Below are 57671 nucleotides of genomic sequence, written 5' to 3' on the forward strand. Positions count from 1 at the left end.
CACTTCATCCAAGGATCATTTGAAACTATAAGCATAATATTTTATGTATCGTATACCAAAGGACAAGAAACAATATTATTCCCAACACGAGCAACTACTGGCGACATCTTTATCAAAAGATGCAAGCAAATGAAATAATCGAGAGACGAAAATCATTAAAAAACATAAAGCAATAAATGATGACCTTATATTTTGGCAAAAACGCCTTTTACTTTTTCGTCTCGTGAGATTTTCTTCTCTTTCAACAGCCTTAACTTTAATCAAGGGTTATTGTTTTCAAAGCACATAAATTCTTGATATTTTCTCTACTCTTTTTTTTCTTTTCAGATCAATTGTTCTTAATCTCACGCCCCCAGCTTTTTTAGTCTTTTTCCCTCTTTTCTTTAAGTTTATTTAGACAATGAATGATCAAGAAATGATAAGATGTATCAAGCCCCCTAGAATATCCATTGATTTTATGCCCTATTTTTATGGCATTTCGCACAAAGTCTCCCCTTCTCGTAAGTATCTTTTATTTATGCAATAGACTTTTCATACATTAGAAACTGTTTTCTCTCTCTTGGCTTAGCAATATCATTCACCAAGACCATCAAAACAGCACTTTACAAAGCTCCAAATTTTTCTCGTTTCCAAGCGACTTTCAAGAGCAGCGAAAGCACCTCCTCCCCCCTTTCAACTCTCCCTTCTAATAGGATTCATAGCCCTGCTCTTTTTAAAAACATCACCACGTCCTTAAAAGCCCCAACCGCTCAACAATCCAACGGCTGCACTTCCTCCTCATCCTTGCTCCCCTTTCAACTCTCCCTTATAAGGCGCTCACGCCCTTTGATAAGCCCCTTTAGCCTTCTTCTTAAAAGAGCAAAGCCCAAACCGCTTAACAGTTCAACGGCGCAACAACACGGCTTCATTCCTTCAACTTTCTCTAACAGAGCTTATTCATTCAAATCTGAGAAGCTAAAATTTTGTTTTCACGTTTTATTTTTATTTTTCTTAATCTTTATTTTGCTTTTTTCTCATTTTGCTTTTTTCTCAAATATTTTTATTTTCAAGGCAACCATCAAGCCCCTCTTTTTGTCACAGAAAAGACCCTTGACAAGGGTAAGGCTTCTTGCTAGATTTCTCTTACTTTTTATAATTTTTACTTATTCGTTGTGCTGATAAAGTATGTTGCTGCGTACCTTGAGGGTGCGTTTTTCTTTTTGTTATCACAGTGGAAAAGTGTATCGTTTCGTGTTATGATGCAATAACTCTATCACAATAACGCTATCATAGGGCAATGCTTGTGCACCTCACATTGTTGTATTATTGTTATTTAGTATTGTAAGAGTATTGTGTTGTAATATTGTGTTATGTAAACTGTTAAAACGGTGAATAGGATGAAAATTAAAAATTCGCTTAAAGCACTCAAGGAACGCCATCGTAACAATCGTTTGGTGCGCCGTAAAGGGCGTGTTTATATCCTCAATAAAACGAACCCACGTTTTAGAGCACGTCAGGGTTGATTTTTCCGTCAGGGCTGATTTTTTCTAAAGTGAATGGTTTAATGCCTACAAAAGTAGGCATTAGGTTTTTTTGAAATTTTTTTGGGGTTAAGTCTGTTGGTTACGAGTCCGCTGTTTGATAATGTTTAATGATTTATCTTTTGAGGGCTTGTTTTTATGGGTCTTTTTATTTTAAAAGCTTTTCGATTTTTTCAGGTGCTTTTTTTCTATCTTCTTCGGCGCACTTTTTTTCTTTCTGTTATAGGTCTTTTTTGTTTTATTTCTTCTGTTTATGGACAAAGTCCACCTTCACTTCCTGAAGATCGTCCTTCTCCACAATCGCTTTTACCGTTAGATGATCTCATTCCCAATTCTCCGCCCTCTTCCGCAACGCCCTCTGATTCTGATTCATCTGCGATGATTCTTGAAGATTTCGACTCAGAGGAGCTTTCCTTTGTTGACAGGGTTAAGCAACGCAAAGAGGCAGAAATTTTACGTTTACTAAAAGAGTTAAAATATTGTGCTGATGTTGCGAAAGCAAAAAAAATCAGTCAACAGCTTCAACTTTTATGGTCCCAATCGGGAAGTGAGACGATTGATCTTTTAATGTCATGGGCTGAAAATGCGATCAATAATGATGATTATGGACTTGCGCTTGATTATATTGATAATGCTCTTGCACTTTTGCCGACTTATGCTGAAGCTTGGGTAAGACGTGCTTGGATTCACATTCAACTGAATGATTTCAAACTTGCCATGCTTGATCTCAATCATGCTCTTGAACTTGAGCCTCGTAATTACATTGCCTTTTTTGAACTTGGCGTTACCATGGAAGCAACAGAGCGTCCAAAACTTGCTCTTAAAGCTTACGAAACAGCTTTAAGCATCTATCCACAAATGCAAAAGCTTCAAAAGCGCATTGAGGCTTTATTAGACGAACAATCACCCCAATCTCTTTGAACGCCTCATACTTAAAACAGAATCCTTACGCCTATTTCAAGTTTGCATAAAACACGCATCCCATCCCAAACTGAAATTATCCCTGCCCCCTCCAACACACACGTCTCCAACACCATGCCCTCCAGCACCACGCCATTGGCATGTGTTTTTCACAAACTTAGAAAATGATAAAAGGCATCCCTCTGCATATCTTCATCATTGATAAAACAGCCCTAAAATACACTTCATAAGGTAAAAAACGTCAAAAATGCCTCGTGTGAATTCAACAAACATTTTTGAATAAGAAATATTCCCCTCCAACACACACGCCTCCAACACACACCCCCTCCGGCACACGCCCCTCCGGCACATACCTCCTCCGGCACATACCTCCTCCGGCACACGCCCCTCCAGCACCACGCCATTGGCATGTGTTTTTCACAAACTTAGAAAATGATAAAAGGCATCCCTCTGCATATCTTCATCATTGATAAAACAGCCCTAAAATACACTTCATAAGGTAAAAAACGTCAAAAATGCCTCGTGTGAATTCAACAAACATTTTTGAATAAGAAATATTCCCCTCCAACACACACGCCTCCAACACACACCCCCTCCGGCACACGCCCCTCCGGCACATACCTCCTCCGGCACATACCTCCTCCGGCACACGCCCCTCCAGCACCACGCCATTGGCATGTGTTTTGACAAACTTAGAAAATGATAAAAGGCATCCCTCTGCATATCTTCATCATTGATAAAACAGCCCTAAAATACACTTCATAAGGTAAAAAACGTCAAAAATGCCTCGTGTGAATTCAACAAACATTTTTGAATAAGAAATATTCCCCTCCAACACATACCCCCTCCAGCACCACGCCCCCTCCAACACACGCCCCTCCAACACACGCCCCTCCAGCACCGCGCCCCCTCCAGCACACACGCCTCCAACACCGCACCCCTCCAGCACACGCCCCTCCAACACACACGCCTCCAACACATACCCTCCGGCACATACCTCCTCCGGCACACGCCCTCCAGCACCACGCCATTGGCATGTGTTTTTCACAAACTTAGAAAATGATAAAAGGCATCCCTCTGCATGTCTTCATCATTGATAAAAAACGTCAAAAGTGCCTCGTTTGAGTTCAACAAACATTTTTGAATAAGAAATATTCCCCTTCAAGCTTCCCTGCAAACATTTCCATAAAACATCAAAATCAAGCCTTATTCCAAAAGGAAAAATTAAACATTGCTTCTAAAAAGCAAATCAAACATTATCAATAAAAAATGTTTCACTCACCCTCACCTATCCATTATTTTTGATTTTTTTATTTGAATAAGCCGTCCATCCATTCTTCAGTGCTTTCTAACAATCACCAGCAAGGGGGTAAAAAATCTCTTGTAAAACTTGATAAAAAATAAATGGTTGGAATTATTTTATCTCTAGCAGAAGCTGTGAAATTGTTTTATATTAAAGGGGGTGTTCTGCGCTTCTCGACAGGAAATAACGTATTCCTGAGACCTTATTGATCTCCAAGGGAGCTGTCCCTGATGAAGCCCGTGGGCTTTTTCATATGGCGCCCACCTATTTGTATAGGTTCCCGGGATCAGCTTTTTCCATCGGCTGTTGTGGATCACCCTTTTTTTGCATCACTTTTTTCCCCTAAAGCTTTTCCCCCAAAATTGATCATGCCCTTTTGCATGAAACGCCCCTTTCTGTGAAGCTCTTTTTTCTACGGGCCCCTCTTTTCTATAAAGCAAGAAGTTCTTTTAAAGAGATCAAAATGACGATAGGCTTTAACTTCATGAGATTTGCAACAGCTGATAAAAAGAATAGCCTCAACTTCATCGCTTCGCGCAAGAGCACGCGAGAGTGGTTTGCTCGCGTCGTGATGCCCTTTTAACCAGAAAAGCGCACCTTAAGTTTCATAAAGCTTGTTCCACACACATGATTTCCTAATGGCTGTTTACAAAAAACCAACCATGGCTACAATGGGGCAAAACCAACCGCTGAATAAGTGATGAAACAATGACCCAAAATCTCTCTTCTAAAAACACTTCATCGCTTCGCGCAAGAGCACGCGAGAGTGGTTTATCGTGTCGTGATGCCCTTTTAACCAGAAAAGCGCACCTTAAGTTTCATAAAGCTTGTTCCACACACATGATTTCCTAATGGCTGTTTACAAAAAACCAACCATGGCTACAATGGGGCAAAACCAACCGCTGAATAAGTGATGAAACAATGACCCAAAATCTCTCTTCTAAAAACACTTCATCGCTTCGCGCAAGAGCACGCGAGAGTGGTTTGCTCGCGTCGTGATGCCCTTTTAACCAGAAAAGCGCACCTTAAGTTTCATAAAGCTTGTTCCACACACATGATTTCCTAATGGCTGTTTACAAAAAACCAACCATGGCTACAATGGGGCAAAACCAACCGCTGAATAAGTGATGAAACAATGACCCAAAATCTCTCTTCTAAAAACACTTCATCGCTTCGCGCAAGAGCACGCGAGAGTGGTTTATCGTGTCGTGATGCTCTTTCAAAAGAAGAGCGATCCCTGTTTTCACAGCGTGCTTGTCGCCATTTTCTTGAAACCTTTGAAAAAAAAGGAACAGATTTTTCACGCCTCATTTTAGCAGGCTATTGGCCCATTAAATCGGAAATTGACCCACGCCCTCTTCTTGATGTGATAGCCTCACGCGGGGGGCGTTTAGCCTTACCAGCCGTTCTTGATTCCACCACCATGATTTTTCGAGAATTTTCACCACACACGCAACTTCAGCCCATGCGTTTTGGCACCTTAGGCCCTGGTGCAGATAATGCCACGGTTATCCCCAATAATATTCTTGTTCCACTTTCTGCGTTTGATCATCACTGTCACCGTCTTGGCTATGGAGGTGGCTATTATGACCGTGCAGTTGAAGCCCTTGAAAAACAAGGACATCAAATGGCATTATGGGGCATAGGTTTTTCATGTCAGGAGGTGGACTCTATTCCTGCGGCCAAACATGATCTACAGGTCCAGGGAATTTTTACAGAAAAAGGTTTCTTAAAATGTTAAAATGTGATTAAAGTACCTATGCGGTTTTTATTTTTGGGTGACATTGTTGGGAACACAGGTTGTCAGGTCGTTTTTGAGCATCTTCCTCAACTGATTAAGAAATGGCAGCTTGATTTTGTTGTGGTCAATGGGGAAAATGCCTCTGATGGTTTTGGCCTCAAGCAAGACACGTATCAAGATCTTTTAATGGCGGGTGTTGATGTTGTCACAACCGGAAACCATGCTTTTTCTCACAAAGAAGCCTTACAGTATGCACATGAGAGTGATCGTTTTTTACGTCCTGCTAATTTCTCGAAAGAGACACCAGGAAGAGGAGCCGGAGTTTTTACGGCAAAAAATGGTGCACGTGTTCTTGTTGCCAATCTGTTGGGCAATGTTTTTATGCCATGCAAAGTAGAAGATCCCTTTGAGATAGCGGAAAATATTCTGCTCGCCTGCTCTTTAATGGAGCAAGCGGATGCGATTATTTTTGACTTTCACGCGGAAACGACGAGCGAGAAGCAATGTTTTGGCCATTTTCTTGATGGTCGTGTGAGTGTTATTGTTGGCACGCATACGCATATTCCCACCGCTGATGCGCAGATTTTAGAAGGGGGCAGTGCATATTTAACAGATGCTGGCATGTGTGGCGATTACAACTCCTCCCTTGGCATGGATAAAGAAGAACCGTTACACCGTTTTCTTTACCAAACGAAACAAGATCGTTTTGAACCAGCACGAGGTCCCGCCACTCTTTGTGGTTTTGCGGTTGAAATTTCAGACCGCACCGGCTTAGCAGAAAAGGTCTCAGCGGTACGCATTGGTCCGCATTTAAAGCCTGAAGTTCCAGATTTTTGGTAGGTTTTAAGCGCCCCCTCTTTTAAGCGCCCCCACCTCCCTTTAAAGCTGCCCCGCGCGCCTCTTTTAAGCCGCGCCCTTTAATAGATCACGCACCACGCGTCCCTTTTGAAAACTCCGCAAGAAGCAATTCAGCCTCTCTCATCAATTAAGAGATCTCTCAATCATTTTTACATATTTTTATGAGTGGGTATTTCTTAAAATGAGTGCAGGCATTAAAAATGATTAAAGTATAAAGCGATCTTTTTTCCTGGAGGAAACGATAAAGGATGAAAAGTATCCCTATCTTTATTAAGTATAAGTTATTTTATTGACTTTAAAAGTCTTAAATTTTGAAAAGTATTTATTTGTGATCCATAAGCCTTCTTTATTATTCATAGTCTCTATTGTGTGTTTATCGATCGGGGGGTTAATTTCTACGGATATTTTTCTTCCCGCCTTGGAGATATGCGTCAATATTATCAGGTAAACGAGTCTGAAATTCAAAGTGCGGTAGCCATTTTTTTACTCGCCTTAGCTGTTGGACAACTGATTTATGGACCACTTAGTGATAATTTTGGACGTAAAAAGACGCTTTTGTTTGGCTCACTTTTGTGGTTTTTTACCACCCTAAGTATAATTTACACCATTCATATTCAAACTTTTTTTATACTCCCCCTTTTTACAAGGTCTTAGGCCGCCTGTGCGGGACTTGTTTTAAGTCGCGCGATTATAAATGATTTAATGGATAAAAAGTCCGCAGGAAGGCTTTATCTCGTTATTTTTCCTTTTGTTGGAACATCACCAGCACTTAGCAAAATTGATTGGGGGTTTATTATTGCAAGTTTTTCATTAGCAAGCCACTTTTATCTTCTCTAAGCCTTTTTATCCTTTCAACCATTTGTTTGTGTTATTTTGTCCTCACAGAGACTCTTCTCCCTATCAAACGTCACTCTTTCACGCCTGTGGGTGTTATTAAGGGCAGTTTAGGAGTCCTTAGAAATAAGCAATTTATTTTTTACGCATTGATACCCTGTTTTGCCTATGCAACCTATTTTGCTTACATTGTGGAGTCGCCTTTTTTTCTTACAGCTTTGGGCTTACCTAGTAACGATATTGGATATAGTTACATTGGTGTTTCTTGTAACCTCATGTCTTAAGGCAACTTGGTTGCACGAAGATTTCTTAAGCAAGAATCTATGGAACGGACCATTCAACGTGGATATCTTATTTTTGTCTTCAGGAGGGATATTATTTGGTCTCCAAATTTATGTGAGTCCGTGGCCTCTTGTCACGCGTTTTAAGTGTCCTTTCACTTCTCACTTTTGGCAATGGCTTTTTGTTACCTTGAGGCACAGCGTTAGCGATTTCCTCACATCCCACGAGCAGCTCTCAGCAGCATCCGGTGTGATGGGCGCTTTACAATTAGGAAGCGCTGCATTGAGCGCCGCAGTAATTGGAAAAATATCCGGACATAATCCATTGGGTGTTGCACTTTTAATTAGCAACATGTTGTCTCGTGGGTTTTATCATTTATATTCGAAAAGCCAATTATTTTATAACCATAAGTCAAGTCAAATAACCAAATTGAGGCGCTATGCTTAAAAATCTTGATATCCCTTTACGTGATGGAGGGTATCGTAATCCGTTTTCTTTTTCACGAGACGACATCATAAAATATATTAAAAATCTAACAGCTACTCAAATTGAATATATTGAAATCGGCGCCCCTAAAGGGTAACCCATGGACAATGTGGGTTAAACGGCTTTATGCTCTAACGAGATTCATCTCTTCCATGATGCTGTTACAGGGTGCTAAGTCCGTTATGCTTACCCCTCCGTCTCATATTCACCAATGGGACATTGGCAAATTAAAGAATAAGGGGCCCCCTGTTAGTCCTTTTAAATTTGCGTAAATAAGGAAACATTTTACAAGAGAGATAAAATCTTGCACCAAACGGAAAATCTCAAGAGCTATTTTTTTTTAAACCTATGCTTTTTTAACCCATATAATGAAGCTCTCATGATTTTCTTTTCGCCTTCAATATCTTTTCGCCTTCAATGATTGAAGCATTTATAAATTAAGCATTGCAAGAGAGTAAAATATCTTTAGAGTTAACTAAAATGTCTTTAAGGTTAGAAGAGGAGCTCATATTTCCAAACTCTACCATACAAAGTGCGGGGCGTTTAAACGATATGCGCATCGTCTTGTTCTTACACCAAGAAGACCAATGGGGAAACAAAGGAGATTTTTGCTCTTCTCTTAATTTTTTAAAAGAGAGATTTGAAGAATATAGACTTTATTATCCGTAAAGCTTGAACAATGTGTAGAGGTTCATTGTGTTATGAGGCATAAAGTCATCAATAAATAGGCATCAATAAATAGAGGCATTAGCCAATAGAGGGCGGGATTTCATGAAAAAGAAAGTTCTTGTATTACCAGGTGATGGTGTGGGACCAGAGATCTGTGATGCAGCGCTGATGGTCTTAGAGCCATTTCAATTGCCCATTGAATTCATATATGGTGATATTGGTTTTGAGTGTTGGCAAAAGACAAGAGATGCTATTCCTCAAGCGACTTGGCAAAAAATCGCTAAAAGTGATGCACTTTTACTTGGAACTGTGACAGAGAAGGGAAAAGAAGCAACTTTAGAAGAAGGTGCAGCGCCTTTAAAAGAGCAAAATCTTTCCTATGTTTCTCCTCTCCTTCAACTTCGTCAAAAGTTAAGCTTGTTTGCCACGGTATGTCCGATAAGATACATCATTGGTCCGAAAAAACCTTTTCAGTTTTGTATAATCAGCGAAAAGAGCGAAGGTCTCTGCGCAAAATTAGATTTTCGAGGGATCACACCGGAAACAGCCGCCTGGTTACAACATCAAAATTTAGCAAAATATGGTCTTGAAGAAGCAGCATGGTCCGTTTGTTTGCAAACACGCTTTGGTTTAGAGCGGTTATTTGAATATGCTTTTTCTTATGCACGTGGGCGGAAATTTAAGCGGGTTACCTTTGCAAATAAACTGAATGTGATGTGCGAAAGTGGAGAATTTGCTCAGGAAATTTTTGAAAAAATCGCACAAAACTATCCAGAAATTGAAGCCGATATTCATGATGTTGATGCGGTTGCTTTATGGATTACAACAAAGCCAGAGCAATTTGGTGTGATTGTTGCTAACAACATGTTTGGCGATATTCTCTCAAATCTTGCCGCCGGGATGATGGGGGGCTTGGCGCTTGCAGCCCATGCCCATGTGGGGGATAAGATGAGCTGTTTTCAACCAGCTCATGGAAGCGCCCCACAGATTGCTGGACAGAATAAAGCCAATCCTTCTGCGATGTTGTATAGTGTGTCTTTACTCTTAGAGCATTTAGGCTTTTACGAGGAAGCACACCAATTATCTCAAAGTGTTGATCAAGTTATTCGTAGCGGAAAAACGCTCCCCCATGATCGAAGAGGGAACGCCTCACCCCGTCAAATGGCACAAGCTGTTGGCAATTTTCTTACAAATCCTGTTTCTTCCTATCGTGCAGTCATTATCACGGTTGGTGATGAACTCCTTTCAGGACAATATTTGAATACGAATTTACAAGATTTAAGCCAAAGTTTGGAAAAAAGAAACATTCAAGTCACGCGTCATTTTGTTTGTGCGGATCAATTACAGCAAATCAGTGAGACGATTATTTCTTGTCTTGGACAAGAAGATTTAATTATCATCAGTGGGGGCTTAGGTCCAACCTCTGATGATAAAACCCGCGATGGGGTCGCTCAAGCTGTAAGAAAACCTTTGGTGCATCATGAAGATGTTTGGCAAATCATCAAAGGTCAATTAGAGCGGTTAAAGATTACGCCAGATAAGAATAATGCGCGTCAAGCCTTATTTCCACAAACAGCAACAGTGCTTGACAACCCGACCGGCACCGCGCCAGGTTTTTTTCTTTCTTCTGATGACAGCACCCTTGTTGTTTTGCCTGGTCCCCCCTCCCAAGCGCTTGCCCTTTTAGAAGATTATTTACAGCAAAATGAGAAGAAATATTCTTCTCAATCGCGTGCAACGTATGCTTGGACTTTGATTGGAATTGATGAAAGTACCCTTGCGCATTGGGTTGATCATCATTTTGCCAATGAACCCTTTGAGCGCCATTTTTTATGGAAAAGCCCCTATGTTTTGGTGCAACTGGTTGGTCAATCATCCACTCCCTTGGCACCACCTCTCATCGAAGAATTTGAACATCATTTTCGCCCCCATTTGGTTGGCAGAGAAGTCACCACAGCGGGTCAACAACTCGCAAAATACGCACAGATACAGTGGTTGATTGATGATCCCCATCTTTTAAAATATTTTCAGACGCCAGAAACAAGTCCCCAAAATATCCCACAGATAGAGGTTGCCGTGAGCCTCTCTCCTTCTATCGAACTGTTAGAAAGTCAGCAAGAAAGCCTTGGCCATGCAACCATAACGGTGCAAATGAAAGGATATGATGATGATCATCTGACATTCCCCTATACGCGCCCCCTTTTAGGTGTTGTCTTACAAGAATATGCCGCTTGGTTAATTTTAAAAAGAGTTTTGCAAACGAAAAACAGCCAATGAGACCTATAACCCAATAAGCTCTTGATAACACCCAATGAGCTCTTGATAACAGTGTCAACACATTGGAACAACGCTTGTGGGCATTCGAATACAGGAACCATGATGAGACCCCTTTGTTACATGGTCTCCTCTGTTCCCTCTCACCCATGGCGCTTTATTTGCACCGCCTTTAAGAATAAAGGATAAAACTAATTTTAAAAATGAAAAGAAAGAGGCTTTCTTAGGATATTTCTGCGAGGAAAAGGTCAGCACCCACCGCCACAGCACCCACCACAGCACCCTCACCACCACAACACCCACCGCCACCATAGCACCCGCCACAGCACCCGCCACCACAACACCCGCCACCACAGCACCCCCCACCACAACACCCACCACCACAGAACCCACACCACCACAGCACCCACCGCCACAACACCCCCGCACCACAGCACCCGCACCACAGCACCCGCCGCCACAGCACCCCGCCGTCGCAGCACTCCCTTCCTAAAAAAACGATCGAATAATTGAAGCAAAAAGACTCTTTAAACTTTTTTACACGCATGAGAAATCAACCAGAAAGCTGTTTTCTCGCTTTCACGGTTCACGCCCCTCCGGTTGCGAGCGCCCTCGCATAAGTATTCCGGGAGTTGAAAGAGCTGAAACTTGACTCAGCCTTTTGCTTTTAGTGTGCGGGGACACACCTGGACATGGCAAAAACTCCCGGAATTCCGGGACATCCACAAGAGTGGGTTAATTTTATGATCGAACTTTAGGGCTTTCAGACCCTACTGATCGCGGCGTAGACGACCAAAGTCACAAGGTCTATTGATAAAGGAATTGAGGAAAATTTACAATAAAATTTAAAGGAATGTTTTCATCTCTTAAGAAATCATCCCTAAGAACTGCTTTCTTTTAGCTTTCACGGATCACTTCAAGCCCCTTGCCCCATTGCAAGCGGCTCTTTCATGCGTATTCCGGGAGTCTGAAAGTACTGAAGTTCGCATCAGCTTTTTTTGCTTTTAGTGCGCGGGGACACACCTGGACATGGCAAAAACTCCCGGAATCTTACGCTCCTTATAGAGAAAACAAATATCTCCACTTTGGATTTTCAGGCTTTGGATTTCCCCCTTAAAACTGCATTGTATAACGAGAGCCCTTATACTTATGCATAAACTTATTCATAACTTATACTTATTCATAAAATCATTTCAAAAGAGCAGCAATAAAATTTAAAGGCGTGATTTTTACCTTTCAGCAATCAAACATAAAATTGCCTTTTGTTGCTTAGGCTTAAGTTCTCTAAAGCTTTTCAACAGGACATGCTCTTCTTGGCTTGAGGTCATTTCTTCATAAGGAAGCAAGACATGCTCTTTCGTTGAAATATCGGCATAAAAAAAGAAAATCGAGATATCCAGAATATCAGCAATTTCTTGTAGGCGCCCTGCACCCACACGATTGATGCCCTTTTCATATTTTTGGATTTGTTGAAAGGTAACCCCTAAACGATGCCCTAATTCTTTTTGAGAAATTTTCAACATTTCTCGTCTCAAACGAATTCTTTTGCCTATCAAAATATCGTTAGAATGTGGATTCTTTATTGGAAAATGTGGATTTTTAGCTTTCACTTCAGGTTCCCCCTCCGGTTGCGAGCGCCCTCGCATAAGTATTCCGGGAGTCAAAACACTGAGTTCGAATCAGTTTTTTTTGCTTTTAGTGTATGGACACACCTGGACAGTGCAAAAACTCCCGGAATCTCGTGTTCCTTATAGACTAACAGATCACGCCCCTTGCCCCATTGCAAGTGACCTCTTTATGCGTATTCCGGGAGTCAAAAACACTGAATCCGAGTCAGCTTTTTTTGCTTTTAGTATGTGAACACACCTGGACATGGCAAAAACTCCCGGAATCTCATGTTCCTTATAAAGGAGGCTCATATCTCCACTTTGGATTTTCAGGCTTTGGGTTCCCCCATAAAACTGCATTATACAACGAAAGCCCGTGTATACTTATTAGATGTACTTATTCATAAGATAATTTCAAAAGAGCAGCAATAAAATTTAAAACAGTATTATCACTTAAGCAATCAAACACAAAACTGCCTTCTGTTGTTTAAGAGATCTCTCTCAGCCTCTTATGCGCGCTCTCCAAAACCATAAGGGAAAACCAGCAATTTATTGAGAAGACGAACAATCCTTCACCCCCCACAAAAATACACCTAAAAACATACCTCACACCTTAACACATGCCCCTACTCCCTGTACGAGATTTGCCATGCCCTTTGAGCAGGGTCACACCGTTATCCGTTGAATTTTCGCACCACATCGGGTTCATTTTTCTTCCAACCTGCGAAAAAGCCACGATCAAGAGGATAAACACGATTGACGATTGTTTCACCCTTTGCAGCCACTATTAATAGGAATAAAGGGGCCGCAATCACCAGAGAGACACCACGCAAATCAGTTGCCATCACAAGGGTGCCTTGCAACTTTTCATATTCCTTGCAACTTCTCATGTCCCATGAGATGCTCTCTCGCCATCGCGTTTTATCTGTGCTCTCAAACGGTTGCGTTCTTAGAGGTGCATAAAACGATTTTCGAAAATCGTCTCCGTGATATGGGAAATACCCCGTGTTAAAACGCATCCCCCCCAAACAACAGACATTCAAGCCCATGCCCTTTGAGCAGGGTCACACCGTTATCCGTTGAATTTTCGCACCACATCGGGATAATTTTTCTTCCAACCTCTAAAAAGCCACGATCAAGATGATAAACACGATTAACGATTGTTTCACCCTTTGCAGCCACTATTAATAGGAATAAAGGGGCCGCAATCACCAGAGAGACACCACGCAAATCAGTTGCCATCACAAGGGTGCCTTGCAACTTTTCATATTCCTTGCAACTTCTCATGTCCCATGAGATGCTCTCTCGCCATCGCGTTTTATCTGTGCTCTCAAACGGTTGCGTTCTTAGAGGTGCATAAAACGATTTTCGAAAATCGTCTCCGTGATATGGGAAATGCCCCGTGTTAAAACGCATCCCCCCCAAACAACAGACATTCAAGCCCATGCCCTTTGAGCAGGGTCACACCGTTATCCGTTGAATTTTCGCACCACATCGGGATAATTTTTCTTCCAACCTCTCAAAGCCACGATCAAGATGATAAACACGATTAACGATTGTTTCGCCCTTTGCAGCCAATGCCGCAATCACCAGAGAGACAGAAGCCCGCAAATCAGTTGCCATCACAGGGGCGCCTTGCAACTTTTCTGTTCCATAGACGGTTGCTCTCTCGCCATCGAGTTTGATCTGTGCCCCTAAACGGTTGAGTTCTTGAACATGCATAAAACGATTTTCGAAAATCGTCTCCGTGATATGGGAAATTCCTTCAGCGCGTGTCATCAACGCCATAAACTGCGCTTGAAGATCGGTTGGAAAAGCCGGATAAGGACCTGTTTTAATATCAACAGGCATAATTTTTGTGTTTTTTGGATTTCGCTTCACGTGAATTCCTTGCGGCTCTATTTGAATCTCAAGCCCTGTTTTTTGCAGAACTTTCAGCACTGTTGTCAAATGATTAGGATTGGCATTTTTAAGAAAGACATCTCCCCCCACTATTGCGACAGCCATTGCATATGTTCCCGCTTCAATTCGATCCGCAATAACGCGTATTCTTGTTCCTTTGAGTTTTTTCACCCCTTCAATGGTAAGGGTTGTTGTACCTTCACCGGTTATTTGAGCCCCCATCGCGTTTAAGGTTCGAATAAGATTTGTGACTTCTGGTTCACAAGCCGCATTCTCAAGAATGGTTGTTCCCTTTGCCATTGTTGCCGCCATTAGCAATACATGCGTTCCCCCGACCGTGACTTTAGGAAAACGGTAATGCGCCCCTTTTAATCCCTTTGGGGCTTTTGCATGAACATATCCATTTTCAATGGCAATATGAGCCCCTAAACTTTTCAGCCCTTCGAGAATAAAATCAACAGGTCTTGTTCCAATAGCACATCCTCCAGGAAGCGAAACATAAGCCTCCAAGCATCGAGCAAGCAGCGGTCCAATCACCCAAAAGCTTGCCCGCATTTTTCTCACCAATTCGTAAGATGCCCGTGTTGTGGCTATTTTTTGCGCGCTAAAATGGATTGTTCTTGAATTAACACCATCATCTTTAATCTCTTGTCCATCAACAGCATATCCCACACCATGATTATTGAGAATGCGAATAAGCAACTCAACATCAGCAAGATGTGGAATATTTTCTAGCGTGAGCGTTTCTTCTGTCAACAGTGACGCAATCATAAGAGGCAAAGCAGCATTTTTTGCTCCCGAAATCGGAATTGTCCCTTTAAGTTCTACCCCACCAACAATTTGAATAGCATCCATCGTGTTTTCCCTCTTTTCCTTTACGCCACCCCTTCCAAAGGTTTTTCTCCTTTTGAAAAGTTATGCTTTATTGATCGTTTTTTTTAAAACGCCTTCTAACGATGAGAACAAATGATTGAGACATTTAGTTGCAAAAATGCCTTAAAAAAAATATTTTTTGGCATTTTAGAGCTCTGATTGCGCTCTTTTTCGACTTTGCTCTTTTCGACGTTTTAAGTTTTGCCGCAACTGCTGCGCCAATCTTTCTTGACGTCGTTTTGCTTTTTCCTCTTGATGATTGATTTCATCGTGCTTTTGTTTTTGATACATCTGTGTCATTGCACAACCTTTTAAACAGTGTTGAGCTTCTATCCAATCAACTCACGGCTTTTTACAATATATTTAAGAGTATAAGAACACTCTTGTCATGACATAAGATACGTTTTCTTGCAAGAATATACAAATGTTCTCTTGCCTATTTTATGACAATATGGCACAAGACAGCGCAATGATTGAAAACGGCTGCGGTAGCTCAGTGGTAGAGCACTCCCTTGGTAAGGGAGAGGTCGAGAGTTCAATCCTCTCTCGCAGCACCATTTTATTCTTCTTTCCCATTAAGTCTTTCTCATTAAGTCTTTCCCATTAAGCATCAATCTTTTCCCTCTAAGCCTCCATCGGCTTCATTCCAAGCCTTCTCTCCTTTAGACCAGGCGCTTTAATGGCTTCAAAATAAATGGTCTACGCGCTTAAATCGCCCAAACGCTCTGCAAACCGCTTTTGACATTAACACGCCAAGAACAGCATACATTCCCATTGCACATCCCTCTCTTTTCTTGCATCGCCCCCTTAGCTTCATGAAAAATCCCCTCTTCTTCCCTTTACCCAAGCCTCTCTGTTGCAAAAGCCCATTGCCTTCACCTTAGCTCTTTTAGACTTGTCGAGGCATTTTCATTTTTTTTAAATGTTTTCCCCTCACGCACCACACCTACTTATGATATGAATCCCCTCTCCAACCAATAAAAAAACCCCGCCTTGAGGCCGGGTTTTAACCTGTACCACACCCTTGTTGGAATACGAGAAGATCACGATCACCGTTTTCACATAAACACGTTCATGTCCATATTTTTAACACAAAAAAGACACAGACTGATCTTTTAAACAGAAATCCGTTAAAAATTCATGATAATTATTAAAGGTTAAAATGGTAAAATTACTCTTTAAAACGTATATCATAATACCTATAATGTTTTTTTCTGTCGCTCTCTTATTGGGGTGTAAGAAGGTAAGAACCCTAGCTGAATACAATAGACTTTACCAAAAATATGTCCATGAAAATTATACGACTTCAGAATATTCCCAGAAATTAGAAAAAGCCAAAAAAGAAATAGAATATTATAAAAAGAGTATAACACCCGTCCTCTCTATAGAATATGATAATAATCAATTTTGGAAATACTTAATAATATTACCCAACAATCCTCCAGAATTTGATATTTTAAAACATTATCACATAGCCCTTGTTTTTTGTGGGCGCTTTGCCGATTTATGGCAAGGCAATAAAAATATGCCATCACTTGTATTTAATGATTTTAAAAGTGAATTTGAGGCTTTTAAAAATAGTGTCGTGCAATATGATGGTTCTTGGAATAGTTTAACACGACGTTTCTTAGAAGCAAAATTTGAAACAAACTTTGACGATCCGATGTTTGCGTACGCAGAAGCATTTTTGGATTCTCCCAATGGCATTAGTCGAAAAGAACAAACGCTTCGTACAGAAGAAATGATAATAACCCATGAGGCTACTCGTTTTAGCAATACAGGAAAGATGTGCGACCTTGCTGTAGATATATATCGTACAATGATGCCTTATAAAAACAAAGACGTCAGACCGCCCGTGAGATATAGCACTTTTGAAAAATTGAAACAGTATCTGAAAAATCTTTAGAATGAACAATAAAATATCTTTCAAAGTACTTTTAAAAAACCATTCATCCCCTCTCCAACCAATAAAAAAACCCGCTTGAGGCCGGGTTTTAACCTGTACCACACCCTTGTTGGAATACGAGAAGATCACGATCATCGTTTTCACATAAACACGTTCATGTCCATATTTTTAACACAAAAACGACACAGACTGATCTTTTAAACAGAAATTGCTTATAAAAACGCGTTAGCAACAAAAGACAATAAAGCCCTATGTTTAAACCCCTTATTTTATTCGCTATAGCAATAAGCGCTATTTTATTCACGCATCACGCAAAGAGTAGCTGTCCAAAAGATGGATTTTTCGTTGGGGGAACTTCTCCGATCAATTGTATTTCAAAAGAATATATAAGACAAAAAATAGAAAAGAAGCGATTGGAAATAGAACAAGAAGAAGAATGGTCAAAGCTTGAAAAATTTTCCGTTACTTCTTGTCCAAGTAAAGAGTTTCCTGTTTATCGTGGTTTTTCTATTATCGCTTGTGTTTTAAGAGAAAGAATTAGAGCAAGATCGTTTGAAGAGAAATAAGATCAATATCATAGGATTATCTCTGCAATGGTTTATCGTAGGATTCATCATAACGACGATCATGTCCATTCCAATCAATATCCTTTGGCGTTTTCGCTTTAAGGTTCCAGCCTGTTTATTGACCATAATGACAGCCTTGGCGATTATGGCCATACCCTTTATATTCTCTTGGTAGTCTCTCACTCCTTTTGTAAAAAACTTTCTCAAAATATGAAGAACACCGCACATTTTCAAGTATTTTGAACTGTATTTCCCCGCATTGAGATACCATAGCCCAAGTAATACCATAGCCCAAGTACCACCATATCTTCCCCAAGCAACACTTGTGACACTCAAGTCTCTGATACCTCCTTCACCCCCCATTTTCAAACTTACCTTTTTATGGAATTTCCCCTCTCATCAACCCTTACACAAGATCCCTTTCTTCCCCCTCTCATTCTTGTTTTGCTTCTCAACCGATGCTTGGCATATCACACTCAGCAATCCCGCCTCTCATCTTTTCCATTTCCTCCATCCCCAAAAATCAAGCAACTGCGCGCCAATCTTTCCCCCTCACGCACCACGCGCCCACCCTTTTCTCTATTACCCGGCAAACCCCTTTGCTACCCCCTCCCTCAAACAGCACCTCACCCCAAAGCAGTCCGCCCCAAAAGCAGCCCGCCCCAAAAGCAACCCCAATGGACAAAACGAAAATACAACAGCCCCATTCCCCCAGTGAAAAAACACTGGAGACCTTCAACTTATCCGCCATGGAGGGAACCTCTCTCTGCCCCTCAAACACACGCAACACAAAAGCAGCAAGCCTCCATCTTCTCTCTCTGCCCCCCTTACATCTTACCTCCCAAAAGCGCCCCCACTTGACGTTTCCCCAAACACCGCCATTTTCCCCAAGCAATACTTATAACGCTCAAGTCTCTGATGCCTCCTTCACCCCCCATTTTCAAACTTACCTTTTTATGAAATTTTTCCCCTCATCAACCCTTACACAAGATCCCTTTCTTCCCCCTCTCATTCTTGTTTTACCTCTCAACAGACGCTTGGCATATCACACTCAGCAATCCCGCCTCTCATCTTTTCCATTTCCTCCATCCCGCAAAAGTCAAACAACTGCGCGCCAATCTTTCCCCCTCACGCACCACGCGCCCACCCTTTTCTCTATTACCCGGCAAACCCCTTTGCTACCCCCTCCCTCAAACAGCACCTCACCCCAAAGCAGTCCGCCCCCAAAGCAGCCCGCCCCAAAAGCAACCCCAATGGACAAAACGAAAATACAACAGCCCCATTCCCCCAGTGAAAAAACACTGGAGGTCTTCAACTTACCCGTCAAGGATCCGTCACCGCCATGGCGGGAACCTCTCACTGCCCCAACAGCTTGCCTTCAAAAGGCTCCCCCACTCGACGCTCCCCTCTCATCAACCCTACACAAGATCCCTTTTTTCCTCGTCTTATTCTTGTTTTGCCTCTCAACCGATGCTTTGTTTTTACACCCCCCAACCTTTCTTCCACCTCTTTCAAAGCCCTCTCTGTTCTTATTCCAAAGCCTGTCTCAAAACGCTTAATGTGCTGGACCATCTTCTCCAAAGCCTCATTAAAACGATGAATTTCAATTTCAAGCTTTCTAATATAGGCTTCATCACGATAAGCGCGTTTAATTAAAGGGGGCATATCTGGCCAATAGAGCATTAAATCCACCCATTCACGTTGAGAAATCCATAAGCCTCCTTGACATTGAGCTTTATGTTCTTCTGGAAAATTCTTTTGCGCAAAATGAGGAATTAAAATTTCCGGTTTTTTTGTTTTAATTTCCAACAATCCATTCTTCCCCACAAAAGCATCCGGAGAAAATCCTTGTTTGCGATCATCGGCTAAAACAAAGCCAATACATTCGGGTTCTGTCTGTGTCAATTTTCCATAAAGCTGCCGTGCGCTTGGTTCTAATTCTATCCCCCGTCGCTGAGAAAGTGTTGTCCCTTCCTCCACGGTTTTTCCAGTAATTCTTTCTCCTGCCAATTTCATCATTACACTATGATAGCGTGATGTTTTTTGCCCCTGTTTTTTTTCTGCCATGACCATTTCAAACAAAGAAGCCGTAATCAATCCATTGCGCGCTTTTTGCCATTCCTCTGTTCCCTGAACACAATCAATAATTATTGGCATGTTTTCCCCCTTTATCTGGTGTTTTTTTGAATATATTCTCTTTGAAACATCACTCCACACACACTCTTGTCTCTCTCCCCTCTCCCACACCTCCCCAAAAACACCCCCCCCAAAAACAACCCCCCCCCAAAAACAACCCCCCCCAAAAACAACCCCAATGAATAAAACGAAAATACAAACAGCCCCATTCCCCCAGTGAAAAAACACCTATCCCGTCAATGAACCGTCAACTTACCCGCCATGGAGGGAACCTCTCTCTGCCCCTCAAACACACGCAACACAAAAGCAGCAAGCCTCCATCTTCTCTCTCTGCCCCCCTTACATCTTACCTCCCAAAAGCGCCCCCACTTGACGTTCCCCCAAACACCGCCATTTTCCCCAAGCAACACTTGTGACGCTCAAGTCTCTGATGCCTCCTTCACCCCCCATTTTCAAACTTACCTTTTTATGGAATTTCCCCTCATCAACCCTTACACAAGATCCCCTTTCTTCCCCCGTCTCATTCTTGTTTTACCTCTCAATAGACGCTTTGCATGTCACACTCAGCAATCCTGCCTCTCATCTTTTCCATTTCCTCCATCCCCAAAAATCAAGTAACTGTGCGCCAATCTTTCCCCCCTCACGCACCACACGCCCACCCTTTTCTCTATTACCCCGGCAAGCCCCTTGCTAGCCTCCCCCAAAGCAGCCTCCCTCAGTTAGCTTTCCTTCAAACACCACCTCACCCCCAAAGCAGCCGCCCCCAAAAACAACCCCAATGAAGAGAACGAAAACAAAAGCCCCCCCTCATTCCCCCAGTGAAAAAACACTGGAGGCCTTCAACTTACCCGTCCATTTATCCACGATCAGTGAGAAGGAGCTTTTTTTCATGCAGCTATTGCACGACAGAAAAATCATGGTAGCAATATTCTTCTGCTAAGTTTTTTGCCATAGACAGCGCGACCTCTTGCGATATGAAAAGAACAGCATTGTGTTTTTGTGGCTCGAGTCTGATTAAATTTTTAGTCTTTCCAGCATAATAAAGTGGAAAGCCTTGATAAGACGTTTTGAGATAACTTGGCATGATTACCACCAATAATCTGACAAGACATCACAAGGGCGTAAACGATGCTGTTTTTCATAAGAGCCATAGAGATTATCTTCATAGTCGCGTATCACGCTTTCATTTAAACATGCATGATAGGCTTCACTATTCAAAATGAAGGGCTGTAAATGTGTATTTTCTTCATTTATTTCATAATTTTCGACATAACAATCAGCGATTTGTTCGGTCACATCTTCAGCATGATTTGTTGTAAGATCAAATCGTAAAACTTTATAAACAGTTTCAGATTCTTCAATGAGTTCGAGCACTTCTTCGATTTCTTCGATAGGTCCTTCATAGCTATCGGGTTTTTCATCTTCACAAAGAATGATAACAATTTCATCCTCTTTAACGAATGGAATATTTTTCATGATTTTCCCCCTTTAGATAGTTGATAAAGCAAAGCTTCATCTTGACAAGATCAAATATAGCGTTAGTCTTATATCCTCTATAGGAGAGATGTCAAGCATTTTATCCTTCATAAAAGATATATTTTAAATCTTTGCGGGGTTCAAATGGCATATAGAAATAAAGATCTGCTATTTCTGTTTCCCCTCATGTTCTTTTTTTGTTCGCTATTTGTTCTCACTTAATTGCAACGATAAACACACAGGAGAGATAAAATGAGTGATATAATATTAATAGAATACTGGAGTCGTCTTGATTCAAAAGCACAAAAAGAGATTATTTTGAAGCTTCGTCAACGGGTCGCCGCAAAAGAGTTAAAATCGCCTGTCTCTCTTCAGGAGAGAGCTTTGAAATAAGCTCTAGAAATTCTTTATCTTCAGGGCTAGCCCCTTTTCCGTAAAGAATATAATTCATACTGATATCAATTTCGTGACAAATTCGCGAGAGAGATTCGATTGTTGGTTCTTTTCCTTCAGAAAGGATAGAATGAAGGTATCCCGCGCCTTTACCGGCAGCGAGGGAGATAGATCTTTTTGATCGTCCACTTTTTTCCAAAGCGGTCCTTAATCTTTTACGCCAACCATCGATATTCATAATTTCACCATATAGCGCGTCTTTTAAAAAAAACACGTCCTTTTTACAAAACGGGCTTGCAATATCCTCCAAAAAGGATAAAATTAAGGAAACAAATTTTATTTTTTAGGGGGAAATAAAAAATCATTTTTTGCTCATAAAAACACTTTAACCACACCACGAGAAATAAAAGACCACTTCCAAAAACTGATTCATTGAGAAGTGTTGTCCTTTTTATTTTTTCCATCATTGTAATCTCAAGTTTTAATTAAGTTTTCATGCCCTTCAAGCGCATCCACTCATTGATAAATATTATAAAAGAAGTTTCTTAATCGTTATTGAGCAGAGCCAAAGGTAACACACAAGCTAAATTTCTGTTTGCGCTTTTATCGTCAATAAAACTGTATAAGAAAGAAGAAAGTAGATTGCCATATGAAACACGTTGATCAACAAGAAACTCCTCACTATGAATCGTCTAAGCTTCCATATGTTTGTTGGTACCAAAATGACTTTCTAGGAGGTGTTCGTGGCATGCGGGCACACGAGATTGGAATTTATACGATTCTTCTCAATGAAATGTATGCACGTGGTCGTCCCCTAGAAATATCGGAAGAACGTTTAGCGCGTCTTTGCGGTTGTGACAAGCGAACTTTTGTTAATGTCTTAGGAATGCTCATTCGAGAGGGGAAGGTTTTAAATTTAGCCAATGGCTTATGGAACCAGCGTTGCGACAATGTTTTTCAAGAGCGTGAAAAATTGCTTGAACAAAAATCCTTTGCGGGTCGTTCTTCGGCAAAAAAGCGCAAGAAAATCAATGCTGAGATTCAACAACTGCTTAACGAGCGCACAAAAGATGATCAACAAAGCTCAGAAGCTCAAAAGGCAGAAGAAAAGGAAACACCTATCGGTGTTTTTGAAAAGAATAGGGTATTTGATGAGAAAGAATCTGTCCTTTCGAGCGAAGAGAGCCTTAAACAAAGTGCACCATCCCCCACTTTGACTTTTTCCTCCTCACTAGTCGACGCCTCACCGGCACAAACAAAGCATGAAAACGGCGCCACCACCACTTCCCAAGCAGAGGCGCGAGAAGCCCCTCTCAGAGCAAATGTTCCACCAAAAAACACAAAAAACGCCGCCAATTCCGCCAATCTTGAATCATTGAGCTTCTCAACATCGCCTTTATCACCTTGTTCCAACAAAAAAACCACCCCCTCCAGCATCATCAAAGGACACCGCCTTCCTGAAACTTGGCAAGCAGATATCAAGGCAGCCATTTTAGAAGGTTTAAGTGAGAGCCAAGCCCATTGGCAAGCCAAGAAATTTCGCGACTATTGGCAAGCCAAGAGCGGCAAAGAAGCTCTCAAAGCAGATTGGCAAGCCACATGGCGTAACTGGTTTCGCCGTGAGATCGAACGGCAAGAACTGCAAAAACAGGAAAGCGCCTCACCGCGCGCCTCTGAGAGCAACGATAGCCTTTACCGCAGTCTGATCAACTATACCGACGATTGTTGATATCACATGACTTAGCCATTTTCTCACACAAGCAAACGCGGGGGCACAAATGTTTCAAAACCATAAACAAAATCTCATCAGAAAAAACACTCCCCACCCAAAAAACAGGCAAAGCAGCCACCATAAAACGCATCACTATCCCCTACACAGTTCTCATCATAACAGCCCATGTCCCACATGCCTCATCTTTTTCACGCAAAGAAACACAACACCCACAAACCACCCCGCCTTCTCTTCCACACACCTCAAAGCCCACAGCCTCAACCCACACAGCGCTTGCCATACCTTGCTCACCCCACCCTTGCGCCACTTTCCCACCAGCAAGAGCTCCACTTGCCACAGAGGCAAACACAGAGCAAACCCTTCACACCCGCAAACCGCCTCACCTTCTCTTCCACACCCCCCCCCAAAGCCCACCGCCTCAACCCACAGCCTCAACCCACAGCCTTGCCATACCTTGCTCACCCCACCCTTGCGCCACTTTCCCACCAGCAAGAACTCCACTTGCCACAGAGGCAAACACAGAGCAGCCATTTTAGAAGGTTTAAGCGAGAGCCAAGCCCATTAGCAAACCAAGAAGTTTTGTAATGACGAGCAAGCCAAAATCCGTAAAAAAAACCTCAAAGCAGATTGGCAAGCGCCATAGCACTATGGATTTCGCCATGAGATTGTATGGCAAGAACAGCAAAATAGAATCCCAAAACGCATAAGATCACGCATAACCATGAGCACAATTTTTGAAATCAAACAAAAACTTATCGCCCAAGCTGATCGGATAGCAGAAATGCTTCTTCCCCAAGGATATAAACGTGGCAACCATTGGATTGTTGGCAATACACGCGGTGAGCCTGGTCAAAGTTTATCGATTTGCTTAAACGGCACTAAAGCAGGCCTTTGGTATGATTTTGCAGAAGGTATCGGAGGCGATATTTTAGACCTTTGGTGTGAAGTCAAAGGCATTAATCTCTCTCAAGCACTCGAAGAAGCACGCGCAGCTCTCAATCTCACACGCCCCAAGCCCTTTATGGTTGCTCAACGTTCCTATCGACGCCCACCAGTTCCCAAAGGGCATCCCCCCAAAAATCGCGTCAAAACCTATCTCCACAAAGAACGCCATATTCCTCTAGAGGTTATCAAGCGCTACCGCATAGGAGAAGAGGGAGAAAAAATCATTTTCCCCTTTTATAAGCCCGATGGCACCCTTGCTTTAGTCAAAGAACGACTTGCTCAAGCAGGTGCCAAAACAAAACCCACAACAGCCCAATGTGAACCGATTTTATTTGGTTGGCAAGCCCTTTACCCTACCAACCACCCGCACACCTCAAACCCCGCCGCCTCAACCCACACCGCTCCGCACACCCCAAACCCCACCGCCTCAGCCCACAGCGCCATGCACACCTCTCAACCCACACCCCACAGCCCTACACAGATACCTCAGCATGCCGACCCTGCGTTGTTTCCCATGCTTTCTTCAACAAACCGGACAATTGTCATCACGGAAGGGGAAATTGATGCGCTATCGCTTGCCGCCTATGGCTATCCGGCGGTCTCTGTTCCCTTTGGCGGTGGAAAGGGGGGCAAGCACAATTGGATTGAAAATGAATTTGATCATTTAGAAGCGTTTGAAACTATTTTTTTAGCCACCGATATGGACCAGCCCGGAGAAGAAGCCGCCCATGAAATTGCCAGCAGGCTTGGGCGTCACCGTTGCTACCGTGTGCGCTTACCCCGCAAAGATGCCAATGAGTGTTTAACTGCAGGGATTGATGCAGACACTATAAAAGCGGCTTTTACTTGTGCCAAAAGCTTTGCCCCAGAAGGTTTACGACGCGCCTTAGACTATAAAGATCAAGTGATTGGGCTTTTTTGGCCAGAGCCTGAAAAACATCTTGGCTATACAGTTCCCTACCCTAAACTTGAAGGTAAATTGCATTTTCGCCCCGCAGAATTAACGCTGTGGAGCGGGGCGAGTGGTGCGGGCAAAAGCCAATTGTTATCCGACTGTATTCCCCATTGGATTGCGCAAAACAGTCGCCTTTGCTTAGCCTCTTTAGAAATGAAAGGAGAACAATCGCTCCGGCGTTTAACCAAACAAACGGGCGGCTTAGAAAAGCCTACAAAAGAGACCATTGAACGCATTTTACATTTTTTAGACGATGGGCTTATTCTTTATGAACATGTTGGCAAATCAAGTGTCGACACTTTGCTTGATGTTTTTGACTATTGTCGTGCACGCTATGGGTGCGACCAATTTATTATCGACAGTCTCATGCGCCTTGGCATTGTCTGTGATGATTATGCAGGACAAGAACAAGCGGTTTATAAAATGGTTGATTGGGCTATTTTAAACAATGTACATATTCATCTTGTGGCACACGCCCGCAAAGGGGGACTGGATAAAGATATCCCCGGAACAGAAGATATTAAAGGCGCCTCAGAAATTGGAGCAAATGCTTTTAACATCATCACCATTTGGCGCAATCGGTCTTTAGAAGACAAAATTTTTGCCGCCTCGCTAGCGCAAGAAAAAGCCGATTTAACCAAACGCCCCGGTGTCATTATGAATATTGCCAAACAACGTTCTGGCGATTTTGAAGGCAAAGTCGGGCTTTGGTTTGATCCCCAAACCTACCGCTATCGCTGTTCTTTTGAACAATCTTCTCCCCGGCGTTATCTTTAACGCCCCTTAAAAAACCACTCTCTTAAAAAATGCCTTTCCCATCACACGCGCAGACTTCATTCCCTGATAAATCAAAGGAAAAAGAAATCCCACAATGAAGATAAATACATCCTTATTCGAGAACCAAAGCCAACTCCAACCCAAACGCTCTGCGCCCCACTGAACAAAATTAAAGACTAAAGCCAAGATGCAAATAAACAGCAGAAAATTCAAAACACGCAACACCCTCTGCACCAGAGTATCGCTCTGCGCGCGTATAAAAAAACTCAAGAGCAGTTTCAACAAGAGTGCCAAGACCAACGCCTTCAAGAACATGACCCTGATGCTATCGATATTTTTGACGCCCACCACAAAAAGCCCCAGGATCCCCCCCATCAAGCCACAAAAGAGGAGCACCTTTACGAACCCAGCCCAAGCAACAGGCAGACTTTTTACACCCCCATGCAGCAAACCAAGGACAGCGGCAAAAATGCAAGAAAACAGCGCTCCTTTCAACAACAATTCCCCGCTCACAGTGTAACGCCCTAAGCCTGCGAATATAAAACCAAGGTAAGTCGCAATCACGCCATAAAAGAGCACCCACCTGCCAAAAAACATCCAGCCTTTCACCCCGCGGCGCGCAGCCGCCTTATCAAGAAAAAACAAGCCAACAGCCAAAATGCAGACCAATAACAGTAAAAATAACCCCTCAAGTAGCATCAACGCACTTCCTCATCAAATCGCAGAAAAAAAACGTTCACAATGCCCCCCTCTCTCTCCAAGAGGCGAAATCCAAGGGCAATTTCACCCATACTCTATTCACCCCCATATCCTTTCACCCCCATACTCTATTCACCCCCATACTCTATTCACCATTGCCGAAAACACGACTCTATACAAACGAGCCCCAACATTTTCTCCTTGTCACACAGAAAAGCTTGGGCCGCCACAAGAGCACAGACGAGGCAAAGGAGGACAATGCAGCCAATTGCCATTCTTTTCCAAAAGCAAGCTTGAGGCACAACCGAACTCTCCCCTCCCATATAAAGAAAATCAAACCAAGTTATACCAAGGCGTTTTGCCCCTCGATCAATAAGTGCCAAAACAAGTCCAAGAACAAGACACCAAAGGACGTCAAACACCCACCTATTGGAAAACCAAAGCCAAGCCATGGCCGAATGCTCAGCTTGCTTATAAATAAAATGAGTGACAGCAACAAAAATGAAGCCAAACAACAGCATCTTGAAGAAAAAAACCTTATTTACACCGCGCCGCTGCAGTACTTCATACCCCACCATAAGGAGAATGCCGGGAGTACCATAAAATGCCAAAGCCCGTAAAAATACCCCCCACGTCATCCCCAACGCCTTCATTTCCTCATAAACAGCGCAAAAGACAGCAACCACAATGCCAAAAAACACCAGTCTCTTCAAAGATAAAATTCTGCGCAACGCCATGGCCGCCCCCATCAAATTATTCGCTCATCAAGCTATTTAAGGAAAATTTACCATGCAACAAAACACCCCTCTTTTCAAGAGGCAAAATCCATGGGGCACGCCCCCCCACAGCACAACAATCCAAGCCATCCCCAAGAGCGCATAACGCACCACGCACATCCCCCCAACAGCTCACCAGCCCCACCACATTTTTTAAAAAAAACATGCGCTTTACAAAACTTTTATACGCAACACGCCCGCCCTTAAAACAAACAAAGCCCCTCCCCATGGCGCGCAACAATTCCAGGCAAACCCGCCTCCCTCACGCCCGCCCACCCCATGTCTTTTTTCTAAGGCCCCCTCTCTTTCCCAAAAAAACAGAGAATGGACAGGCAATATTTTTTAAAAAACGAGAAACAAACGATACTTTATTTTAAGGAGATGAGATGAACCATCAAGATAAGAAAAAAAACACACACCCTCTTGAGCTTCACGAGAAAGAAAAACACACGGGACATTTAAAGACGCAAGAAGTCGCCCTTGAAACGAGCAATCCTTATTTTCAGTCTGCTCATCCAGAAAGTTCCAGCAACCCGCGCACCATCAAAGTTCTTGTCAATGCACAAAGCCGTCCCATTGCGCTTTTATATGCAAAAGGCCATATCAGTAAGGCACAATATAAAGCCGCAGAACGTTTTTATTTTTACTGGCGTCACAGTCAAGCAGACTTGCACATGAGCCTTGACTACACCCGTGAAAAAGTTTCCTCTAGCCAAGGCTATACCCACCCCATTGAACAGCAAATAGAAGCCTCCAATCATTTAAAAACCATCAAAGGACAACTGGGTATTCTTGGCTATTCACTGCTTGAACAGGTTATCGGTTATGGACAAGCGATTAAAGAATTAAATCCTTCAAAACGCAAACAAAACTCTCTTGCCGATCATTTACGCGATTGTTTAGACTTACTTGCCTTTCATTGGGGTTATGCAAACCATAAACATTCTAACTATAAACATACGGAATAATTCCCTCTCTTTGATCTATAGAATAGACAACATTTTTTAAAAACAAACCCACTGTTATCTGAAACGCCGCTCCCAAAACATGAGTCTCCTAACGCCCCCACACCACACGAAAATGCTTCACTGTCCCATCAAGCAACCCAAGGAAAACAACCATAATTTCCCCTCCTTTCAAACCTCAAACAAAAGCCAGCCCCCGGCGCCTAAACCAGATATCTACACGCCCCCACACCACACAACACACCAACAGCTCTCCCCACCACAGCTAAAAACACGCGCCTCACAAAATCCCTATACGCAACACGCCCAGCCTTAAAACAAAGCCCCCATCCCACACTAACCCTACCCCGCCAGCCTACCCCGCAAGCCTACCCCACCAGCCTACCGCACAAGCCTACCGCACCAGCCTACCCCGCCAACCTACCGCACTAACCCTACCCCGCCAGCCTACTGCACAAGCCTACCCCACCAGCCTACCGCACAAGCCTACCGCACCAGCCTACCCCGCCAACCTACCGCACAAGCCTACCCCGCAAGCCTACCCCACCAACCTATTGCCATAGGGAGGTATTTTTGTTGTTTTTTTTATTAAAGAATAAATATGGTTGTATATGTCATAACATCTTTAAAGACTTAAGTTGACAGTGAATTACAAAATAAACCTTCAATGAAAAGGAAGTATTCATAACGTTTTAAAGCATAAAAAACAAAGTTTTATTTTTTATAAAAAGTATTTTTATATTGCTCTCTTTTAAATTTTCTGTTAGTCATAGAAGGGTAAGTCTTCTAAATTTATTCTTTTTTGATATTTTACGATCTAATGTTGAAAATCTTCTTAATTCTTGCCTTCTGCTTGAAACAGAGGGCTTTTTTTTATGACTGTATTATCTTAAAACCCTCTTAAACTTTGTGCTCTTCTTCCATAAGTCCTCCCTGCAAAAGAGATTATTCTTTTTTTTCAATCAACTTAAAAACTCTCCCTCAAAAGGCAAGGCGTTGAAGAGAGAAGCTGTTTTACGGCATACGCTGTTTTATGACACAACAGAATCGCTAATATTTTTCTTTATCGTTGAAACATCAATAGGATATTTTATCCTGGCAACGAATTGATGAATTATAGTTTTTTGCTCTTCATCTTAGAAATTTTAGTCTAAAAGAGCTAATTCTTTCAGACTTCCTTATCTTTTAACACAGGCTTTTCTTCTTTATCTCAAAATTCACCAAACCCCTTAAAATTCACCAAACCATCGACTCATTACAAGCAAAAGAGCTCGTATAAAATAAAACACATCAAAGATTAAGGAAGCACAAAAATTGACTCAATTCATTATGTTCTATGATAAAGTGTCATTCTTTAAAGGCGACATGAATAAAACCTTTGAAATCAATGAAATATTAATCAAATCCATTAGCTAAACCAAAAGCCAAATTGGGGACAAATGCCTCATAAATTTTGTATGATTTAATAAAATCAAGAAAAAGACAAAAAAATAGCACAAAAATATCTTAATTCTCATAGAGATCTGAAATCCATTACGATGACCTGTCATCAGTGAGTCTTACTCTATAACCCTCTCAAATATTGAGGAGACAAAGCAAATATCTATAAAATACACAAACCGGTAGAGATAAATAAAAATAAATCTCTTGGGCTTTCTCTATTTTTATGAGATATGCCTTCCCCTATGGATGCACTCGCGCCTTATAAAGAGTGCATCCATCCCCCATCGGATGCATGCCTAACCCTCATGGCATGCATCCATCCCCCATCGGATACACGCCTAACCCTCATGGCATGTACCCAATCTCATAAGAGGATGCACTCCGCCCTCACAAAGAGTGCATCCTTCCCCTCAAGGGATACACGCCTAACCCTCATGGCATGTACCCAATCTCATAAGAGGATGCACTCGCGCCTCACAAAGAGTGCATCCTTCCCCTCAAGGGATACACGCCTCACCCTCATGTGGCATGTACCCAATCTCATAAGAGGATGCACTCGCGCTTTAAAAAGAGTGCATCCTTCCCCTCAAGGGGTACACGCCTAACCCTCATGGCATGTACCCAATCTCATAAGAGGATGCACTCCGCCTTGCATCAAAGAGTGCATCCTTCCCCTCAAGGGGTACACGCCTAACCCTCATGGCATGTACCCAATCTCATAAGAGGATGCACTCCGCCCTCACAAAGAGTGCATCCTTCCCCTCAAGGGGTACACGCCTAACCCTCATGGCATGTACCCAATCTCATAAGAGGATGCACTCCGCCCTCACAAAGAGTGCATCCTTCCCCTCAAGGGATACACGCCTCACCCTCATGTGGCATGTACCCAATCTCATAAGAGGATGCACTCTAGCCTTCAAAAGAGTGCATCCTTCCCCTCAAGGGATACACGCCTAACCCTCATGGCATGTACCCAATCTCTAGAGGATGCACTCCGCCTTGCATCAAAGAGTGCATCCTTCCCCTCAAGGGATACATGCCTAACCCTCATGGCATGTACCCAATCTCTAGAGGATGCACTCTAGCCTTCAAAAAGAGTGCATCCTTCCCCTCAAGGGGTACACGCCGAACCCTCATGTGGCATGTACCCAATCTCTAGAGGATGCACTCCGCCCTCACAAAGAGTGCATCCTTCCCCTCAAGGGATACATGCCTAACCCTCATGGCATGTACCCAATCTCTAGAGGATGCACTCTAGCCTTCAAAAAGAGTGCATCCTTCCCCTCAAGGGATACACGCCGAACCCTCATGGCATGTACCCAATCTCTAGAGGATGCACTCTAGCCTTCAAAAAGAGTGCATCCTTCCCCTCAAGGGATACACGCCTAACCCTCATGGCATGTACCCAATCTCATAAGAGGATGCACTCCGCCCTCACAAAGAGTGCATCCTTCCCCTCAAGGGGTACACGCCTCACCCTCATGTGGCATGTACCCAATCTCATAAGAGGATGCACTCTAGCCTTCAAAAAGAGTGCATCCTTCCCCTCAAGGGATACACGCCTCACCCTCATGGCATGTACCCAATCTCATAAGAGGATGCACTCTAGCCTTCAAAAGAGTGCATCCTTCCCCTCAAGGGGTACACGCCGAACCCTCATGGCATGTACCCAATCTCTAGAGGATGCACTCCGCCCTCACAAAGAGTGCATCCTTCCCCTCAAGGGGTACACGCCTCACCCTCATGTGGCATGTACCCAATCTCTAGAGGATGCACTCCGCCCTCACAAAGAGTGCATCCTTCCCCTCAAGGGGTACACGCCTAACCCTCATGGCATGTACCCAATCTCATAAGAGGATGCACTCCGCCCTCACAAAGAGTGCATCCTTCCCCTCAAGGGATACACGCCGAACCCTCATGTGGCATGTACCCAATCTCTAGAGGATGCACTCCGCCCTCACAAAGAGTGCATCCTTCCCCTCAAGGAATACACGCCTAACCCTCATGGCATGTACCCAATCTCATAAGAGGATGCACTCGCGCTTTAAAAAGAGTGCATCCTTCCCCTCAAGGGATACACGCCGAACCCTCATGTGGCATGTACCCAATCTCATAAGAGGATGCACTCGCGCCTCACAAAGAGTGCATCCTTCCCCTCAAGGGGTACACGCCTAACCCTCATGTGGCATGTACCCAATCTCTAGAGGATGCACTCCGCCCTCACAAAGAGTGCATCCTTCCCCTCAAGGAATACACGCCTAACCCTCATGGCATGTACCCAATCTCATAAGAGGATGCACTCGCGCTTTAAAAAGAGTGCATCCTTCCCCTCAAGGGATACACGCCTCACCCTCATATGGCATGTACCCAATCTCTAGAGGATGCACTTAAGCGTAAAGTGAGCGCATCCTTCCCTTTACGGATTTGACTCAATTTTCATCACATCTCATTTTAATTTTAATGAACCCTCATTTTATAAATCTTTGGTCAATGGCACAAAAAGAACTTTTATAGCAGTTCTTTTACCACCCATCTTACGGTATTCCACTTCCGGACACAGCTTTTGAGCTTTTTTAAATATCCATAAAACAGAATCATAAAGAATTGATTTAGGCAATTAAGAGTAAATTTTGTCAAAATATAGACAAAGTTTATTCTTTTTTATGACTGTTGTATTTTTACTATAGTCATTTAAAGTGAATTTATATATGATACGTATCGATATTTATTTATAGAAATAAATATAGGAGAAAACTATGAATATCAGATATTTTTTTATAGCGGGGGCCGTTACAAGCGGTTTAGCTCTTGCGATTCAAAAGTCTGATCGTATAGTCAATCAAGCACCCTCTCCTATTGTTGCTCCTTATACTGTTGAAAAGACACATTTACATCTTTTAAAACAAGTAATGAGCCCATCGGATACATTGAATATACTGAGAACAGCGAATAGAACTGCATCAGAACAAGCATCAATAGATGATATCTATGAAAAAGGAAAAAGTTTATTAACTGCCATTGCTAATTTTTTAGTATCAATATTGGTATATTTTCTACAAACGGTTTCTGCAAAAGTATAAGATAAAAAAGTTCTTAAAATAAAGTTTTATACATTTTGTATATAATAAAAAGAAATATAAAAGCCCTTTTAAAGGAGGGCTTTTATTTTAATTTGTGTTGTATTTTATGGACCCAAAATCAGCAACTCAAGAAAAGCACTTGATTTCATCTTCCTCCCTCTTGAATGGCTCTCAGGCTCTAGCCCTAAGCTCTAGATCTCATACTGTTTTTCGTCAAAGAAAGACCACAATTATGCCGTTTTTCCAGTTAATTCTTCTCTTTTCAAGAAGATGCCTTTCCTCCCACTTCAACTTTCCCCTATACCACGAGAATTGACTTCCAAGCCTTGATGAACCCAAACCTTAATGAACCCCAAGTCTTAATGAATAAGGCGCCTAAAAATATGAAGAAACCCCTCTAAATTTTTTATCCCCCTCTCCCCACGCCTTAAAAGATGATATTTTGTCAGAATGCTCTCTCCCAGAGAAGAGACAAAATTTCTCAATCTTAAAAAAAATCCAGTGCTTTTAAAACCGTTTTCGCCTCTTGCACGCTTTAGTCGCTCTACTAGGCTTCCCACTTTAAAAGCCCCTCCTCTCTAAGGAAAGGTTTTCATGAGCTCTTTTGGTAAATCTTATCCTCAAATATTCATCACAGATTAAATATTCATCACAGATTTTCATAAAAAACACCGGCTTTCACAAAAAACGACCAGAATCTATAAAAATATCCTCATACCGGAAAGAACAGTGTTTTACGCAATCAATAATGATGTATTTAGTTTTATTTAAGCTTAAATATTTTCTCAATCTCTAGCGTGTTTTTTCGCATAATAAAGCGGCTTTTCTTAAAACAAATAGAATTTAAAAAACAAAAAAGAGACAAATTGACCATCATTTGTCTGCCCCTCATCTTGAATAAGAAAACATTTTCAGCTTACTTTTTTAAAACCTTCTGTCCTTTTTGATTTTTTCCAGCCCTTGTATTCTGCTTTTATTGTGTATTTTACCCTTGTATTTTACTTGTATTGCTTTGGGGTAAAAACCTCTCAATCATGGGGCTCATGCTTCTTTCAATAAGACTGTCATCAAATCAGAAGGCGCTCTCCAATAGCTTCAGGAAACTAATCGATTTTTATATCCATAAATGCAGGCTCACCGTCTTTGATATAGGTAATATCAGGCGCATGTTTGACCCCCTCAGTTTCTATAACAAGAGGTTCATCACTCACATCGTATCCTTGTTGCCTTAATTCTTGTTTTTTCTCCTCGACTATTTTTTGATGCAAATCTCGTTTTTGATGACATAAATAAGGATTTCTCACTCGGAAAATTTGAGTGTCCTTCACTTCTATGGCACAGATCTTTGCCACCTGTTCCAGCAGATCGTAACTGAAATTTCCTAGCCTTTTCACCTCTTGAGCCATCACCATTGCGCGTTCCAGATGGATTTTTTCAATGGTTTCATCAAAGCCAAGTTTATCCCCTCGCGAAAAACTTTCATCATAAGAAGCTAAAGTCTCCACATCCCCCAGCAAGGCAAGAGCTCCAAGATGCAACAGCGCATAAGGAGCTAGCTCTGCTTCAACGGTTGACCATACTAAAGAGTCTCTTTCCCAAGGTGGAATACGATATTGAGAGTAAAGCATTTCATGCAGACAATCCTCTTCCATTGCCCATGCTAAAGTTTTATCAAGTTCTTTCTTTAAACGCTGCGCACTCACTTTCTCTTCAAAAATTTCCAATCCATTGGGGACAAAATTTATAAATACCGTTGGCAAAACCCCAGAATTAAGAGGATTAATGGTCTGACAAGCCGCCGCAAAAATACCACTCATCACGAGAAGTCCGCGATCAAAGGGGGAAAATTCTTCTACGTGTTTCTCGTTATAGAGAAACTGCACTTCGCGATCGGATAAAAAGAAGGTTGCCAAATGATCTTCTTTTCTCAACAATTCTACGAACCACCCCAAGCTTTTTAACAGCGCTGTTGCACTTTCCATGGTGAGAATTTCATCATCATCGATCAAGAACTCTTTTCCCTCTTGTTCCAAACGCCTCTTCAGCACCACAGCTTCATCCTTCCAAAACTGTTGTGTTGCCAAATCATTTTCTTTCAGCACGCGTTCCAGCTCGCCTTTCACTTGGAAATTCATTTTCATCCGTTTGAAGACAGAAATATAAAGAGCCAAAACCAGCATGATAATGATCATAAAAACAACAATCATCACCCAGAACTCAGGATCCAAGAGATATACGACGATAGGATTATTGTTCATTTTCCCCTCTTATTCTTGGTTAAAGCCCCCTCTCATTCTTGGTTAAAGCCCCCTCTCATTCTTGGTTAAAGCCCCCTCTCATTCTTGGTTAAAGCCTATGCGAGAGAGAATTTATGAGCTCTCGTACAGAGAATGCTTCTTCTAATTTTTGAATATTTTCTTGCAATTGATCTGTTACACTGCGACGAATCCGGAACATTACCGGAATCAAAAAAAGAGCAGAGCCCATTATGATGACCGTTGCCTTAAAGATCACAAGATGCACCACATATTGCCACCCTGTCAGCTGCCAATTTAAGACATCTGGTATTTCTAGAATCATTCTCCAAAGGATAATGAGAACAGCAAGAGCGAAGATAACTTTATAATCCCTTGGTGAGAGCAATGCTTGCTGGAACGCAAAAGAATGGATAGTTTTATGCGTTTCTTGCTCTGATGTCCAATTTTGCTCTTTCATTTTTTCCCTCTCAACTCTTTAAACACCCCCCTCTCATTCCTTGCTAAAGTCTATACGAGAGAGAGCTAGCTCTCATACATAAGAGTGCTTCTTCTCATTTCTGGATCTTTTTTTGCAATTAAGGCATGAAGATGCAGGCAAAATCGGAAAATGAAAAAAAGAGTACAGGCGGTTCATGGCTTGCCTCATTTATAAAAATCATAATACTTGTGGGATCTTTCCCCCGCTTTCCTTCCTCAAACAGTGAAGATTTTCAACCCGTGCCAATCTTTAAAACACATAAGTTCCAATCTGCGCTTTTTCTTTCCCCAAAATCTCCCCTTTTGTCAAGAAAATTTACAAGCTCTCACGCTATAAGATTCATCTCAAAACCTCTATAAACAAGGCGGCTAAAAATAGGAACCAGCCCTTAAAGACCGCAATCGCCTACACTCAAAACGGCTCTTTTACCGATCCTCCCCACTCAAATGAGTAAAGCCAAGTGCCCTAAACGCACTCTAAGCTCTAGGGACCCCACACCTCTCACCCCACACAGTCTTTAATCCCACACAGCCCTTACTCAATGATGATCTACAATTTGCGCTTTTTCTCCCCCAAAAATGCCATTCACCCTCCCCACCCTTTTAGAGCAATGTTATATGGCAAAGCCCCTAAAGACCCCCAAAAAACTTCAAAGGCAAAATGTTATCGAGAGCACTCCCCATCAATGCTCAATTTCTCAGCATTTCTCTGATTTTTTTCCTGGCTCATGATTTTTCAAAAGCTATCTCCTGCTCTTTCAACAGGCTTTTCAGTTCTTGTTTTAAACAACGATATCTTCTCGCCAACTTAAAGACACCATAATAAAGTTGCAAAATCCACACGGGCATAGCCGCAAACCAAACTGTCACGAACATAAGTACAAAACACAATATTGTCACAAGAATCTCGTCCATTTTTACGCTCACGCCCTTTTTATCGCGATCTTTTTGCTGAGGGGTTATTCTCCCCTGTTGCTCATTTATTTTGTTCAATTTCCGCGTATTTTTTACCAACAAACGCCACAATATGATGCAGAGGATCACCATAACGGGGGTCAAAACCAAAACCCCCACACCAATAATTGTCCAGAGCGCACATACAGCGTGAAAAAGAGAACTAGCCTGCCCCCCTGTCAAATTCCCTTGTTCCAAGGAGGGTAGAAAGAAGATTCTGTTCCCCAACTCAATCATGAGTGAAAGAAGACAAATGACAAAATATTCTCGCACAAAAGAATACTCTTTCTCAAAAAAATTGAGCAGTTTGTTATAAAATGTTGAATTTTTCCCCTTCATTTGCTCTTCCCTTTTTTATACAAGCGCATTTTTATATAAGCGCATTTCTTTTTTCACGCCACCCTCTTTTCACGCCCCATAAAAAGTGCGATACATGGCTCTTCTCTCCATAGCTCTTTTCTTATTTTCGAATCAATCTCCCAGAGATTTAAAAAAGAGCGTTTTTTAAAAAATGCTCTTACCCTCCAAATGACGTTAAGAGCATTTTCCTCATCACAAACGACATAGGCGTCATCACCCTTCTCTGATGATTCTTCACCCCTCTCCTCTTCTTGTGTCACGCGTTGTATCACGAGAATGGCTGAACATGGCTTCTTCCCCCTCACGATAATGGTGAAAGCCCTTGGCTCTTGACATGTTTTAATTCGCGTTTCACGTTACAATACAATCTCACGCGCTTGAAGAAAAAAGAATAAAATTCCAAAATCAGCATGACAACGCCTGCCGTAAAAGACACTTCAAGCAAAATGATAAAACAAAGGAATGCGATAAAAAAACGGCTTATATTTTCTCTATCGATTTTTGCGGGATGACTTTGTTGATTGGTTGTTTGCCCCCGTTGCAAAAGTATTTCATTCAACTGCTGAATCTTTTTCTTCAACACATGCGTTAAGATGAGATAAAGCACCAAGAAAACAGGCATCAAAGCAAACACACAGACCATGATGACTTCACGTAGCACAAAGAAGGCAAAAAGCGTGTTCTCTTGAGCAATAGTCAACGGCTTTTTGAATTCTAAGAATATCAAAAAAAACCACCCACACAGCGCAACGATCACAGAAATAAAAAAAATGATACGATGCTCTTTATAGGAAAGAAAGGACTCTTCAAGAGCAAAAGAGCGCGGCTCTTTACCCCCTATTGAATTTTTCCCCTTCATTTGCTCTTTCCTTATTCACAAAATTCCCTTATTGGCAAAACTCTTTTTTCTTTCTTGACACAAACCATCTCTTAAGTAAAACGCATTGTCAGCCAACAGAAATCCTTAAAGAGAACAAGATATCCTCAATTTTGTCCCCATACACGGATCCCCTCAATCTTGATAATGTCAACCATTAAAGACCGCCCCTTCGCGGTTTTGTTGTAAAGTTTTGTTGTAAAGAAGCACGCGCCTGAACATTTCAAAACCAAGGCTTATCACCCCCATTTCATAGATCCCCATGAGTGGTATCGCAATAACACTCTGATAAATCTATAAAAATTCAGCACCTCATTCCATCACCCCCCATGGCTTTAATCGTATCATCAAACACCATCATAATGCCTCACCCACAAGCAACACCAGCCCCCACAACCGCCTATCCACCGCCACGAACAGCCATCCCCGCACCGCCCTTAACACACCCCCTGCGCGCCCCCACACACCCACAAGCGCACAAGCAACACCAGCCCCCACAACCGCCTATCCACCGCCACAAACCACACGCCCGCACCGCCCTTAACACACCCCCTGCGCGCCCCCACACACCCACAAGCGCACAAGCAACACCAGCCCTTTTGAGAAGGTTCATAAAAAGCATTTTCTCTCAATCATTTCCCTCTAACCAAGCTTCATGATTTTCAAGAAAGTGATTGATGCAATCTAAAAAATTCAACCTAAAAAAATGGACCATGAAAAATCTTAATGCACGCTCATTCAACGAAGGATCAATAATCGCTCAAAGGAGAGCTTTTCCATTTTTCATTGGGGATCTTGCAAGACAATAGTCAAAAATATATTCATCAATACCCATTTGAGAGAGCAGCTATTTTTGAGATAGAACGTTTCAGCATAAATGAAAGTGCGAACGTTCTCTTCCAAGTTTTAAGGAATGTTTTTTCAACAATACTTGGTTTATTGATTCCATGACCATGGAATACAATCACAATTGCTCTTTATAGTAGCAGAAGGGATATTGAGCATTCTTACTGATAAACCTTAAGCCTTGCTGTAAGCCCTTTCAGGGAAAAAATCCTTTTGAAGAGAGCGATATTTTGTGGTCTGCGCATCACCTCTCATGAATAACAACGAACCAGTTATTTAGCGGATTGCTTTGTAAAACAGAAGACCCCACTTTATTGGATTGATTGACAAAGCACCTCCTCTTATCTGAATGTCAATCCAAATCATCATCAAAGTGAGGCTCATTCAAGTGCTGTGGTCGGCTCGTTTGTAAAAACCATCGCAATGGTTCGAGGGGTCTCCTCTCGCCAAGACCCTTTTTAAAGGCTCATAGTCGTGTATTTTAAAAAATGCGCTTGATTCTTGCGCTTATAATATAAACCCGTTGGGCTTATCTCTCATGGAGGGATCACCCCACAATGCGCACCACCATCTGCACATTGATTGCAGATCAGTGCGTCCACTTTATGGATAACGCGCGATGACAAATAACCTCTTTTAAACAAGGATTTTCCTTAGAGGGGAAAAGTTTTCCTTGGCAAGTTTATAAGGAAAGAGATACAAACACGTTGTGAACGACTTTCTGATGAAATGTATACATTTTTAAAGCAACGCATTTAAAGCAAGAGGGGGGGGCAGACATGCAAAAAAAGGATGCGCATTATCGTTATTTAGTTGTAGGAGGCACAGGGATGCTTTCTTCTTTTTGTCAATCCCTTAAACCAAAAGAAGCTATTATCGCCGCACGCTTTTTTTCCCCCAAAGTTCAGCTTGAGGCATTACAAAAACAGCAGTTGTGTATCCCGTTGGATTATGATTGTGCAGCATCACGGACACAATTTTTAGAAGCCGTGAAGCAATGGCATGGTTTAAAATATTGCATATTATGGATTCATTCAGCTGCCTTTGCCTTTTCTTGCGCGTTAATTGAACAGTTAGCGCTTTTGCCTAAACCACCGTGTATTCTTCATGTTTTTGGTTCCAACGTTCATGATCAAATGATCACTGAGTACGCACGCAAAAATAAGGTTGATTTCATTTCTATCAAATTAGGACAAAAGAAAACATCAAAAGGTTCACGCTGGCTGACCCATCAGGAGATAAGTCAACAGATCCTCGATGCCATAAAAAATCATCTGAAGAAACAAAATTTGTAATTCAATTCCTCCTTTTGCTTTTCTTAACCAAGCACGCGCCCTCCAAACTTTGTGTTCCGAACTTTTTCTTAAACGACACTCTCTCAAAATCATGAGCATTGAGAATAAATACACCTCATAGCAATCTTGAGAAGACAAGAAAGGCAATCCCTTTAAAAGCCAAATCTTTCAATAAAGTGGTACAAAACACCTCCCCACACCCTTCTAAAACCCCATTTCCCCAACTCCTCCCACCAATTCACCCCTTCCTCTATGCTTTTCCAGCACCTCCATTCACCCCTACACCTCTATTCACACCCTCTTCACCCAATCATCCCCAATCCCTCATGCATTTGACCAAGCCCCTTGTGCTTACAGCTCCACGTTTTTACGACTTTGATTATTTACAGAAAACTGTAGAGAACCAATATCATCTCACGAGACTGATTTAATCCCCTTTCAAACAATGGCAAATGTCATAGGAAAATCTTCCACCAATTTATATAAAAAGACACCATTCTTCAAAACTTGCCATTTTCAAAACAATCACCTCATAGCAATCTTGAGAAGACAAGAAAGGCAATCCCTTTAAAAGCCAAATCTTTCAATAAAGTGGTACAAAACACCTCCCCGCACCCTTCTAAAACCCCATTCTCCAACTCCTCCCACCAATTCACCCCTTCCCCTGTGCTTTTCCAGCACCTCCATTCACCCCTACACCTCTATTCACACCCTCTTCACCCAATCATCCCCAATCCCTCATGCATTTGACCAAGCCCCTTGTGCTTACAGCTCCACGTTTTTACGACTTTAATTATTTACAGAAAACTGTAGAGAACCAATATCATCTCAAACCTATTGCCCAAGCCAATTGATTGGTATTAGCCCCCTTTCCTTCAACGCTCCCATCCTTCCCCCAATTTTTTCCAACTCCTCCCACCAATTCACCCCTTCCCCTATGCATTTCCAGCACCTCTATTCACCCCTACACCTCCATTCACCCCTACACCTCTATTCACACCCTCTTCACCCAATCATCCCCAATCCCTCATGCATTTGACCAAGCCCCTTGCACTTACAGCTCCACGTTTTTACGACTTTAATTATTTACAGAAAACTGTAGAGAGCCAATATCATCTCAAACCTATTGCCCAAGCCAATTGATTGGTATTAGCCCCCTTTCCTTCAACGCTCCCATCCTTCCCCCAATTTTCCCCAACTCCTCCCACCAATTCACCCCTTCCCCTATGCATTTCCAGCACCTCTATTCACCCCTACACCTCCATTCACCCCTACACCTCTATTCACACCTTCTTCACCCAATCATCCCCAATCCCTCATGCATTTGACCAAGCCCCTTGTGCTTACAGCTCCACGTTTTTACGACTTTGATTATTTACAGAAAACTGTAGAGAGCTAATATCATCTCACGAGACTGATTTAATCCCCTTTCAAACAATGGCAAACGTCATAGGAAAATCTTCCACCAATTTATATAAAAAGACACCATTCTTCAAAACTTGCCATTTTCAAAACAATCACCTCATAGCAATCTTGAGAAGACAAGAAAGGCAATCCCTTTAAAAGCCAAATCTTTCAATAAAGTGGTACAAAACACCTCCCCACACCCTTCTAAAACCCCATTTCCCCAACTCCTCCCACCAATTCACCCCTTCCCCTGTGCATTTCCAGCACCTCCATTCACCCCTACACCTCTATTCAAACCCTCTTCACCCAATCATCCTTCCCACAACCGCCATATTCTTGACCAAGCCCCTTGCACTTACAGCTCCACGTTTTTACGACTTTGATTATTTACAGAAAACTGTAGAGAACCAATATCATCTCACGAGACTGATTTAATCCCCTTCAAACAAAGGCAAATGTAAAATGAAAGAAACAACGGTGTGCACCATCCCCCTATGCCCTCTCAAGGCCATGAAGCAAGGGCATGATCTAAAAGGATTCCCCTGCATCATTGAGAACTACACGCGCTTTTTCAGCGCTGCGTTTAATTGCCGTGTAACCTTATAATAAGATATCAAACGTTTGATAAAAGAAATATACAGTGCCACAATGGGGACCATTAAGAACAAATCCAAAAGCCCCCCCAACAGAGTCATCAAAGCGATTGTATAAGCCGACGCCATCTCATTATGCATTTTTACCTCTCTCCTTTATAAATTACCTCTTCCCTTTATAAATTAATTGATTGGGGGGCTTTAGTCACTTCTTCCAATTGCTGAATTTTCTTTTTTAGCCGAGAGGTTAAAATTTCACGAAGGATTATAATAATAGGAACCGTTGCCAAAATACATGCCGAGCAAACAACAAAGCAAAAAAAGAAAATACTCATAGAGATAAACCTCTTCTCATCATTCAAAAAACTTACCTCTGTATAGAAAGTTACATAGACATAAACTTTGAAAACGATAACCATAAAAGAGAGACATGCGTGGATGACATAATCTTTATTGGAAAAAGAGAGCCATTTTTTAAACGCATAGGAACTTATTTCTGTGTTCAGCACTAAATTTTGCTGTACGATCTCTTTAAGGCTCTTTTTAGAGAAACAAAAATGCTGCGGCTGTTCTTTCATCAAACGTCTTTGTTCTTTTACTCTGAAATAAAGCCTCAAATGCTTTATTAAAGAATAATAAGGCACCATGATCATCATCATAACAAAAAGAGCAAAAACCGTCACAGCCTCGAGAAGAAAACAACCAAACGGCAGAAAAAAAATAAAAAGCGCAGCCTCACTCTTCATGGTAATCATCTTATCGAGAGATCTTTAGCGGTTTTGTTTCTTCTTTCAGCTTTTGCTTTATTTTTTCCAATTTGCGCTCTTTAACGCGACGAAGCCCCCAAAGGATTGGAAGAGGCGTGAGAAGACAAAACCAAATCAATACCGGTAAGAGAAAAATAAGAGACCCAATTCCCTTCCATCTTGTCCACTGCTCTGGCTCTACCAGAGCTTTTGCACCCGCAGGAACTTCTAAAGCCATCATGATAAGGCCCGTATAAAACATTGTATAAAACATTGTGTAAAAGGAGCGCCTGATCATTTGATCTCTTTCCCCCCCTTACAGCCTGCCACTAAAGAGAGCATAAATTTTTTGCATGAAAAGAAAGACTCTCCCAATATTGCGTTTTTCTCCTGCATGATCCCCTCTGTTTTTCTTATTCTTATACGCTATTTTAAGATTTGAGTTTTATGTAGTTTATCTAAATTCTTTATTTTTCTCAATAATTTTCTGTATCAATCTTAAATTTTACATCCATATATTCTACTTCCCCATCCTTCATGTAAAGAATATGAGGACGCGCTTTTTTCCCATCAACCTCACAAATCGTGTCCTTTTCGTATACTGTATATCCCTGTTGCCTTAATTCTTCTCTTTTTTCCTCGAGCAAATTTTCGTAACCAGAGCGTCTTCTATTGCAAAAATTTGGATCTGTGATTTTAAAATAGTCATAACTCTCCACCTCCATAGAAAAACTCTTTGCCGTCTGTTGAAGCAGATCATAACTGGGCTGTTTTGTCTCTTCTACCGCCTTAGCAATCGCTATCGCGCGTTCCAGATGCTCTTCTTGAATGCTTGTCTCAAAGCCCAGTCTCTCACCATTCATAAAGCTTTTGTGATAGGAGTCTAAAGTTTCAACATCCCCTATCAAAGCGAGAGCCGCAAGATAACGCAGCGAATAAGATGAAAACTTAGGATCCACAACTTTGTGTTCCCACGGAAGAATGTGATATTGAGAACGGAGCATGTTGCCAAGATCAACCTCGCCCATAGCCTTTTCGAAAGCTTTCTCAAGCGCATGGCGTAAACACCCCGCACTGACCTTTTCTTCAAAAATTTCCAATCCCTTCAGATCAAAACTCAATTCAAGAGTAATCAATCTTCCAGAATTATAAGGATCAATCGTTTGGCAAGCCGCCGCATGGATACCAGAAACCACCGCAATGGCACAATCAAATTGCAGATACCCCTTCTCAGCATTATAAAGAAACTGTACTTCACGATCTGGTAAAAAGAAGGTTGCCAAATGATCCCCTTTTCCTTCAATTTCTACCCTTCCCCCCAAACTCTTTAAAAGCGCCGTTGCACTTTCCATCGTGAGAATTTCCTCATCAATAAGAGAAAAATCTTTGAATTCTTTTTCCTCAAATGATGGCTTCATCATCGGTATTTCCCCACTCAGCGGCTCAAAAGCGACCGGTTGTTTAAGCACACGTCTTAATTCTTTCCTCACTTGGCAATATAATCTCACCCGCTTAAAAGCAGAATAATACAATGCCCAAATAAACATCATGACCACAGCAGAAAGCAGTGTAAAAAGCGTCACGCCCACACCCCATGAAAATAGGACAACGATATCCATATCTCTCATTTTGCTCTCCCCTTCACGCACTCGTTTGCCGATATGTCGCCGCTATCCGCTTCCAAATTACCTGCTCTAACTGAGCAATCTTTTTTTTCAACAAATGCGTAAAAATAACACGAACCACAAAAGCAACAGGGATCAATAAAAAAATTAAATCTAATATAAACAACATGATATAAAAGAGAATAGTCACGACACTGACTTCCCACTCTGTCAACTTCACCCCCAAAAACATTGGTAAGAAGAGAGCCGTTCTCAAAGCTGAAAGAGTGAGAGTCATGCAAAAGATGACTTTATAATTTTTGCGTGTCAAAAACGCTTCTTCCAACGAAAAAACCCGTGGGGTTCCATCCAATGCTGCATTTTTTTCATGGTGTCTCATTTTTACCCCTCATTTGTCTAAAAAGCTATTTTCATGAAACGAAGCTTTTGTCCTTACAATGAATTCAATTTACCACGATCAAGCACTTTGAGATCAACCGCTCATTTTTTCCCCAAACATCACGCCCATAAAAGTGCTCCTAGAAGGCATGAAAAGAGAGAAAGACTTTTATATTCATTTTGCCCTCCTCTTCACGCACTTAACTTTGTTAAGAAGGAATTTTCCTCCGCGGACCAATGACTTTCTCCAACTGAGCAATCTTTTTTTTCAACAAATGCGTAAAAATAACACGAACCACAAAAGCAACAGGGATCAATAAAAAAAGAAGCACGGATAGAACAATCAATATTAATATGAAAATAAAGAGACTATAATTCCACCAATCTGTCAAATCCCACTTAAATAACAGTATAAGTGCTACTTTAAAAGCCTCAAGAATAAAAGCAAAGCAAAAGATAATTTTATAATTTTTGCGTGTCAGCAACATTTCTTCTAAAGAAAAAGACCGCAATTCCTGATCTGATAGTTCCTGATCTGATCTTAAATTTTTTCCCCTATCTGATCTTAAATTCCCCCCATTATGTCTCATTTTTTCTCCCTCATTTATCTAAAATTTTAAGCCATTTTCATGAAGCGAAACTTTGTTCCTGATCATGAATGCAATTCATTACCATGAATGGCTTTTAGATCAATTACTGATCTTTATCTTATCTTTATATTTTCTCATCTTTTATGAAAACAATAGGAGGAAAGCATTTTTTCTTTTAGCTTCAAAGGCATATTTCCTCTGCGCATCATATATCTTTCCGTTTGTCTTATTTCCTGGTTGTCTAAATACCTATTTTGTCTCCTCAGCCCCCTTTTTTTATAAAAGCCATCTCTCAGGCCATCTCTCTATTGCTGACCATCTCTCTATTGCAGAATTGTACACTTTCTCCTTCACGCTTGCACATTTTTTAGTCTCTGGCTCTAAAGTTCTAAGTGGTGTTTTTTCCAAGAGAGGCACCTTTTACAAGAAAAGCAAAACAGTTCAAGAAAATCAGCCGTGCGTTGCTTTGTCTTGAGAACAGCTTGGAGTCCACCAAGCGATCAGCAAAGCCTCCCCTTAAACCATCACCAAAGCGTGGTGGAAATGGATTTTATGCTTGTCTTAAAGCCTCCTATTAAAAGCTCATAAAAGCTTTTATGCTCAAAGGCTCTTCACCACTGCCCCTTAAAGCGCGAAAGCCCCAAGATACTAGCAAAAGAGCAGAAAGCTTTATTTTCTTCTTTTTCTTCACTTTTCCCCCTCATTTTCATGAGAGAGTTCATGATAGAGGATCATCGGTGTTTTTTTCTGCTCAACCTCTTCTTCCAATTGCCCGATCATTTTCTTCAATTGATAGGTTACAATAAAAAGCATTATAAAAACAATGGGTAAGAATAAAAAAGCCCCGGCAAGTACCCATGCCAATGGCTCTAAGACAGTCATAGAAAAAAAGTCCTTCCTTCTCCATAGCTTCACGATAATCATTATAATTGTCGGAAGTGTTACCATGACGGTCGAAAGAGTGAATATTTTTTTATAGTCGGCCCCAACAAGCGAAAGCTTTTTTTGATCAAACAGGCTGCTGTTTTTCATTTTTTCACTTTTGAGCGATCTGTTGTAAAGCGCTATCACGTTCATTGAGCACACATTTTAATTCTTTTTTCACACGACAATAGAGCCGCGCACGCTTGATAAGCAGATAATAAATGACCACAATGGGCCCCCATATTAAAGCATTGAAGAGCGTAAATAACAGAATAGAACAGGCTGCTAATGTTATAAAACTACTGGTCATTTTGTTTCCCCTTGCTCTTTTTCACTTTGCGCATTCTGCACACGAATTGCCTGATCGCGCTGTTCTATGGCTTCGTCCAGTTTTAGAAGCGTTTCTCTTAATTTTCTGGTTAATTTTATACCCATGACCCCAATGATCGGAAAAACGAGAAAAATTCCCACCCATGTAAGGTTATAAATAATGCTCGTTGTTGAAAGCGGCATTATAAAGCTAACCATCCTATCCTTCCACCATACCAATTTTGCGATAGAAAAAGCAATTTGTAGAAGAGAAATAAGAATAAGAATAGAAAAGATTATTTTACATTCTTTTGCATAAAGAGGCAGAGATTCTTTGAAATTAAGCAAACGCATTTTTTCCTCAAGGGTCTTATGCGTGAGATTTTGTCTTTTCATTTCTTCCCAGTCATTACACAAGCGTTGTATGGCTTGCTTTTGTTGCGTCGTATTCTTTTTCAACTCTCGAGCAAGTTTAAAGGACACCCTCATGTGCTTGATCAACAGGTAAGGAAGCCTGATAATGACCATAAACATTAAAATGACAATAATGAGGAGCCCTAAAAGAGCCAAATATTTTATCATAACGTTCCCCTTTTTTCTCTATCGCCTTTTTCTCTATCGCCTTTTTCTCTATCGCCTTGAGATAAAATTCATCATTTTCATTCTCTGCTCAAGCAAATGTTTCTAATTTTTTGACTGTTTTTTTCACGCCATAATGAAGGAGACCATGGAGAATTAAAATGACAGGTAAAGTGAAAGCACTACATACCAAAATAAACAAAAACGGTAGCGCAACAATAAAAAACAAAGCCAACGCACCAGTATGGGGAACAGTCGTATATTTTGTAAGAAGAGATAAAAAAATCGTAGCACATGCGAAAAGCACAACCACAATAAAAGCTATACAAGAGATGACTTTATAATCTTTTCTTGAAAGTTCCAAAGATTCTTCAAAAGAAAGAGCGCTAAACTGTGTTGCAAGGGCTGTCTGTCCCCTGCCCTCTGCCTGATAATGCCTCAAATTCTGCGCTGGACTCTTGTTTAATTTCCGTCGCATCTTAACTAATACGATTGTCCGTTTTATCAAAGAATAATAAAGTGCCAAGATAGTCTTCACGGTAGAAAAGAGTACCATGATCCATGCAGAATAAATAAAGATAGTCGTCACTAAGGAGATCAATAAGAAAGTTATTAAAAAAGCAGTCAATTTTCCTCCTAGAATCATTAAAAAAGCAGTCATTTCCCCTCCCTATTGCATTCTGTTGAGAGAATGGCGTCTGGCTGTTGCTGTTTTGGCAATGTTTCCCACAGCTGCATCATTTCCTTCACGTCCCGTTTAAAGATGGCGAGGAAAATAGAAAAGAGTGGAAAGCATACCAAAAGAACGCCCAAAATGATCTGCGGTACAAAACATAGAAAAGCCCAAACACTATTCCATCCTACATGACGAAGAAATTCGATCGCAGGATTGTTTTGAAAAGGCTGTAGAAGACTTTCTTGAATCATTTCTTGAAAATCTTGGTACTTCATTGCTTGCAGCTGTTCTTTAGAAATTTGAAAAAATTCCCAAGGCTTCATAAAGAGAGAAATGGCAAAAAGCACCAACAAGAGGATAGCCAAGCAACAAATGATGACATAATCCTTTGTGGAGAGAACCATGCCTTTTTTAAAAGCGGCCGATTGTTCTAACATGGACTGTGAGATAAAAGCTGTCCCCTCACGGGCAGGTTTCTGTTGTGATTGATCTTTTTTCATACGAAGAATCCCCCACGTCTAAAATACCCACGCTTCAATATTTGATAACACAAGAAACAGCGTGGCGAAGTCGTCTAGCACTCTTCTCATCATGACGCAAGCACGAATAGTTTCTTTTCAGTCTTTTTTTAATTCCTTTTTAAAATTCCTTGAATACGGGACAACAATACACTTTCTCTCAATGCTTATAAGCCCAAATGCCCTTTCCCCCTCTTGATCGATCACACAACCTCAGGAGAGCCTTCTCCTAAAGGACACTGTTTCTAGAACACCCCACTTAAGAACACCCCATTGGCAAAAAAACAACCGATGACCTAACAACATCCTTAAAGTTTTTCCATTCTCATTTCAAAGTTTCTTAAATGAAAAAGCTCCTCTTTTAACATTAACAAGAAAGGTTTCGTTTCTCACAAGCCCCCAGCTTTATACCCCAAGTTTCATAAACGCCCCTTTTCTCTTAAATATCGCTTTTCTCTAATGATCTTCAGTTTCTTTGGATAGGGCATCACACTCTTTAAACGACAGATCCCCTTCTCATACCAGCTTTAAAGGAGCAAAAGAAAACTTATAACCTCTATAAAGGAAACAAAAAGAACATCACCAAATCCAATCGCTTGATCCTTGAGCATTTATTTTAAACCGATAAACGATTATTTTATTTGAAAATAGAGGACATCTTATGTTATAATGATAAGTATGAATAAGTCCGTTTTACAAGCGTTCTCTTTCCTTATTACCCTCCGGTAATATCCTTTATAGAGGAATGCTTTTATAAGAGGACTCTATGAAAGAATAAGGGCTCAAACAGCGTGAAGAGGATCAGACATTTTGGTCCAGCGCTCAAGAAAAAACCTATCAGCCCCAAAGAATCCCCCAATCATTTTATGAGAAGAAATAAAGCCTTATGAGATAAGGACTGTATGAGAAAAATTAAGGGAGAAAGCCTCGTGGAACTTTATTTTTTTCATTCACATATGACAAACGCATATGAGAAAAATTTTTTACTTTTTTCTCGAGCGGTTGAGAAATCTGTAGAAAGCAAATCATCTGCGATCAATGCTAAAAAGATAAGGATAAGCATGATGGGGATAGAATAAAAATGATAGGAAATATCTTAAAGATGATTTTTTGTACCCCACCACGTTACTTTTACACTTAAAGACTTCGTTCTTTTTTGGCTTTGCAACAGCTCATATCCCCCGGTATTTTCTCTCCCTCGTATTTTTGCTCTTTTGTATTTTCTCCCTCAATATTTTTTCAAGTGCTTTTTACAAATCCTGTCCCCCGCAATAGACAGTTTCTTTTTCATTCAAATGGTAAATTCATGAAAATAGGTAAAAAACGCGGTAGACCGAAAATAACAGGCAAGCTCAGAGAGCCCAATGGCCGTATTTCACGTGCCAAAGGCCTTCGAAAATCACCCTCTCAATCAGCATCTCAATCAGCCATTGAAATGCGTGCAAAACGCTTTGGTTTAAGCTTACAAGAAGCAAAAAATCCACTTGTAGGGTCCTATATTGGGCGTCTTTGTTTGCTTGGCTATAAAGGGGATTCATCAGGCATCAGTCAAGAGCAATATGACACGGCGCAACAATACTTACAAACCAGAAACGACTATTTATGTGCCAAAGGTTTACCAAACGGCTATTATGACGGCTTTAAGCATAGCGCCTCTGATGAGAAAGCAAAAAATCAATGGGTTGAAAAAGCAACGCAACGCTATGAAGCGATGCAAGAAGCGATTAAAGAAGCACAAAATCTGCATCGTCAACACAATTTTCATGCGGCATTACAATATCTTGTAAGTGAAGATCAGCCCCTACCAACGCTTGTTGACTCACTACGCCTTATTCTTGATGCCCTTTATAAACATTTTGACTGTTCCAGCCAAAAGAGCATTCGCTAAGAAACACCCTTCGTTTTCCCCCTCACAAAGGTTAAACATCTAAAGCCCTACACCCGTTAAAAAAAATAAACCTCAATTGCACGTGAAAACAACAAGGCTTTCCCTTGTTAATAGGAGTTGTAAGCTTAAAGCACAACAAACCAGCCAGAGCCCCCACGGCTTTAAAAAAAACACATCACAATCGATCTTTAAGAAACATACCCCCTCAAAGGAGAGTGTTTTACGAGCATGAACAAACCCGTCCCTCTCTTCAAAAAAAACCTCTGTTGTAAAAAGCCGCTCCCCTCATACACCTTTCCCTTCCTTTCTCAAAAGAATGTTCTTTGCCCCATCAAAAAATCATATCAAAAAACTTTCCCATATAAGGCAATATATTTTCCCAATATAACCCCAGATACATCCTATAAATGCGCTTTTTTCGTATCGCTTTATTTCCAGGATAAAAAAGGAAAAATCATTGTTTTTCTGTTGACAGAAGATGAAAAATCGTATTTAATGACAGGTGCGGTAAAGGGGGTATTGCATCTAGATTTCATCACTAAATGACCGTTAAATCCATTAAATGACCATAAAATTTTTGTGTTGTGAGAGGTTGTTAATAAAATCTGTTATACAACAGTATGTTTTGCAACAATGTATAGGAGCAATACATAAAATAGAAACAATATCCTAGCGTTGTATAAAGTTTTACTGTTTAGGGGGGTAACTGTTTGAAGAGTAAAAAATTAACTGTTTGGAAATAGCTTTCATCTTTTTTTTACTTCTGTCTTTTTAAGTGCCTTTGTTTTATCGCACGCATAGCAGTCTTTTGAGATATTCAGAAGAAAACTGGCTCCACGCCCCTTCTCATAAAGCACCCACCCCCTTTAAAAAACTAAAACCACCAATACAAGGAATCTCAAAAACGCTGAGCAAGAACACAAACAGCAATAAGCTAAACACAGCGATCTGTGTTGATGCACAGTACATTTTGAGCCACCCCACACTGCAAAGCCCGACATCTCAAAGGAGTTGAAGTAAACCCACATTACTTTGTAAAGAAATGGCGCCTTTCAAGCCAAGGAACCCTTGAGAACCACAGAACGCGCTTACCCCTTCCAGCCGATTTGCGGGGCTTAAAGCTGCCTACGACCAACCAGCTTTAAAAGAGCCCCCACACCTTAAAAAACACGTCACAATAGATCTTTAAGAAACAGACACTCTCAAAGGACAGTCTTTTACGAGCATAGCAATATAATTTGATCGCAGAGGATGAAAATGATCTTTTTTGCGGAAAAGAATCCACAGGGAATATTTGTTGAAAAAATAGGCATTGTTGGCAAATGGTTCTTTGGGATGATATCATTTTTTCACACGGGGAACTGTTAAAAAAGGCTGTCCTCTCTTCATGGAAATGAGCCCGGCAATAGAAAAAAACTTAAAATATAAAAATAGCATTGCAAACATATGCAAACCCCCTCCAATTTTTACAGACTTTACAGCTGTAAAAACACACAGATTTTTTTTAAACAAAGAAAGCTTCTGGTTTTAAAAGTCTTCTTATAAAAAGATCACAAAAATGATTTTTTCTTTTAATCTTCAAGAGACAAGTGTTTTTTTTCCAAAACATCATTTGGTCAGAATGTAAGAAAATAATATTGCTGATCAATTATCAAGAGATAAGATTAATCGTATGAAACCACAAGATTCATCTCCTCCTCGTTCATACCCCACACAAGAAGGGGCAAATGCGCAAGAAAGCGGGCATACACGAGAAGATCCAAGTACCGATGAATCCTTAGAAAGCCTTATTGCCCGTTTACAAAAAAACGCCCTAGAAGAAGAAAATGGCCCCCCTAGCTCTGAAGAATTAAAAGCAATTATTGCAGACTTAGAAGATGATCTCGTTACAGGCTATTGGACTTTTGCTAATTATGAAGATACCGATATTAGACTGATGCCGGCTCTCGTCGAAAAAGCCAACAGGAAATATCCAGGGCTGAATCTCAAATTAGCTCTGACAGCTGAAAAACTTACCCACGCACTCAAAGAAACAATCGAAAGTGGTGCAAAATCTTCTCAATTTATCGTCAATATGGGAAGCAGAATCCATTTTGCAGCGATGGATTATAAGGTTATTGATGATAAAATATCTTTGATCATGTTTGAACCTACAACATTCAATAATATCAGTGCTTGGAAACTAGGAATAAAAATAAATCAAACCCTTGCAAGCCTTCCACTCCCTCCTTATTCTTTTGCCATGGCAGAAATGGATATTCAGCGAAGCTCTTCTGAATGTGGGATGTTTAGTTTGAGCCTTGCCAAAAAGCTTCATCTTGAATCTGATAAATTAACAAGAATGCACAAGGATAATGTTAAAGGTGTTTTATGTGACCCCAAGACACCTTTACCCGCTGAAAAGTTAGATTCTTATCTTCCAACCACTTTTTACAAACATGCACAAGGGCGAAGACGTCTTGAACACTATCTCAAAACCAATCCAGAAGCCGCCCATGAAACAGTCAACAAAAAAGGTGAAACTCTAACAGAGAGATTTGAAAAAAACTTAACGGAAAAAGGGGAAAAAACTGTTTCTGTTTCCCCCCACAAAAAAAGGATTACGGAATACAAATCTTTGATGATGTAATGGACGTTTTTCCCTATTCCCTCTTCATCAAGCACAAAGCGCTGCTTCTTTACAGCTAAGATTGCGATAAGCAAAGCGGTTTTTCCATTCATAAATCAAAAATAGCAAACAACTTATCTATTAAGAGAAAAACATCATTTGGTCAGAATGTAAGAAAATAATATTGCCTATCGATCATCAGTATAAAGGTTAATCGTATGAAACCACAAGATTTATCCTCCCCTCGCTCCTCACCAACACCAGAAGGTGCAAGTGCTAATGATCCTACGAAAAATCTTGCAACACATTTAGAACACTCTAACAGCGCCAAAGGAAAAAATATCCCTTTCGATCGTAAAAAGTTAAAAGCTATTATTGCGGGTTTAGAAGATGACATCTTAACTGGCCGTTGGTTCACAGCTGATTATGCCAGTACAGATCTTCAACTGATGTCAGCCTTGATAGAACAAGCAAATAGCAAGTATCCCGAAATGCATCTTCAACTGGTACCGTCATCTCACCACTTTGCCCTCGCACTAAAAGACACACTCGAAAACGGCATTCAATCTTCTAGATTTATCATTTATACAAAGGATAGAGGAATCCATTTTTCAGTAATTGATCACCAAACCATCGATGACAAAACGTCCGTGGTATTTTTTGAACCGACAACACTTAACAATATGAAACCAGCAGTGCTAGCATTAAGAACATAATTGGCCATGAAGGCACATGAATTGTCCAACTGTTCTTTTGCTATAGCAGAAATGGATATTCAGCGAAGCTCTTCTGAATGTGGGATGTTTAGTTTGAGCCTTGCCAAAAAACTTTATGTCGAAGCGCATAAATTAGAAAGACTGCATAAGGATAATGTTAAAGGTGTATTATGCGAACCAGATACACCTCTACCTCCTGAAAAGTTAGATTCCTATCTTCCCGCCCGTTTATACAAACATGTGCAAGGGCGAAGACGCCTCGAACAGTATCTCAAAGCCAATCCAGAAGCCGCCCATGAAAAAATCAACAAAAAAGGGGAAACTATAACCGAAAGGTTTGAAAAAAACTTAAAGGAAGAAGGGGAAAAAACTGTTTCTGTTTCACAACATAGGAAAAGAGCAACGGAATACAAATCTTTGATGATGTAATGGACGTTTTTCCCTATTCCCTCTTTATCAAGCACAAAGCGCTGCTTCTTTACAGCTAAGATTGCGATAAGCAAAGCGGCTTTTCCATTCATAAATCAAAAATAGCAAACAACTTGTCTGTTAAAAGCAAAAGGCTGTTGTCCTATCAAATGTTCTCTCACAACCAGCCCCTTTTAAAACTGCATCAAAATTCCAAAGTTCTTGTTCTCCCCAAAGCTCTTGTTCGCAATAATCCTTGATGTCGATAGACAAAACGCTAAACGAGTAAAATATTGAATGCTTTCGTCTTCAATCAAAGCCTATACCCACGCTTATTTTTCTAAGAATATCACTTCATCTCAAGCACTTTCATGCCATCGGATCAAATAACCGCAATGGAATACACTTAATCCTAGCTCAATCAACAGCCAGCCCCCACCAACAAGACACCCTTAAAAAAAAACCAGCACACAGAGGAAATCTCAAAACCAATCCTCACCATCCGCCAAAGGAAAACACCCCCTCTTTTCCTTCACAAAACACCTTATTCTTTTACACCACTATCCTTTTCCCAAAAGAGAAAAATATGACACGCCATATCCCTTTATACAAAAAGTTTGAGCCCCTAACCCGCATCACCACCCACTCTCCCCCAACACTATCCACCACACCAGCACCTTCCCCAACACCACAATGAACATGCCCCATGTTATCATATCAGTCCTACCGCACGAGCAATAGCTTCTAGCGTTTCATACAAGCTCCCTCTACACTCGAACCCCATGCCCCTTGCGCACAAGCCCCCTTGCGCACAAGCCCCCCTGCCCACAGCCCCCCTGCCCACAGCCCCCCTGCCCACAGCCCCCCTGCCCACAGCCCCCCTCCCACAGCAATGAGCACACATCGCCCCCACCCCCCACCAAGCATTCCCCCCTTGGAATATCCCCCCCTGTAATATCCCCTTTGGCAGGTCCACTGGAAATGTCATGACCAACCTTTTGATTTCATCAAAATTTTACGCCTTTTCTATTCTTGAAGCGTGAAAAAATTCATTTTTAATCTGTCAACCAGCCTCACACTCATGTGAGGCTTTATTTTATGGAGAAGCAAATGAGAAAAATATCGTCAGAAGGGCTTGCACTCATTAAACAATGGGAAGGATTGCGTTTAGAAGCCTATAAAGATACCATTGGAGTTTGGACAATCGGCTATGGCCATACCAGTACGGCTGGCAAACCGTTTGTTCACAAGGGTATGATCATCACGGAAAAACAAGCCGAAGAAATTCTTTCTCGAGATTTAAGACAATTTGAAAATGCCGTTGCAAAAAATGTGACGGTTTCCTTAACAGATGAACAGTTCGCTGCACTTGTATCGTTTTGCTATAATGTAGGAATAGTGGCTTTTTGCAAATCAACCCTGCTCAAAAAACTCAATAACAACGAATATGAAGCCGTCCCTGCTGAATTACAAAAATGGACGAAAGCAGGTGGGAAACGTCTTCACGGTCTTGTGCACCGTCGTGCAGCAGAAGCGGGCTTATGGGCAAAAGGAGCTTATGTTTCCCCCAATTATCAAACTGTTGAAACAAAAGAACCCATGGGTTTTCTCAAAGCAGAAGCACTCTCCCCTATTATTGGTTCTTTTTCTGGACTTGGAGGCTTATTGGCAGGCAATGGTCCAGTGCAATGGGCTTTGGCAACCATTATGGTTTTAGCCGCCTGTTTTGGCATTTTCTTTGTCGCAAAACGCTTTCGGGAGCAACGCTTATGATGGGCTGGATGAAAAAAAATTTGATGATCACAGGAGCGGCTCTGACCGCTTTTTTTATCGCTTTAGCAAAAGCTTTTAGGCTTGGAAAGAAGCTTGAACAGCAAAAGCAAACAGAAAAAATGCTAAAGTCATCAACAATACGGCTAGAGGTAGAAAATGAAATTAATCAAAAAAATGATGCTGATGTGCGCGCTGCTCTTAACAACTGGTTGCGCGATAAAAACAATCAATGAGCCTTCATCCTGCATTGGTTGGATGCCCATTTATTTAGACCAAAAAGATCTTACGAACATCAGTTCAAATCTCGCCAGAGATATTTTAAAGCATAACAAACAAGGGGAAGGCTTGTGTGGGTGGAAACATGGCTAGAAAACAAACAGAACTTACAGAAAAGGAAAAAGAAATTCTCCAAGAAATCATCATGACTTATAAAAGTATAAAAGTGATGTCACGCTATACGAAGTGGGTTATATTCATCATTTTTCTATTAGCGCTTGATTTTTCACGGATTATGGATTCCTTGGCAAGTATTTTTACACAAGAATCGAATATTCAGCTCTAAAATAAATAATAAAACATGAGACGTGTTCCATCTTTAAAAAACATCCGTTATTTTGAATAACACGGGAAGGTGTTATTGATGATTTTTCACGTCTCATGGAGAAGTTTTCACGCTTCACAAACGCTATTATACAATGAATTTTTGGGCATTATAGCGACATTAATTCTATCGGCATAAAAAATCCTATCGGCATAAAAAGATATTTTTTTAAAACCCATAAGGAAGAAACTTAAGCTGATAGGAAAAAAATAGTCTGGAAAGACAAACATACCAACAGTACCTCTTTAAACAACGTATTGATATACAGAAAATTTTATTTTCACTATCCATACCATTGCGAAGCATTTAAAACCATTCTAAAGAGTTTTCTTTTCAATAAACGCATCCATGAACAACAGAAATCGTATTACGCTAAAGAATACTCACCTCCATCTTTGATGAATCATAAAAACCGTCCCCTATAAGTTCCATACACTTCGTGGGAACATTATACCACACACACCACGCCCCACACCACGACACCACCCCACACCACGACACCACCCCGCACCACGACACCACCCCGCACCACGACACCCACCCCCCCCCCCACCCCACCCCCCCCCCCAAACCACAACCCCACCCCCCAACCCCACACCCCCCCCCCACCCCCCACCCCCCCCCCCCCCACCCCCCCCCGCAACCCCACACCAACCCCGCACCACGACACCAACCCCGCACCACGGCACCACCCCCCCCCCACCACGGCACCCCCCCGCACCACGGCACCAACCCCCCGCACCACAGCACCAACCCCCGCACCACACACCAACCCCGCACCACGACACCAACCCTCGCACCACGACACCAACCTCGCACCACGACACCAACCTCGCACCACGGCACCACCCCCCGCACCACGGCACCACCACCCCGCACTACGACACCAACCCCGCACCACGACACCAACCCCGCACCACGACACCAACCCCGCACCACGACACCACCCCCGCACCACGACACCAACCCCGCACCACGCACCAGCCTCGCACCATGGCACCAACCCCATCGCAAAATCGGCTTGAAAGCGCAAAGCCTCTTCCCTGCCGTTTTATGTAAATTTGTAAAATCGTAAAAACGTGTAACTGTAAAGTGAGCCATAAGAATGTGCGCTTTATAAGAAAAATAACGAGTAGGGAAAAAGGC

52 protein-coding genes, 1 tRNA gene, 1 other RNA gene and 3 pseudogenes are annotated in these 57671 nt (G+C 41.6%); 22 read left to right on the forward strand and 35 right to left on the reverse strand.

All coding sequences use genetic code 11. From position 1 onward, the window contains the following. Nucleotides 1-1376: 1376 nt before the first annotated feature. Together ykgO and D1092_RS07015 are read left to right on the forward strand one after the other, a co-directional pair. Nucleotides 1377-1502, forward strand: a complete 126-nt coding sequence (gene ykgO / locus D1092_RS07010; protein WP_004863016.1) for a type B 50S ribosomal protein L36 — start codon at nt 1377-1379, stop codon at nt 1500-1502. A 156-nt stretch (nt 1503-1658) separates the two neighbouring features. Continuing rightward, nucleotides 1659-2441 (forward strand): tetratricopeptide repeat protein, encoded by a 783-nt coding sequence (locus D1092_RS07015; RefSeq protein WP_148255681.1) that lies wholly within the window; start codon nt 1659-1661, stop codon nt 2439-2441. A 730-nt stretch (nt 2442-3171) separates the two neighbouring features. On the opposite strand, the gene D1092_RS07020 is transcribed toward D1092_RS07015, so the two are convergent. Next, nucleotides 3172-3450 carry a hypothetical protein gene (locus D1092_RS07020; RefSeq protein ID WP_167309313.1) on the reverse strand — a complete coding sequence of 93 codons (279 nt, stop codon included), beginning with the start codon at nt 3448-3450 and terminating at the stop codon, nt 3172-3174. Between the two features lie 452 nt (nt 3451-3902). Between D1092_RS07020 and ssrS the strand changes: the two genes are divergently transcribed. The 6 genes and pseudogenes from ssrS to D1092_RS07045 all read left to right on the forward strand — a co-directional run bounded on the left by ssrS (nt 3903) and on the right by D1092_RS07045 (nt 10891). Then, a non-coding RNA gene (gene ssrS / locus D1092_RS07025) (6S RNA) lies at nt 3903-4063 on the forward strand. An 816-nt stretch (nt 4064-4879) separates the two neighbouring features. Further along, nucleotides 4880-5485 (forward strand): 5-formyltetrahydrofolate cyclo-ligase, encoded by a 606-nt coding sequence (locus tag D1092_RS07030; RefSeq protein ID WP_148255683.1) that lies wholly within the window; start codon nt 4880-4882, stop codon nt 5483-5485. An 18-nt stretch (nt 5486-5503) separates the two neighbouring features. Continuing rightward, nucleotides 5504-6325: a TIGR00282 family metallophosphoesterase gene (locus D1092_RS07035; protein ID WP_148255684.1), complete on the forward strand. Its 822-nt coding sequence runs from the start codon at nt 5504-5506 to the stop codon at nt 6323-6325. Nucleotides 6326-6671: 346 nt separating this feature from the next. After that, a pseudogene (locus D1092_RS07040) lies at nt 6672-7883 on the forward strand (multidrug effflux MFS transporter). Between the two features lie 15 nt (nt 7884-7898). Continuing rightward, nucleotides 7899-8042 carry a hypothetical protein gene (locus tag D1092_RS09535; protein ID WP_167309314.1) on the forward strand — a complete coding sequence of 48 codons (144 nt, stop codon included), beginning with the start codon at nt 7899-7901 and terminating at the stop codon, nt 8040-8042. 674 nt (nt 8043-8716) lie between these two features. Further along, complete coding sequence (locus tag D1092_RS07045; RefSeq protein ID WP_148255685.1) at nt 8717-10891, forward strand: isocitrate/isopropylmalate family dehydrogenase; 2175 nt, start codon at nt 8717-8719, stop codon at nt 10889-10891. 54 nt (nt 10892-10945) lie between these two features. On the opposite strand, the gene D1092_RS09540 is transcribed toward D1092_RS07045, so the two are convergent. From D1092_RS09540 to D1092_RS09545, 6 genes and pseudogenes are all read right to left on the reverse strand, one after another. Continuing rightward, on the reverse strand, nt 10946-11320 hold the full coding sequence (locus D1092_RS09540; protein ID WP_167309315.1) for a hypothetical protein: 375 nt from the start codon (nt 11318-11320) through the stop codon (nt 10946-10948). A gap of 797 nt (nt 11321-12117) precedes the next feature. After that, nucleotides 12118-12534 carry a helix-turn-helix domain-containing protein gene (locus D1092_RS07055; RefSeq protein ID WP_148255687.1) on the reverse strand — a complete coding sequence of 139 codons (417 nt, stop codon included), beginning with the start codon at nt 12532-12534 and terminating at the stop codon, nt 12118-12120. Nucleotides 12535-13169: 635 nt separating this feature from the next. Next, a complete protein-coding gene (locus tag D1092_RS10150; RefSeq protein WP_422386916.1) occupies nt 13170-13385 on the reverse strand; it encodes a hypothetical protein in 216 nt (71 codons plus the stop codon). A gap of 174 nt (nt 13386-13559) precedes the next feature. After that, nucleotides 13560-13898: pseudogene (locus tag D1092_RS07065) on the reverse strand (hypothetical protein); the annotation flags it as partial. A gap of 58 nt (nt 13899-13956) precedes the next feature. Then, complete coding sequence (gene murA, locus D1092_RS07070) at nt 13957-15252, reverse strand: UDP-N-acetylglucosamine 1-carboxyvinyltransferase (RefSeq protein ID WP_148255688.1); 1296 nt, start codon at nt 15250-15252, stop codon at nt 13957-13959. 165 nt (nt 15253-15417) lie between these two features. Next, nucleotides 15418-15570 carry a hypothetical protein gene (locus D1092_RS09545; RefSeq protein ID WP_167309316.1) on the reverse strand — a complete coding sequence of 51 codons (153 nt, stop codon included), beginning with the start codon at nt 15568-15570 and terminating at the stop codon, nt 15418-15420. A gap of 182 nt (nt 15571-15752) precedes the next feature. Here D1092_RS09545 and D1092_RS07075 point away from each other — a divergent pair. From D1092_RS07075 to D1092_RS07085, 3 genes are all read left to right on the forward strand, one after another. Then, a tRNA-Thr gene (locus tag D1092_RS07075) sits at nt 15753-15827 on the forward strand. A 605-nt stretch (nt 15828-16432) separates the two neighbouring features. Continuing rightward, nucleotides 16433-17176, forward strand: coding sequence for a hypothetical protein (locus D1092_RS07080; RefSeq protein WP_120121036.1), 744 nt, complete (start codon nt 16433-16435; stop codon nt 17174-17176). Nucleotides 17177-17427: 251 nt separating this feature from the next. Beyond that, complete coding sequence (locus D1092_RS07085; protein ID WP_120121038.1) at nt 17428-17742, forward strand: hypothetical protein; 315 nt, start codon at nt 17428-17430, stop codon at nt 17740-17742. Between the two features lie 523 nt (nt 17743-18265). Here D1092_RS07085 and D1092_RS07095 read toward each other — a convergent pair. The 6 genes from D1092_RS07095 to D1092_RS07120 form a co-directional block, all read right to left on the reverse strand. Continuing rightward, nucleotides 18266-18532, reverse strand: coding sequence for a hypothetical protein (locus D1092_RS07095; RefSeq protein ID WP_148255689.1), 267 nt, complete (start codon nt 18530-18532; stop codon nt 18266-18268). A 309-nt stretch (nt 18533-18841) separates the two neighbouring features. After that, the gene (locus D1092_RS07100; protein WP_120121046.1) at nt 18842-19102 is read right to left on the reverse strand and encodes a hypothetical protein; all 261 of its coding nucleotides are present in this window, start codon (nt 19100-19102) and stop codon (nt 18842-18844) included. Next, nucleotides 19099-19899 (reverse strand): lambda exonuclease family protein, encoded by an 801-nt coding sequence (locus tag D1092_RS07105; protein WP_120122701.1) that lies wholly within the window; start codon nt 19897-19899, stop codon nt 19099-19101. Before D1092_RS07105 ends, D1092_RS07100 begins: the two co-directional genes overlap by 4 nt. 874 nt (nt 19900-20773) lie before the next feature. Continuing rightward, on the reverse strand, nt 20774-20962 hold the full coding sequence (locus D1092_RS07110; protein ID WP_120121048.1) for a hypothetical protein: 189 nt from the start codon (nt 20960-20962) through the stop codon (nt 20774-20776). Between the two features lie 2 nt (nt 20963-20964). Continuing rightward, nucleotides 20965-21354, reverse strand: coding sequence for a hypothetical protein (locus tag D1092_RS07115; protein ID WP_120121050.1), 390 nt, complete (start codon nt 21352-21354; stop codon nt 20965-20967). A 313-nt stretch (nt 21355-21667) separates the two neighbouring features. Then, nucleotides 21668-21985 (reverse strand): helix-turn-helix domain-containing protein, encoded by a 318-nt coding sequence (locus D1092_RS07120; protein WP_120122702.1) that lies wholly within the window; start codon nt 21983-21985, stop codon nt 21668-21670. A 411-nt stretch (nt 21986-22396) separates the two neighbouring features. Here D1092_RS07120 and D1092_RS07125 point away from each other — a divergent pair, with 411 nt between their 5' ends. Then, on the forward strand, nt 22397-23476 hold the full coding sequence (locus tag D1092_RS07125; RefSeq protein ID WP_120121055.1) for a YdaU family protein: 1080 nt from the start codon (nt 22397-22399) through the stop codon (nt 23474-23476). 142 nt (nt 23477-23618) lie between these two features. Here the strand turns inward: D1092_RS07125 and D1092_RS07130 are convergent, their stop codons facing one another. Next, nucleotides 23619-23828 carry a hypothetical protein gene (locus D1092_RS07130; protein WP_120121058.1) on the reverse strand — a complete coding sequence of 70 codons (210 nt, stop codon included), beginning with the start codon at nt 23826-23828 and terminating at the stop codon, nt 23619-23621. Nucleotides 23829-24200: 372 nt separating this feature from the next. Between D1092_RS07130 and D1092_RS07135 the strand changes: the two genes are divergently transcribed. After that, nucleotides 24201-26156, forward strand: a complete 1956-nt coding sequence (locus D1092_RS07135) for a toprim domain-containing protein (RefSeq protein ID WP_148255690.1) — start codon at nt 24201-24203, stop codon at nt 26154-26156. Between the two features lie 6 nt (nt 26157-26162). Here D1092_RS07135 and D1092_RS07140 read toward each other — a convergent pair whose 3' ends face one another. From D1092_RS07140 to D1092_RS09550, 3 genes are all read right to left on the reverse strand, one after another. Continuing rightward, nucleotides 26163-26855, reverse strand: a complete 693-nt coding sequence (locus D1092_RS07140; protein WP_120121060.1) for a hypothetical protein — start codon at nt 26853-26855, stop codon at nt 26163-26165. Nucleotides 26856-27004: 149 nt separating this feature from the next. After that, nucleotides 27005-27592: a hypothetical protein gene (locus D1092_RS09900; RefSeq protein ID WP_241439571.1), complete on the reverse strand. Its 588-nt coding sequence runs from the start codon at nt 27590-27592 to the stop codon at nt 27005-27007. Between the two features lie 16 nt (nt 27593-27608). Then, on the reverse strand, nt 27609-27767 hold the full coding sequence (locus D1092_RS09550; RefSeq protein ID WP_167309317.1) for a hypothetical protein: 159 nt from the start codon (nt 27765-27767) through the stop codon (nt 27609-27611). A gap of 250 nt (nt 27768-28017) precedes the next feature. Between D1092_RS09550 and D1092_RS07150 the strand changes: the two genes are divergently transcribed. Continuing rightward, nucleotides 28018-28599 (forward strand): hypothetical protein, encoded by a 582-nt coding sequence (locus tag D1092_RS07150; protein ID WP_120121066.1) that lies wholly within the window; start codon nt 28018-28020, stop codon nt 28597-28599. Nucleotides 28600-32795: 4196 nt separating this feature from the next. Continuing rightward, nucleotides 32796-33119 (forward strand): hypothetical protein, encoded by a 324-nt coding sequence (locus D1092_RS07155; RefSeq protein ID WP_120121069.1) that lies wholly within the window; start codon nt 32796-32798, stop codon nt 33117-33119. 1103 nt (nt 33120-34222) lie between these two features. On the opposite strand, the gene D1092_RS07160 is transcribed toward D1092_RS07155, so the two are convergent. The 6 genes from D1092_RS07160 to D1092_RS07190 form a co-directional block, all read right to left on the reverse strand. Next, nucleotides 34223-35377, reverse strand: coding sequence for a DUF6990 domain-containing protein (locus D1092_RS07160; RefSeq protein WP_120121074.1), 1155 nt, complete (start codon nt 35375-35377; stop codon nt 34223-34225). Between the two features lie 88 nt (nt 35378-35465). Beyond that, complete coding sequence (locus D1092_RS07165; protein WP_120121077.1) at nt 35466-35834, reverse strand: hypothetical protein; 369 nt, start codon at nt 35832-35834, stop codon at nt 35466-35468. Between the two features lie 746 nt (nt 35835-36580). Continuing rightward, entirely contained in the window at nt 36581-37081 is a 501-nt protein-coding gene (locus D1092_RS07175) for a hypothetical protein (RefSeq protein WP_241864376.1), read from the reverse strand. 119 nt (nt 37082-37200) lie between these two features. Then, nucleotides 37201-37440: a hypothetical protein gene (locus tag D1092_RS09905; RefSeq protein WP_241440610.1), complete on the reverse strand. Its 240-nt coding sequence runs from the start codon at nt 37438-37440 to the stop codon at nt 37201-37203. A gap of 29 nt (nt 37441-37469) precedes the next feature. Next, entirely contained in the window at nt 37470-38027 is a 558-nt protein-coding gene (locus D1092_RS07185) for a hypothetical protein (protein WP_120121081.1), read from the reverse strand. Between the two features lie 418 nt (nt 38028-38445). Continuing rightward, entirely contained in the window at nt 38446-38658 is a 213-nt protein-coding gene (locus tag D1092_RS07190) for a hypothetical protein (protein ID WP_148255692.1), read from the reverse strand. Between the two features lie 1012 nt (nt 38659-39670). Here D1092_RS07190 and D1092_RS07195 point away from each other — a divergent pair. Next, nucleotides 39671-40186 (forward strand): Rossmann-fold NAD(P)-binding domain-containing protein, encoded by a 516-nt coding sequence (locus D1092_RS07195; RefSeq protein ID WP_120121086.1) that lies wholly within the window; start codon nt 39671-39673, stop codon nt 40184-40186. A gap of 1964 nt (nt 40187-42150) precedes the next feature. Here D1092_RS07195 and D1092_RS09555 read toward each other — a convergent pair. The 10 genes from D1092_RS09555 to D1092_RS07245 all read right to left on the reverse strand — a co-directional run bounded on the left by D1092_RS09555 (nt 42151) and on the right by D1092_RS07245 (nt 48513). Next, nucleotides 42151-42327, reverse strand: a complete 177-nt coding sequence (locus D1092_RS09555) for a hypothetical protein (RefSeq protein ID WP_167309318.1) — start codon at nt 42325-42327, stop codon at nt 42151-42153. Between the two features lie 615 nt (nt 42328-42942). After that, on the reverse strand, nt 42943-43230 hold the full coding sequence (locus tag D1092_RS07205) for a hypothetical protein (RefSeq protein WP_241436002.1): 288 nt from the start codon (nt 43228-43230) through the stop codon (nt 42943-42945). A 178-nt stretch (nt 43231-43408) separates the two neighbouring features. After that, nucleotides 43409-44560, reverse strand: coding sequence for a DUF6990 domain-containing protein (locus tag D1092_RS07210; protein WP_120121091.1), 1152 nt, complete (start codon nt 44558-44560; stop codon nt 43409-43411). A gap of 13 nt (nt 44561-44573) precedes the next feature. Next, nucleotides 44574-44936, reverse strand: coding sequence for a hypothetical protein (locus tag D1092_RS07215; protein ID WP_120121093.1), 363 nt, complete (start codon nt 44934-44936; stop codon nt 44574-44576). Between the two features lie 208 nt (nt 44937-45144). Next, on the reverse strand, nt 45145-45525 hold the full coding sequence (locus D1092_RS07220; protein ID WP_241436003.1) for a hypothetical protein: 381 nt from the start codon (nt 45523-45525) through the stop codon (nt 45145-45147). Nucleotides 45526-46212: 687 nt separating this feature from the next. Further along, nucleotides 46213-46557, reverse strand: a complete 345-nt coding sequence (locus tag D1092_RS07225) for a hypothetical protein (protein WP_241436004.1) — start codon at nt 46555-46557, stop codon at nt 46213-46215. Between the two features lie 4 nt (nt 46558-46561). After that, entirely contained in the window at nt 46562-46759 is a 198-nt protein-coding gene (locus tag D1092_RS07230) for a hypothetical protein (RefSeq protein WP_120121096.1), read from the reverse strand. Next, on the reverse strand, nt 46756-47340 hold the full coding sequence (locus D1092_RS07235) for a hypothetical protein (RefSeq protein WP_120121098.1): 585 nt from the start codon (nt 47338-47340) through the stop codon (nt 46756-46758). The genes D1092_RS07230 and D1092_RS07235 overlap by 4 nt, the downstream gene beginning before the upstream one ends. 88 nt (nt 47341-47428) lie before the next feature. Continuing rightward, nucleotides 47429-47998, reverse strand: a complete 570-nt coding sequence (locus tag D1092_RS07240; protein ID WP_241440170.1) for a hypothetical protein — start codon at nt 47996-47998, stop codon at nt 47429-47431. Continuing rightward, nucleotides 47995-48513, reverse strand: a complete 519-nt coding sequence (locus D1092_RS07245; protein ID WP_120121100.1) for a hypothetical protein — start codon at nt 48511-48513, stop codon at nt 47995-47997. The genes D1092_RS07240 and D1092_RS07245 overlap by 4 nt, the downstream gene beginning before the upstream one ends. Nucleotides 48514-49837: 1324 nt before the next feature. Here D1092_RS07245 and D1092_RS07250 point away from each other — a divergent pair. From D1092_RS07250 to D1092_RS07265, 3 genes and pseudogenes are all read left to right on the forward strand, one after another. Then, nucleotides 49838-50419, forward strand: a complete 582-nt coding sequence (locus tag D1092_RS07250) for a hypothetical protein (protein WP_120121102.1) — start codon at nt 49838-49840, stop codon at nt 50417-50419. A gap of 1672 nt (nt 50420-52091) precedes the next feature. Further along, nucleotides 52092-53048, forward strand: a complete 957-nt coding sequence (locus D1092_RS07260) for a YopJ/AvrA family T3SS effector serine/threonine acetyltransferase (RefSeq protein ID WP_120121107.1) — start codon at nt 52092-52094, stop codon at nt 53046-53048. 197 nt (nt 53049-53245) lie between these two features. After that, a pseudogene (locus tag D1092_RS07265) lies at nt 53246-54172 on the forward strand (YopJ/AvrA family T3SS effector serine/threonine acetyltransferase). A gap of 723 nt (nt 54173-54895) precedes the next feature. On the opposite strand, the gene D1092_RS09560 reads toward D1092_RS07265, so the two are convergent. Continuing rightward, nucleotides 54896-55078, reverse strand: a complete 183-nt coding sequence (locus D1092_RS09560; RefSeq protein WP_167309319.1) for a hypothetical protein — start codon at nt 55076-55078, stop codon at nt 54896-54898. A gap of 183 nt (nt 55079-55261) precedes the next feature. On the opposite strand from D1092_RS09560, the gene D1092_RS07270 reads away from it, so the two are divergent. The 3 genes from D1092_RS07270 to D1092_RS07285 all read left to right on the forward strand — a co-directional run bounded on the left by D1092_RS07270 (nt 55262) and on the right by D1092_RS07285 (nt 56486). Continuing rightward, on the forward strand, nt 55262-55924 hold the full coding sequence (locus D1092_RS07270; protein WP_120121109.1) for a lysozyme: 663 nt from the start codon (nt 55262-55264) through the stop codon (nt 55922-55924). After that, nucleotides 55921-56157: a hypothetical protein gene (locus D1092_RS07275; RefSeq protein ID WP_120121111.1), complete on the forward strand. Its 237-nt coding sequence runs from the start codon at nt 55921-55923 to the stop codon at nt 56155-56157. Before D1092_RS07270 ends, D1092_RS07275 begins: the two co-directional genes overlap by 4 nt. Nucleotides 56158-56285: 128 nt before the next feature. Continuing rightward, nucleotides 56286-56486 carry a hypothetical protein gene (locus D1092_RS07285; protein ID WP_120121115.1) on the forward strand — a complete coding sequence of 67 codons (201 nt, stop codon included), beginning with the start codon at nt 56286-56288 and terminating at the stop codon, nt 56484-56486. A 487-nt stretch (nt 56487-56973) separates the two neighbouring features. Here the strand turns inward: D1092_RS07285 and D1092_RS09565 are convergent, their stop codons facing one another. Next, nucleotides 56974-57558 (reverse strand): hypothetical protein, encoded by a 585-nt coding sequence (locus D1092_RS09565; RefSeq protein ID WP_167309320.1) that lies wholly within the window; start codon nt 57556-57558, stop codon nt 56974-56976. Between the last annotated feature and the right edge of the window lie 113 nt (nt 57559-57671).

The organism is Bartonella krasnovii (assembly GCF_003606345.3).
In the GTDB taxonomy this organism is placed as follows: domain Bacteria; phylum Pseudomonadota; class Alphaproteobacteria; order Rhizobiales; family Rhizobiaceae; genus Bartonella; species Bartonella krasnovii.

Coding starts and splice junctions, on each gene's coding strand:
- D1092_RS07155 (WP_120121069.1), top strand. CDS start 32,796: ATGAATATCAGATATTTTTTTATAGCGGGGGCCGTTACAAGCGGTTTA.
- D1092_RS07220 (WP_241436003.1), bottom strand. CDS start 45,525: ATGAGACATAATGGGGGGAATTTAAGATCAGATAGGGGAAAAAATTTA.
- D1092_RS07250 (WP_120121102.1), top strand. CDS start 49,838: ATGAAAATAGGTAAAAAACGCGGTAGACCGAAAATAACAGGCAAGCTC.
- D1092_RS07270 (WP_120121109.1), top strand. CDS start 55,262: ATGAGAAAAATATCGTCAGAAGGGCTTGCACTCATTAAACAATGGGAA.
- D1092_RS07125 (WP_120121055.1), top strand. CDS start 22,397: ATGAAACACGTTGATCAACAAGAAACTCCTCACTATGAATCGTCTAAG.
- D1092_RS07015 (WP_148255681.1), top strand. CDS start 1,659: ATGGGTCTTTTTATTTTAAAAGCTTTTCGATTTTTTCAGGTGCTTTTT.
- D1092_RS07045 (WP_148255685.1), top strand. CDS start 8,717: ATGAAAAAGAAAGTTCTTGTATTACCAGGTGATGGTGTGGGACCAGAG.
- D1092_RS07215 (WP_120121093.1), bottom strand. CDS start 44,936: ATGAGACACCATGAAAAAAATGCAGCATTGGATGGAACCCCACGGGTT.
- D1092_RS07120 (WP_120122702.1), bottom strand. CDS start 21,985: ATGAATATCGATGGTTGGCGTAAAAGATTAAGGACCGCTTTGGAAAAA.
- D1092_RS10150 (WP_422386916.1), bottom strand. CDS start 13,385: ATGAGAAGTTGCAAGGAATATGAAAAGTTGCAAGGCACCCTTGTGATG.
- D1092_RS07160 (WP_120121074.1), bottom strand. CDS start 35,377: ATGAACAATAATCCTATCGTCGTATATCTCTTGGATCCTGAGTTCTGG.
- D1092_RS07240 (WP_241440170.1), bottom strand. CDS start 47,998: ATGACTGCTTTTTTAATGATTCTAGGAGGAAAATTGACTGCTTTTTTA.
- D1092_RS09900 (WP_241439571.1), bottom strand. CDS start 27,592: ATGGCGTTGCGCAGAATTTTATCTTTGAAGAGACTGGTGTTTTTTGGC.
- D1092_RS07140 (WP_120121060.1), bottom strand. CDS start 26,855: ATGCTACTTGAGGGGTTATTTTTACTGTTATTGGTCTGCATTTTGGCT.
- D1092_RS07135 (WP_148255690.1), top strand. CDS start 24,201: ATGAGCACAATTTTTGAAATCAAACAAAAACTTATCGCCCAAGCTGAT.
- D1092_RS09545 (WP_167309316.1), bottom strand. CDS start 15,570: ATGACACAGATGTATCAAAAACAAAAGCACGATGAAATCAATCATCAA.
- D1092_RS07110 (WP_120121048.1), bottom strand. CDS start 20,962: ATGCCAAGTTATCTCAAAACGTCTTATCAAGGCTTTCCACTTTATTAT.
- D1092_RS07035 (WP_148255684.1), top strand. CDS start 5,504: ATGCGGTTTTTATTTTTGGGTGACATTGTTGGGAACACAGGTTGTCAG.
- D1092_RS07210 (WP_120121091.1), bottom strand. CDS start 44,560: ATGAGAGATATGGATATCGTTGTCCTATTTTCATGGGGTGTGGGCGTG.
- D1092_RS07165 (WP_120121077.1), bottom strand. CDS start 35,834: ATGAAAGAGCAAAATTGGACATCAGAGCAAGAAACGCATAAAACTATC.
- D1092_RS07225 (WP_241436004.1), bottom strand. CDS start 46,557: ATGAAAAACAGCAGCCTGTTTGATCAAAAAAAGCTTTCGCTTGTTGGG.
- D1092_RS07105 (WP_120122701.1), bottom strand. CDS start 19,899: ATGCCAATAATTATTGATTGTGTTCAGGGAACAGAGGAATGGCAAAAA.
- D1092_RS07195 (WP_120121086.1), top strand. CDS start 39,671: ATGCAAAAAAAGGATGCGCATTATCGTTATTTAGTTGTAGGAGGCACA.
- D1092_RS07205 (WP_241436002.1), bottom strand. CDS start 43,230: ATGATCAGGCGCTCCTTTTACACAATGTTTTATACAATGTTTTATACG.
- D1092_RS09560 (WP_167309319.1), bottom strand. CDS start 55,078: ATGCTTGGTGGGGGGTGGGGGCGATGTGTGCTCATTGCTGTGGGAGGG.
- D1092_RS07235 (WP_120121098.1), bottom strand. CDS start 47,340: ATGATAAAATATTTGGCTCTTTTAGGGCTCCTCATTATTGTCATTTTA.
- ykgO (WP_004863016.1), top strand. CDS start 1,377: ATGAAAATTAAAAATTCGCTTAAAGCACTCAAGGAACGCCATCGTAAC.
- D1092_RS07115 (WP_120121050.1), bottom strand. CDS start 21,354: ATGAAAAATATTCCATTCGTTAAAGAGGATGAAATTGTTATCATTCTT.
- D1092_RS07275 (WP_120121111.1), top strand. CDS start 55,921: ATGATGGGCTGGATGAAAAAAAATTTGATGATCACAGGAGCGGCTCTG.
- D1092_RS07150 (WP_120121066.1), top strand. CDS start 28,018: ATGAACCATCAAGATAAGAAAAAAAACACACACCCTCTTGAGCTTCAC.
- D1092_RS07030 (WP_148255683.1), top strand. CDS start 4,880: ATGACCCAAAATCTCTCTTCTAAAAACACTTCATCGCTTCGCGCAAGA.
- D1092_RS07230 (WP_120121096.1), bottom strand. CDS start 46,759: ATGACCAGTAGTTTTATAACATTAGCAGCCTGTTCTATTCTGTTATTT.
- D1092_RS07260 (WP_120121107.1), top strand. CDS start 52,092: ATGAAACCACAAGATTCATCTCCTCCTCGTTCATACCCCACACAAGAA.
- D1092_RS07085 (WP_120121038.1), top strand. CDS start 17,428: ATGTTTAAACCCCTTATTTTATTCGCTATAGCAATAAGCGCTATTTTA.
- D1092_RS07080 (WP_120121036.1), top strand. CDS start 16,433: ATGGTAAAATTACTCTTTAAAACGTATATCATAATACCTATAATGTTT.
- D1092_RS07245 (WP_120121100.1), bottom strand. CDS start 48,513: ATGAAAAAAGATCAATCACAACAGAAACCTGCCCGTGAGGGGACAGCT.
- D1092_RS09555 (WP_167309318.1), bottom strand. CDS start 42,327: ATGCATAATGAGATGGCGTCGGCTTATACAATCGCTTTGATGACTCTG.
- murA (WP_148255688.1), bottom strand. CDS start 15,252: ATGGATGCTATTCAAATTGTTGGTGGGGTAGAACTTAAAGGGACAATT.
- D1092_RS09535 (WP_167309314.1), top strand. CDS start 7,899: ATGCTTAAAAATCTTGATATCCCTTTACGTGATGGAGGGTATCGTAAT.
- D1092_RS07190 (WP_148255692.1), bottom strand. CDS start 38,658: ATGAACCTTCTCAAAAGGGCTGGTGTTGCTTGTGCGCTTGTGGGTGTG.
- D1092_RS07185 (WP_120121081.1), bottom strand. CDS start 38,027: ATGAAGGGGAAAAATTCAATAGGGGGTAAAGAGCCGCGCTCTTTTGCT.
- D1092_RS07055 (WP_148255687.1), bottom strand. CDS start 12,534: ATGCGAGGGCGCTCGCAACCGGAGGGGGAACCTGAAGTGAAAGCTAAA.
- D1092_RS07285 (WP_120121115.1), top strand. CDS start 56,286: ATGGCTAGAAAACAAACAGAACTTACAGAAAAGGAAAAAGAAATTCTC.